The 57,671-nt window shown below is 38.5% G+C and carries 57 protein-coding genes and 2 riboswitches (2 of these 59 only partly in view); of the genes, 8 read left to right on the plus strand and 49 right to left on the minus strand.

Annotated features, from left to right (window positions below; all coding sequences use genetic code 11):
- Nucleotides 1-632: the 5' portion of a glutamate 5-kinase gene (gene proB / locus LKW28_RS14395; RefSeq protein ID WP_229141041.1), read on the minus strand. Its footprint begins 490 nt before the window's first position; only the first 632 of its 1,122 coding nucleotides appear in the window; its start codon is at nucleotides 630-632; its stop codon lies off the left edge, out of view.
- An 89-nt stretch (nucleotides 633-721) separates the two neighbouring features.
- On the minus strand, nucleotides 722-1,576 hold the full coding sequence (proC, locus tag LKW28_RS14400; RefSeq protein WP_229141042.1) for a pyrroline-5-carboxylate reductase: 855 nt from the start codon (nucleotides 1,574-1,576) through the stop codon (nucleotides 722-724).
- Nucleotides 1,577-1,836: 260 nt separating this feature from the next.
- Between proC and LKW28_RS14405 the strand changes: the two genes are divergently transcribed.
- Nucleotides 1,837-2,547 (plus strand): MOSC domain-containing protein, encoded by a 711-nt coding sequence (locus LKW28_RS14405; RefSeq protein ID WP_229141043.1) that lies wholly within the window; start codon nucleotides 1,837-1,839, stop codon nucleotides 2,545-2,547.
- 109 nt (nucleotides 2,548-2,656) lie between these two features.
- Here LKW28_RS14405 and LKW28_RS14410 read toward each other — a convergent pair whose 3' ends face one another.
- The 9 genes from LKW28_RS14410 to LKW28_RS14450 all read right to left on the minus strand — a co-directional run bounded on the left by LKW28_RS14410 (nucleotide 2,657) and on the right by LKW28_RS14450 (nucleotide 11,168).
- Nucleotides 2,657-3,451 (minus strand): hypothetical protein, encoded by a 795-nt coding sequence (locus LKW28_RS14410; RefSeq protein WP_229141044.1) that lies wholly within the window; start codon nucleotides 3,449-3,451, stop codon nucleotides 2,657-2,659.
- Between the two features lie 24 nt (nucleotides 3,452-3,475).
- Nucleotides 3,476-4,045, minus strand: a complete 570-nt coding sequence (locus LKW28_RS14415) for a hypothetical protein (protein WP_229141045.1) — start codon at nucleotides 4,043-4,045, stop codon at nucleotides 3,476-3,478.
- A 15-nt stretch (nucleotides 4,046-4,060) separates the two neighbouring features.
- Nucleotides 4,061-5,134, minus strand: coding sequence for a hypothetical protein (locus LKW28_RS14420; protein WP_229141046.1), 1,074 nt, complete (start codon nucleotides 5,132-5,134; stop codon nucleotides 4,061-4,063).
- Nucleotides 5,135-5,322: 188 nt separating this feature from the next.
- On the minus strand, nucleotides 5,323-6,489 hold the full coding sequence (locus LKW28_RS14425) for a CaiB/BaiF CoA transferase family protein (RefSeq protein WP_229141047.1): 1,167 nt from the start codon (nucleotides 6,487-6,489) through the stop codon (nucleotides 5,323-5,325).
- Nucleotides 6,490-6,610: 121 nt separating this feature from the next.
- Nucleotides 6,611-7,771 carry an alpha-hydroxy-acid oxidizing protein gene (locus LKW28_RS14430; RefSeq protein WP_229141048.1) on the minus strand — a complete coding sequence of 387 codons (1,161 nt, stop codon included), beginning with the start codon at nucleotides 7,769-7,771 and terminating at the stop codon, nucleotides 6,611-6,613.
- A 21-nt stretch (nucleotides 7,772-7,792) separates the two neighbouring features.
- Nucleotides 7,793-8,572 (minus strand): enoyl-CoA hydratase/isomerase family protein, encoded by a 780-nt coding sequence (locus tag LKW28_RS14435; RefSeq protein WP_229141049.1) that lies wholly within the window; start codon nucleotides 8,570-8,572, stop codon nucleotides 7,793-7,795.
- A gap of 11 nt (nucleotides 8,573-8,583) precedes the next feature.
- The gene (locus LKW28_RS14440) at nucleotides 8,584-9,252 is read right to left on the minus strand and encodes a methionine ABC transporter permease (protein WP_229141050.1); all 669 of its coding nucleotides are present in this window, start codon (nucleotides 9,250-9,252) and stop codon (nucleotides 8,584-8,586) included.
- A gap of 3 nt (nucleotides 9,253-9,255) precedes the next feature.
- Nucleotides 9,256-10,269: a methionine ABC transporter ATP-binding protein gene (locus tag LKW28_RS14445; protein ID WP_229141051.1), complete on the minus strand. Its 1,014-nt coding sequence runs from the start codon at nucleotides 10,267-10,269 to the stop codon at nucleotides 9,256-9,258.
- A gap of 74 nt (nucleotides 10,270-10,343) precedes the next feature.
- Nucleotides 10,344-11,168 carry a MetQ/NlpA family ABC transporter substrate-binding protein gene (locus tag LKW28_RS14450; RefSeq protein ID WP_229141052.1) on the minus strand — a complete coding sequence of 275 codons (825 nt, stop codon included), beginning with the start codon at nucleotides 11,166-11,168 and terminating at the stop codon, nucleotides 10,344-10,346.
- A gap of 116 nt (nucleotides 11,169-11,284) precedes the next feature.
- A riboswitch (SAM riboswitch) is annotated at nucleotides 11,285-11,396 on the minus strand.
- A 138-nt stretch (nucleotides 11,397-11,534) separates the two neighbouring features.
- On the opposite strand from LKW28_RS14450, the gene LKW28_RS14455 reads away from it, so the two are divergent.
- Entirely contained in the window at nucleotides 11,535-12,044 is a 510-nt protein-coding gene (locus tag LKW28_RS14455) for a PPC domain-containing DNA-binding protein (protein WP_229141053.1), read from the plus strand.
- A 90-nt stretch (nucleotides 12,045-12,134) separates the two neighbouring features.
- Nucleotides 12,135-12,212: riboswitch (ZMP/ZTP riboswitch) on the plus strand.
- Between the two features lie 141 nt (nucleotides 12,213-12,353).
- Nucleotides 12,354-13,553: a phosphoglycerate dehydrogenase gene (locus LKW28_RS14460; protein WP_229141054.1), complete on the plus strand. Its 1,200-nt coding sequence runs from the start codon at nucleotides 12,354-12,356 to the stop codon at nucleotides 13,551-13,553.
- Between the two features lie 71 nt (nucleotides 13,554-13,624).
- On the opposite strand, the gene LKW28_RS14465 is transcribed toward LKW28_RS14460, so the two are convergent.
- From LKW28_RS14465 to LKW28_RS14485, 5 genes are all read right to left on the minus strand, one after another.
- Nucleotides 13,625-14,119 (minus strand): carbonic anhydrase, encoded by a 495-nt coding sequence (locus tag LKW28_RS14465; protein ID WP_229141055.1) that lies wholly within the window; start codon nucleotides 14,117-14,119, stop codon nucleotides 13,625-13,627.
- A 13-nt stretch (nucleotides 14,120-14,132) separates the two neighbouring features.
- Entirely contained in the window at nucleotides 14,133-14,498 is a 366-nt protein-coding gene (locus LKW28_RS14470; RefSeq protein ID WP_229141056.1) for a DUF2294 domain-containing protein, read from the minus strand.
- A 50-nt stretch (nucleotides 14,499-14,548) separates the two neighbouring features.
- Complete coding sequence (locus tag LKW28_RS14475) at nucleotides 14,549-17,161, minus strand: DUF2309 domain-containing protein (protein ID WP_229141057.1); 2,613 nt, start codon at nucleotides 17,159-17,161, stop codon at nucleotides 14,549-14,551.
- Nucleotides 17,142-18,683, minus strand: a complete 1,542-nt coding sequence (locus LKW28_RS14480) for an NADH dehydrogenase subunit 5 (protein ID WP_229141058.1) — start codon at nucleotides 18,681-18,683, stop codon at nucleotides 17,142-17,144. The genes LKW28_RS14475 and LKW28_RS14480 overlap by 20 nt, the downstream gene beginning before the upstream one ends.
- A gap of 392 nt (nucleotides 18,684-19,075) precedes the next feature.
- Nucleotides 19,076-20,287, minus strand: coding sequence for an MFS transporter (locus LKW28_RS14485; RefSeq protein WP_229141059.1), 1,212 nt, complete (start codon nucleotides 20,285-20,287; stop codon nucleotides 19,076-19,078).
- Nucleotides 20,288-20,748: 461 nt separating this feature from the next.
- Here LKW28_RS14485 and purB point away from each other — a divergent pair, with 461 nt between their 5' ends.
- The gene (gene purB, locus LKW28_RS14490) at nucleotides 20,749-22,059 is read left to right on the plus strand and encodes an adenylosuccinate lyase (protein WP_229141060.1); all 1,311 of its coding nucleotides are present in this window, start codon (nucleotides 20,749-20,751) and stop codon (nucleotides 22,057-22,059) included.
- Nucleotides 22,056-22,766 (plus strand): phosphoribosylaminoimidazolesuccinocarboxamide synthase, encoded by a 711-nt coding sequence (purC, locus tag LKW28_RS14495; protein ID WP_229141061.1) that lies wholly within the window; start codon nucleotides 22,056-22,058, stop codon nucleotides 22,764-22,766. Before purB ends, purC begins: the two co-directional genes overlap by 4 nt.
- 204 nt (nucleotides 22,767-22,970) lie before the next feature.
- On the opposite strand, the gene LKW28_RS14500 is transcribed toward purC, so the two are convergent.
- The 24 genes from LKW28_RS14500 to LKW28_RS14615 form a co-directional block, all read right to left on the minus strand.
- Entirely contained in the window at nucleotides 22,971-23,702 is a 732-nt protein-coding gene (locus LKW28_RS14500) for an exonuclease domain-containing protein (protein ID WP_229141062.1), read from the minus strand.
- The gene (locus tag LKW28_RS14505; RefSeq protein ID WP_229141063.1) at nucleotides 23,692-24,684 is read right to left on the minus strand and encodes a DUF294 nucleotidyltransferase-like domain-containing protein; all 993 of its coding nucleotides are present in this window, start codon (nucleotides 24,682-24,684) and stop codon (nucleotides 23,692-23,694) included. The genes LKW28_RS14500 and LKW28_RS14505 overlap by 11 nt, the downstream gene beginning before the upstream one ends.
- Nucleotides 24,685-24,826: 142 nt before the next feature.
- Entirely contained in the window at nucleotides 24,827-26,128 is a 1,302-nt protein-coding gene (locus LKW28_RS14510; RefSeq protein ID WP_229141064.1) for an ammonium transporter, read from the minus strand.
- Nucleotides 26,129-26,242: 114 nt separating this feature from the next.
- Nucleotides 26,243-27,568 (minus strand): type I glutamate--ammonia ligase, encoded by a 1,326-nt coding sequence (gene glnA / locus LKW28_RS14515; protein ID WP_229141065.1) that lies wholly within the window; start codon nucleotides 27,566-27,568, stop codon nucleotides 26,243-26,245.
- A gap of 21 nt (nucleotides 27,569-27,589) precedes the next feature.
- Nucleotides 27,590-28,453 carry a diaminopimelate epimerase gene (gene dapF / locus LKW28_RS14520; RefSeq protein WP_229141066.1) on the minus strand — a complete coding sequence of 288 codons (864 nt, stop codon included), beginning with the start codon at nucleotides 28,451-28,453 and terminating at the stop codon, nucleotides 27,590-27,592.
- Between the two features lie 16 nt (nucleotides 28,454-28,469).
- Nucleotides 28,470-29,711 carry an LL-diaminopimelate aminotransferase gene (locus LKW28_RS14525; protein ID WP_229141067.1) on the minus strand — a complete coding sequence of 414 codons (1,242 nt, stop codon included), beginning with the start codon at nucleotides 29,709-29,711 and terminating at the stop codon, nucleotides 28,470-28,472.
- Between the two features lie 18 nt (nucleotides 29,712-29,729).
- A complete protein-coding gene (locus tag LKW28_RS14530) occupies nucleotides 29,730-31,208 on the minus strand; it encodes a glutamate synthase subunit beta (RefSeq protein ID WP_229141068.1) in 1,479 nt (492 codons plus the stop codon).
- Nucleotides 31,209-31,224: 16 nt separating this feature from the next.
- Entirely contained in the window at nucleotides 31,225-35,715 is a 4,491-nt protein-coding gene (gene gltB, locus LKW28_RS14535; protein ID WP_229141069.1) for a glutamate synthase large subunit, read from the minus strand.
- Nucleotides 35,716-36,040: 325 nt separating this feature from the next.
- Entirely contained in the window at nucleotides 36,041-36,835 is a 795-nt protein-coding gene (locus LKW28_RS14540; RefSeq protein ID WP_229141070.1) for a helix-turn-helix domain-containing protein, read from the minus strand.
- A 151-nt stretch (nucleotides 36,836-36,986) separates the two neighbouring features.
- Complete coding sequence (locus LKW28_RS14545; protein ID WP_229141071.1) at nucleotides 36,987-38,279, minus strand: adenylosuccinate synthase; 1,293 nt, start codon at nucleotides 38,277-38,279, stop codon at nucleotides 36,987-36,989.
- 238 nt (nucleotides 38,280-38,517) lie between these two features.
- A complete protein-coding gene (locus tag LKW28_RS14550) occupies nucleotides 38,518-38,772 on the minus strand; it encodes a hypothetical protein (protein WP_324255037.1) in 255 nt (84 codons plus the stop codon).
- 142 nt (nucleotides 38,773-38,914) lie between these two features.
- Nucleotides 38,915-39,286: an iron chaperone gene (locus LKW28_RS14555; protein ID WP_229141072.1), complete on the minus strand. Its 372-nt coding sequence runs from the start codon at nucleotides 39,284-39,286 to the stop codon at nucleotides 38,915-38,917.
- 35 nt (nucleotides 39,287-39,321) lie between these two features.
- Nucleotides 39,322-39,711, minus strand: coding sequence for an SRPBCC family protein (locus tag LKW28_RS14560; RefSeq protein ID WP_229141073.1), 390 nt, complete (start codon nucleotides 39,709-39,711; stop codon nucleotides 39,322-39,324).
- A gap of 3 nt (nucleotides 39,712-39,714) precedes the next feature.
- Nucleotides 39,715-40,038: an ArsR/SmtB family transcription factor gene (locus LKW28_RS14565; RefSeq protein WP_229141074.1), complete on the minus strand. Its 324-nt coding sequence runs from the start codon at nucleotides 40,036-40,038 to the stop codon at nucleotides 39,715-39,717.
- Between the two features lie 371 nt (nucleotides 40,039-40,409).
- Nucleotides 40,410-41,354, minus strand: coding sequence for a ring-cleaving dioxygenase (locus LKW28_RS14570; protein ID WP_229141075.1), 945 nt, complete (start codon nucleotides 41,352-41,354; stop codon nucleotides 40,410-40,412).
- A gap of 83 nt (nucleotides 41,355-41,437) precedes the next feature.
- Complete coding sequence (locus tag LKW28_RS14575) at nucleotides 41,438-42,004, minus strand: NADPH-dependent FMN reductase (RefSeq protein ID WP_229141076.1); 567 nt, start codon at nucleotides 42,002-42,004, stop codon at nucleotides 41,438-41,440.
- Nucleotides 42,001-43,077, minus strand: coding sequence for an LLM class flavin-dependent oxidoreductase (locus LKW28_RS14580; RefSeq protein ID WP_229141077.1), 1,077 nt, complete (start codon nucleotides 43,075-43,077; stop codon nucleotides 42,001-42,003). The genes LKW28_RS14575 and LKW28_RS14580 overlap by 4 nt, the downstream gene beginning before the upstream one ends.
- Before the next feature lie 55 nt (nucleotides 43,078-43,132).
- Nucleotides 43,133-43,573 (minus strand): MarR family winged helix-turn-helix transcriptional regulator, encoded by a 441-nt coding sequence (locus LKW28_RS14585; RefSeq protein WP_229141078.1) that lies wholly within the window; start codon nucleotides 43,571-43,573, stop codon nucleotides 43,133-43,135.
- A 147-nt stretch (nucleotides 43,574-43,720) separates the two neighbouring features.
- Nucleotides 43,721-44,278: a YceI family protein gene (locus tag LKW28_RS14590; protein ID WP_229141079.1), complete on the minus strand. Its 558-nt coding sequence runs from the start codon at nucleotides 44,276-44,278 to the stop codon at nucleotides 43,721-43,723.
- A gap of 82 nt (nucleotides 44,279-44,360) precedes the next feature.
- Nucleotides 44,361-44,972 (minus strand): NAD(P)H:quinone oxidoreductase, encoded by a 612-nt coding sequence (gene wrbA / locus LKW28_RS14595; RefSeq protein WP_229141080.1) that lies wholly within the window; start codon nucleotides 44,970-44,972, stop codon nucleotides 44,361-44,363.
- A 208-nt stretch (nucleotides 44,973-45,180) separates the two neighbouring features.
- Nucleotides 45,181-45,789 carry a flavin reductase family protein gene (locus tag LKW28_RS14600; protein WP_229141081.1) on the minus strand — a complete coding sequence of 203 codons (609 nt, stop codon included), beginning with the start codon at nucleotides 45,787-45,789 and terminating at the stop codon, nucleotides 45,181-45,183.
- 20 nt (nucleotides 45,790-45,809) lie between these two features.
- Nucleotides 45,810-46,748: a ring-cleaving dioxygenase gene (locus tag LKW28_RS14605; RefSeq protein WP_229141082.1), complete on the minus strand. Its 939-nt coding sequence runs from the start codon at nucleotides 46,746-46,748 to the stop codon at nucleotides 45,810-45,812.
- A 134-nt stretch (nucleotides 46,749-46,882) separates the two neighbouring features.
- A complete protein-coding gene (locus tag LKW28_RS14610; RefSeq protein ID WP_229141083.1) occupies nucleotides 46,883-47,311 on the minus strand; it encodes a MarR family winged helix-turn-helix transcriptional regulator in 429 nt (142 codons plus the stop codon).
- Between the two features lie 86 nt (nucleotides 47,312-47,397).
- Complete coding sequence (locus LKW28_RS14615; RefSeq protein WP_229141084.1) at nucleotides 47,398-47,892, minus strand: hypothetical protein; 495 nt, start codon at nucleotides 47,890-47,892, stop codon at nucleotides 47,398-47,400.
- Nucleotides 47,893-48,174: 282 nt separating this feature from the next.
- Between LKW28_RS14615 and LKW28_RS14620 the strand changes: the two genes are divergently transcribed.
- Nucleotides 48,175-48,495, plus strand: a complete 321-nt coding sequence (locus tag LKW28_RS14620) for a winged helix-turn-helix transcriptional regulator (protein WP_229141085.1) — start codon at nucleotides 48,175-48,177, stop codon at nucleotides 48,493-48,495.
- A gap of 166 nt (nucleotides 48,496-48,661) precedes the next feature.
- Here the strand turns inward: LKW28_RS14620 and gnd are convergent, their stop codons facing one another.
- The 7 genes from gnd to LKW28_RS14655 form a co-directional block, all read right to left on the minus strand.
- The gene (gene gnd, locus LKW28_RS14625; RefSeq protein ID WP_229141086.1) at nucleotides 48,662-49,555 is read right to left on the minus strand and encodes a phosphogluconate dehydrogenase (NAD(+)-dependent, decarboxylating); all 894 of its coding nucleotides are present in this window, start codon (nucleotides 49,553-49,555) and stop codon (nucleotides 48,662-48,664) included.
- A gap of 29 nt (nucleotides 49,556-49,584) precedes the next feature.
- Nucleotides 49,585-51,579, minus strand: a complete 1,995-nt coding sequence (tkt, locus tag LKW28_RS14630; protein ID WP_229141087.1) for a transketolase — start codon at nucleotides 51,577-51,579, stop codon at nucleotides 49,585-49,587.
- A gap of 27 nt (nucleotides 51,580-51,606) precedes the next feature.
- Nucleotides 51,607-53,103 carry a glucose-6-phosphate dehydrogenase gene (zwf, locus tag LKW28_RS14635; RefSeq protein WP_229141088.1) on the minus strand — a complete coding sequence of 499 codons (1,497 nt, stop codon included), beginning with the start codon at nucleotides 53,101-53,103 and terminating at the stop codon, nucleotides 51,607-51,609.
- 63 nt (nucleotides 53,104-53,166) lie between these two features.
- Entirely contained in the window at nucleotides 53,167-53,850 is a 684-nt protein-coding gene (gene rpiA / locus LKW28_RS14640) for a ribose-5-phosphate isomerase RpiA (RefSeq protein ID WP_229141089.1), read from the minus strand.
- Between the two features lie 44 nt (nucleotides 53,851-53,894).
- Entirely contained in the window at nucleotides 53,895-54,029 is a 135-nt protein-coding gene (locus LKW28_RS14645; RefSeq protein ID WP_229141090.1) for a BA3454 family stress response protein, read from the minus strand.
- A gap of 219 nt (nucleotides 54,030-54,248) precedes the next feature.
- Nucleotides 54,249-54,572, minus strand: coding sequence for an AzlD domain-containing protein (locus tag LKW28_RS14650; RefSeq protein WP_229141091.1), 324 nt, complete (start codon nucleotides 54,570-54,572; stop codon nucleotides 54,249-54,251).
- Nucleotides 54,569-55,294 carry an AzlC family ABC transporter permease gene (locus LKW28_RS14655; RefSeq protein WP_229141092.1) on the minus strand — a complete coding sequence of 242 codons (726 nt, stop codon included), beginning with the start codon at nucleotides 55,292-55,294 and terminating at the stop codon, nucleotides 54,569-54,571. The genes LKW28_RS14650 and LKW28_RS14655 overlap by 4 nt, the downstream gene beginning before the upstream one ends.
- 95 nt (nucleotides 55,295-55,389) lie before the next feature.
- Here LKW28_RS14655 and LKW28_RS14660 point away from each other — a divergent pair, with 95 nt between their 5' ends.
- Nucleotides 55,390-55,941, plus strand: a complete 552-nt coding sequence (locus LKW28_RS14660) for a helix-turn-helix domain-containing protein (protein WP_229141093.1) — start codon at nucleotides 55,390-55,392, stop codon at nucleotides 55,939-55,941.
- An 87-nt stretch (nucleotides 55,942-56,028) separates the two neighbouring features.
- Entirely contained in the window at nucleotides 56,029-56,331 is a 303-nt protein-coding gene (locus tag LKW28_RS14665) for a hypothetical protein (protein WP_229141094.1), read from the plus strand.
- A 109-nt stretch (nucleotides 56,332-56,440) separates the two neighbouring features.
- Here the strand turns inward: LKW28_RS14665 and LKW28_RS14670 are convergent, their stop codons facing one another.
- Complete coding sequence (locus LKW28_RS14670; RefSeq protein ID WP_229141095.1) at nucleotides 56,441-56,782, minus strand: hypothetical protein; 342 nt, start codon at nucleotides 56,780-56,782, stop codon at nucleotides 56,441-56,443.
- A gap of 35 nt (nucleotides 56,783-56,817) precedes the next feature.
- Nucleotides 56,818-57,671: the 3' portion of a PQQ-dependent sugar dehydrogenase gene (locus LKW28_RS14675; protein WP_229141096.1), read on the minus strand. It continues 229 nt past the right edge of the window; only the last 854 of its 1,083 coding nucleotides appear in the window; its start codon lies beyond the right edge, outside the window — the gene reads right to left on this strand; the stop codon is at nucleotides 56,818-56,820.

Genomic DNA, 57,671 nt, shown 5'->3' on the forward strand with positions numbered 1-57,671 from the left:
GTGCCAACCGAACTTCCAGACCCGCCTGCAGCGCTCTCGATTTCATCGGTAATTTCAGTGACGCGCTCAATTAGCTTTGCGTCCCCATGGGTTGTTGGGTTTTTATCATATAGTCCATCTATATCAGATAAAATGACCAGCTGGTCGGCATCCACTAATCCAGCAACCTTAGCCGCCAATGTGTCATTATCACCAAAGTTCAAACGCTCCGTCGAAAGCGTGTCATTTTCATTGACGATTGGAATAATCCCTCGTTCTAATAAAACATTTAAGGTGTTGCGAACATTTTGGTAACGTGTTTGATCTAAAAAGTCGCTTCTTAAAATCAAAATTTGTGATGCCACATACCCATGCGATAAAAACAGGTGGGAATAGGACTCGATTAATAATCCCTGGCCAATTGAGGCTGCTGCTTGTTTTTCCGGCAAGGAATCTGGACGTTTAAGACAGCCTAATTTTCGATAACCAGCAGCAACCGCACCTGATGAAACAAGGACAACCTCATGCCCTGCATCCTTCAGATGTGCTATCTCTGTCGCTAGTTTTTCTAGCTTAATCTTACTAATTTCCCCATGGCGGCTTGTTAATGAACTACTTCCGATTTTAATGACGATTCTCTTTTCTATGGACATCCGATCAATCCTTATCTTTTTTGTTTTTGATCGCCGGACGATAAATGTTAATTTATTAGGCTTATCGCCGGTAAAAAAATGTATTTATGCTAGACAGCCTGCACTTTTTTGGTTGAAGTGCCCTCAAGCTGTGAGCTTATCTCCTGTGAACGCTTTGCCGCGTGTTTAACAGCTTGAGAAATTGCCTTACCGCCACCGTTTTTATCTAATGCCGCTAGACCAGCAGCTGTTGTTCCATTTGGTGAAGTTACATTTTCCCGTAATGTTGCAGGTGTCTCCCCTTGTTGCTGAATCATTTTGGCTGCGCCGACAATCGTTTGCGCTATTATGTCTCTCGATAGCTCTTCCGGGAGGCCACCCTTTTTCACGGTTGCTTCCATATGCTCCATCAAATAATAAATGTAGGCGGGTCCACTGCCGGCTACTCCAGTAAAGATATCCATTTGGTCTTCCGAAATCTTGTAAACTTCTCCAATGGATTCCAGTAACTCTTTGGCTTGTAACATATTTTCATTCGTGGTATAAGAACCGGCTGATATGGCCGTTGCAGATTCTCCAATCATGCTGGATGTATTCGGCATTACCCGAATCACCTGTTGCCCCGCTGGCAAATGCTGCTCCATATAGGTTGTGGTAATACCCGCTAACACGGATAACACGAGTTGGTTCGGTTGAAGTGAATCTTTGATGGACTGTAATGCAGCTGCTGCATCTTTAGGTTTCATTGCGAGGACGATGATATCAATATTTTTCAGACTTAGATCCTGGCTTGCTAAACCATTAATCTGATACTCTAAGACTAACTGTTGTAGTCTTTCAGTGTTCGTTCTGTTGGTTACAAAAATTTGATTAGACGGTACCTTTCCAGCTGCAACAATTCCTGAAATCATTGCTTCTGCCATAGATCCTGCCCCTATAAAAGCAATTGTTTTTTCATGTAACATCTAATGTCTCCCTTGCGGTTAATTTAAAACATAGTCCTTATCGTAACATCTTTAAAATCATTATCAAGGACTTCACGGAAAGTCATGTGCATATGTTTCAATTAGTTAGTGTAAACGCTACCAAAGGAAGCTAATCACACCAAACCACTCGATACCCCCTCTTAACGTGGCTCAGGATAATATTTGAAGATTGAGCGGGTCAGAAGGATAGTTCCTGCGTATTACTTCGTGGTAAACTAAAACGAAAGGAGATGGGAAGAATGGATAAACAACCTTACATAGATCAATTATTTATCGGCAAGCCCATAACAGCGGGTGACCCGAATGCGAAAACACTCATGGAAAAAGAATGGACAAGCGGAATTTTTAAAGAACCTATTCAAACACCACTTTGGCTTGGCAAGGAGAACCTAGATGGAGACGGGCAAGCTGATTTAAAAAATCATGGCGGACCAGAAAAAGCAGTACTTGCCTATGCAGCAACCCATTATGAAAAATGGCAAAATGAATTGAATAATGACCAGATTCAAGCAGGAGCAATGGGGGAAAATTTCTCTGTGGTGGGGCTGGATGAAAACAATGTGTGCATTGGAGATATATATGAGGTTGGCGAAGCCTTGGTTCAAGTATCTCAACCTCGTCAGCCGTGCTGGAAGCCTGCTCGACGTTACAAAATACTAGATTTCGCGCTACAGATTCAAAAGAGCGGCCGAACCGGATGGTACTTCCGTGTTGTCAAAGAAGGCATGGTAAAAGAACATGATTCAATTAAATTGGTTGAACGCCCATATCCTGAATGGACAATTGCCCGCTGCAATGAGATCATGCATGAACAGAAAGATGATTTGGAATCAGCTGCAAAACTAGCCGCATGTGAATACCTTGCATCTAATTGGAAAGAAACATTAACCAAGCGGCTTAAGGGAGAATCAAAATCCATTGATAGCCGTGTCTATGGACCGAATAAATAAGAGATGTTGGACAGGTTCGAGACCGCTGATACAGAATCTGTATCCATCATAAGAAATAATAAAATGTCTAAATCCCGTATTTATTAGAAACGGAACTTAGGCATTTGTTTTATTTTATAAAATTTAATCTTCCAATTATCATCTCTTTAAGTTGTCCTTCAATTTCCCCTAATGAAGTCGATTTGATTTGTACTAGTTCCACATCATCAACCGTTTCGGGAGCTGTTAGCCATACTCCGTTATCACCTTGAATAAAACGCAGATCTTCATAATCCCATTTTTGTTCGCGATCATCCCATGTCATAATTTCAACTTGCCCCGCTTTTTGAAACGTTTTAATACTAGTAATGAACTCCTCTAGCTGTTTTTCTTCAGAATTCAAATTAGTCTTTACATAACTATCAAAATCCAATTTTTCCTTCAGAGCTAAAATGTCTTCAAAGACATTCCTTGGTATGGATGAGTTCACCGAACTCACCTTTGCAGATGAGATGGAAAATCGATTGATTATCTCTACTAGAGCCTCTTTAGGAGTTCCAACTAATTCAATTTTAAATAAATCATGATTTGAGTCCATCGATTTCTTAACTACTAGTTTAGGTGTAAAGTAGTAATGGGAACCCACTTGTTGATTTCCTTCGATAAGACTAAACCAGCAACATATTGACTCTGGTCTCATAGCATTTATTAAAATTGCGTGTTTCCGCTCTATTTGATATGTTTCTCTTTCAAAAAGTATCTCTCTTTCAAGTAGACCCTCTTTTACTTTTAGCCAATCTTCCTGTATTTCACTTTCGGTAAAGCCCTCATAAGGGTCTTTCAAACCAATAATAACCTCTATTTTTAATAACTCACTTAAGAAATATAATTCCTTCGATGAGAGGCAGACCTCTAAAGAATCCATGTTTCACCTCATTAGACAACTTTTTTATCTCGTGACATTATAAGTCCGAAATCTTGTCGTAAAATCATATGTTAAATCCTTGGTAATCTTTTCACCGTTTACCTCCACAGTTACATTAATTAGAACGGAAATTACACTATTTTCCGTTAATTTCATATCATAATTGTTAGTCTCCTCAATGAGCAGATCGTCACTTGAGTGGAAGGATGGACGGTTCTTATCATCGGAAAATTCTAAAGGAAGGTTTATTTCCTTATTAATCTCTTTAAAAATTACATCATTTTCTCCAATAACCTTTATATGATTTAAGACTACCGGATTTGAATTATCTTCTTTCCTATACGCACCAAGGTATAAGGTATATCTAGAATATTCCGTGCTAGATTCACCAAACGTGGATTGAACCATATATGGCTTAATGAAGACCCCGCCAACAATATAGGAATCATATGCAGAATCCTTAAAAACTTCATCAGTCATTTTCAATTTTTCCGTTTTGGCATGGTATAAATCGATAATCGTTGCTGTTTCACATCCTATAAGACTACTTACAAGAACTCCAATGCCTACTATTTTTAGTAACCTCTTTAGCATTCCATACACCTCAATTTAGTCTTGAAATCTCTGCTGATCTCTCTCATTCTTTTGTCCAACCATGTAGTACGGAATTACATCTGTAACAACATGGCCTAATCCAGCTTTCCCGTATTCGACCCAGTCAAGTATGTCTTGCTTACTATTTGGGAAACCTTTTGGTGCTATGGTTGGATTAATATAATTATATGTTCCCTTATAACGTGCATCGGTAACAGGTTCAAGTGTATCACCGTCAAATACAGCCTCCCTGCCATCAGGATGGATAAATTTCCTTTCTGGTTTTCCATTATTATCGTCATGAAAGATTGACATGCTTTCAGGGAGTTCAATCCAGCCTAAGCCAGGATCCTTTGCTTCCTGATATGTTGGATGTGGCCCATTCATTTGATCCCTCTGCTCATAATGAAAGTATTCGTAATCCTTCCTGAATGCCCTACCTGTGCTTGTCATATCGAGGCCTTCTCTGACGCCCGTTTCCAATAAATGATTAAAAACATCCTTTTTATTCTCATTTACAAATTCGAATGCGTCCACCATTTGTTTACGTTTTTTATCGATTTGGCTTATTGCATATTTCCAACCAGATTCTATGGCATCTATTTTTTTATTTGCTTCATTCCCAATATAATTCATGGTATCACGACCAAGCCCAAGTACATTTTTCAAATTTTCAGCAGCTGAACTTGCAGCCTTATCCATATAGACCATCTTTGCGGAATCAATGGTACCCTTATTATTTCTAAAAGGATCATATCCTTTTATGAAACCCAAGGATAAAGCTGTTTTGGAATGAACCGATTCTAACGAACGGTATTTGCTTTCTATTGTTCTTTCTGCGTTTCGATACTGTTGGACCGAATTCTGGATAAATCTCTCAAGCTCTTTTATTTTTATTTCTATTTCATTTAAAGAGCTAACGGCCTGATTCAAGCTTGCTCCAATCCCTCTTCGGCTTTGAATTCTATAATCAACACCTGATTTCAATCCCCTTACAGTACCTCTAATAGTAGATACCGTATTCGAACATCTATGTAATGAAGGTATAGAAAGCTGGACCGTTGATACATTTATTTTAATTATTTCCAATATCAAATACCCCTTAACTTTTTAATAGATAAGTAATTTCAAACCATAAATCCAATTCTAAATTTTACCAGTTAAGAGCATTTCTTGATAGTTACGAAAGTACTATTTGAGACAACTGAAAAGTTCTTTTTACCTACTTCTCAAATAAGACAAAAACACCCTTCATTTCCTTCATGAAGGGTGTTTTCTTATCGGATCCCGGCCCGTGACCGTTCTTCCAGTTCATTGATAATTTCTTCATTATGCTGACCAAGTAACGGTGCAGGCTTCCCCAACTGGCCAGGTGTTTCGGAGAATTTTGCTGGGAAACCCAATGTTTGAGTTTTCCCGGCAATCGGATGCTCTATCTCCAGAACCATCTCTCTCGCTCTTATATGCGGGTCCTGCATTGTCTGATCGTAAGTATAGACGGGGCCTGATGGGATCCCCTGTTTTTCCAATAGATCAAGCCAATATTCCGAGGTATTTTGGACTAAGATTACCTCGATTTCTTTTTCAAGTTCATCCACATGTTCCTTCCGTAGGCTATTAGACGCATAGCGCGGATTCTCTAACCATTCTGGTTTAGCGACAACATGTAAGCAAAATTGCTCCCAGAGTTTCTGATTTGCAGCTCCTATTAAAATGAACCCATTCTTCGTTTGAAATCCTTGATATGGTGCAGCTGCACGGTGGGAAGTTCCATTTCTTTCAGGAATACTCCCATTCCCAAAATAAGCTGCTGCTTCCCAAACCGTCCATGCTAGCCCTGAATCAACCAACGAAACATCAATATATTGTCCTTCACCACTTTTTAGTCGATGAATATAAGCCATCAAAATCGATTGAATCGCTGTTTGGGCTGCTGCTATATCATGTATCGCAATTCCTACTTTAACAGGCTTACCTTTCTTTTCACCCGTCATGGCCATAATTCCGGAAAGTCCTTGTGCCATTATATCCAAGCCGCCTTTTTTGGAATAAGGACCAGTTTGACCATAGCCGGAAATTGAAACATAAATAAGCTGTGGATTGATTTGTTTTAATGTCTCATAATCGATCCCTAGTTTTTTGGTAACCCCAGGACGATAGTTTTCCACAAACACGTCTGCCGTTTCCGCTAGCCTATAAAGAATTTCACGTTCGTCATCCTCTTTCAGATTCAAACGCATTCCTCTTTTATTTCGATTCACCATCATATACATATAACTTTCTTCATCGATAAAAGGACCCATTGCACGAGTATCGTCGCCATTTGGGTACTTCTCAACCTTAATCACATCTGCACCCATATCACCGAGCACCATTGTACAGTAGGGACCTGCTAAAATTTGTGAAAGGTCTAGAATCTTCATTCCTTCTAACGCTTTTTTCATTGTGGCAACCTCCCCATTATATAGTATCAAATGCGCCTTAGCGTATTTGCGCCCAGATTTTTTCGAGCGTGCTCGAAAAGTTTCCTCTGAAAATCTGTGGCATCCGCCGGAGGCGTTAACTTTATTCAGTCTTATGCTGAATAAAGTTAACAAGTCGGATTCCGGAAAGTTCCCCTACATTTGTGGCACCAGCTAATGCAATCGAAACCTTTGTGTCTTGAATGAAATTTCCAATTACCTTTTCTACACCTGACTGTCCTGAGACTGCAAGGCCATATACAAATGGTCTACCAATAAAGACCGCATCCGCTCCTAAAGCAAGTGCCTTCACAATATCAGAACCACGGCGGATTCCACTATCAAATAAGACGGGAACCTCACCTTTTACCTCTTCTACAATCAATGGCAATGCATCAATGGCTGAGATCACGCCATCAAGCTGTCTGCCTCCATGATTAGAAACAATAACACCATCAATTCCATTATCCACTGCTAATCTAGCGTCTTCCGGACTTAATATTCCTTTTAAAAGGATTGGCAATGAGGTTCTTTCCTTTAACTCCGCCACATGATTCCAATTAAGCGTTGGGTGGTGGATATTATCCAAGATCCCTTGAACAATCGATTCATGATCCTGACTTTCAAGTGATGCTAAGAAAACTGGATCCTGCTCATAATTCGCTTTCCCTACCCCAAGTTTTAATGGTGAAAAGCGATTCCGCATATCTTCTTCTCTCCAGCCCATCATGACAGTATCTACGGTTAAAACTATGGCTTCGTAACCCGCTTCCTCCGCACGTTTTACCATATTAAAAGAAACATCTTTGTTATTAGACCAATAAAGCTGAAACCATTTTGGACTATTACCAGATACCTCTGCCACTTCCTCAATCGAATAGCTTGATACCGTACTTTGAACAAAGGGAATCTTATAAGCAGCGGCTGCCCTTGAAACAGCTAAGTCTGCCTCTTCATGTGCCAGCTTTAGCATTCCAACCGGAGCGAGTAAAAATGGATAAGGATAGGTTTTTCCAAATAAATTGATACTTGTGTCAATATTTGATACATCACGTAAAACTCTCGGCACAATGGAATACTTCGAAAATGATTCTTGGTTTTTCCGTAATGTTTCCTCACCACCAGCACCTGAACGTACGTATCCAAAGCCCCCAACAGACATTTTCGCTTTAGCTTCCTGCTCCAGCTCCTCATAAGAAATCGGAAAGTATTCTTCCTTTACGATATTTTCAATGTAAGCATCTTTTACCTTTGATGTACTCATTCGTACAAGCCTTCTTTCCTATTAATTAAAATTAGGTTTTCTTTTTTCTAAAAAGGCATTAATGCCTTCGATGTAATCTTCCGAATGGAAGGATTCTAAAATTAAATTAGAAAGTTCTTCGTCTTCTTCATTAGCGCCATCCAAGATTGCCCGTATGACTTGCTTCATCCCATTGTTTGCAACCGAAGACCTTGAAGAGATTAGGGATGCAAATGCAGTCGCTTCGTCAAGCACCGTTTCTCCTGAATAAATATAATGAACCAAACCAATTTCTTGTGATTCCTTCGCACTGATTAATTTACTTGTAAAAAGGAGCTCCTTTGCCTTTGCCGGTCCAATGATATCCACAAGCCGTTTTGTGCTCGCTAAGTTATAGACAATCCCAACCCTTGAAGCTGTAATGCCTAACCGGCTGTCTTCTGAAGCAAAACGAAAATCACAGGCATTTGCTAATTCGAGGCCCCCACCGATTGCAAATGATCGTATAACAGCAATCGTCGGCTTTTTAAAACGGGTAAGTTTATCAATTCCCTCAAGTGCTTTGTCATTATAATGTTTTGCCTTTTCAACAGAAAAACGATTGTCCATAAATTCACTAATATCCGCACCTGATGCAAAAGCAGATTCATCGACACCACGTACAAGTAAGACCTTAATGCTAGGGTCGTTTTCGATTTCTTCCAGAATAGTGGTTAATCTTTCAAACATCGCTAATGTAAATGCATTTCTCTTCTCAGGACGGTTAATGATTAATGTAGCAATTGGACCATCCTGTTCAATATATAATTCATTTGACACCATACCTCACCCCTTTAATCCTTTTTCAAGTTTGCTGCTAATTTATTTCCGATTGTCTGGATACATTGGACAAGGACAATTAGGATAAAGACAGTCGCATACATCACATCTACTTCATAGCGTAAGTGACCGAATCGATAGGCAATATCGCCAAGGCCTCCTGCTCCAACAAGTCCTGCCATAGCAGTAGCACCTATTAAACTCACCGTTGCAATTGTAAGTCCAAGAATGATAGATGGTCTTGCCTCACGCAGCATGACATTCCAAATGATTTTTCTTGTTTTAATCCCCATTGCTTGGTAGGCTTCAACCACACCTGCATCAACCTCTAATAACGCAGACTCCATCAACCTTGAAATATATGGTGCTGTGTAAATAACTAATGGCACAATAACCCCTTTTACCCCAATTGTTGTTCCGACAACAAGCTTTGTAAATGGGAGAATAAAGAATAATAGAATGATAAATGGGACTGAACGGATAATATTGATAAGTAAATTCAGAGCCTCATAGACCCATTTATTTTCAAGGGACTGTCCAGGGCGGGTTAATACGAGGAAAATTCCGAGTGGGATTCCAATAATAACTGAAAACAACAAAGAGATTCCAACCATTTGGAAGGTTTCTACTACTGCTTTTCCAATCACAGGTAACCATTGTGTAAATTCTGTAAACCGATCCATGTTTTATCCCTCCAGATTTTCGACCCCTACTCCATTTTCTCTTAAAAATTGAATAGAAGCGTCAATTTCAGTTTGATCTCCCGTTAAATGAATGACGAGATTTCCTACAATTCCGTTTTTTAACTCAATAATATTAGCCGTTAAAATGTTCGGCTTCACATTAAATTGTTGACTAACCTGAGCTAATAAAGGCTGTCCTGTTGACTCTCCGATAAATGTAAGTCTTGTTACAGCACCTGAAACCTTTAATTGTTTGATGAGTGAATCCGATAGCTTTCGTTGAGCAATTGTATTTAAAAACTTCTTCGTTGTTTCATGTTTTGGCTTAGTGAATAACTCAATCGCCGTGTCCTTTTCAATAACTTGACCATTTTCCATAACATACACATAGTCACAAATCTTTTGAATCACATGCATTTCATGCGTAATCAGTAAGATCGTAATTCCAAGTTCTTTATTAATTTTTAAAAGCAGTTCAAGAATCGAATCGGTTGTTTCAGGGTCTAACGCACTTGTTGCTTCATCGCTAAGTAAAACTTCTGGTTCCTGCGAAAGAGCTCTAGCTATGGCTACACGCTGCTTCTGACCACCAGATAACTGGCCAGGAAATGAGTTCGACTTATCAGATAGCCCAACGATTTCCAAGTATTTTTTAACACGCTTTTTCACTTCATCTTTTGAAACACCTTGTAATTTCAAGGGAATCGCAATATTGTCATGTACCGTCGCGGTTTTTAATAAATTAAAGCCTTGAAAAATCATCCCGATTTTCTGTCTTGTTTCACGAAGCTGCTCTGTTGAATGTGAAGTAATTTCCTTGCCGTTAATATACACTTTCCCGCTTGTTGGTCTTTCAAGAAGATTTACACATCGAATCAATGTACTTTTTCCTGCTCCACTATACCCTATTACACCATGGATGCCGCCTTTTTCTACATGGAGACTCACATTTTTAACGGCTTCAACCTTGCCCTTATTTGTTTTAAATTCCTTTGAAATATTTTCTAATACTATCATGGTGTCACTTCCCCTCTTTAATAGGTTCTGAACCATATGCATGTTGACATATGGTTCAGAAATTTTAATTGCTATTATTCATCCCAGCTTGGGATAACTGCTCCACCGAACTCTTCCTCAATAAACGCCTTAACTTCTTCTGACTGATATGCTTTTCTTAGTTTTTCAAGGACAGCATCGTCTTTGTTTTCTTCTCTTACAACAAGGAAATTGACGTATGGAGAGTCACTTGATTCTAATGCAATGGAATCTTCCCGTGGCTTTAAGCCAGCTTCGATTGCGAAGTTTGTATTGATAGCTGCCGCATCCAATTCACTTAACTGCTTAGGTATTTGTGCCGCATCCAATTCGATAAACTCAATTTCTTTTGGGTTTTCTGCCAGATCGTAAATTGATGCGGTTTCCTTAGCATCTTCCTTAATTTTGATTAATCCAGCTTTTTCAAACACGAATAATGCTCGTGATCCATTTGTTGGATCATTTGGAAGTCCAACCTTTGCACCCTTTGGTAGGTCATCTAGACTTTCATATTTGTCTGAATATACACCCATTGGATTTAAAATCGTTTTCCCGACAGTCACTAAGTTTGTATCATGGTCAGCATTAAACTTTTCTAAAAATGGTAAGTGCTGATAACTGTTCACATCTATTTCTCCCTCAGCTAACGCCGTGTTTGGCATTACATAGTCGGAGAATACCTTTAATTCGAGTTCTAAACCATCTTTTGCTGCTACTTCTTTCGCTTTTTCCACAATTTGCTCGTGAGGTCCGGAAGTTACTCCAATTACTAGTTTCTTACTATCTAACTCCTCATGTTCACTTGATGACTTACTGCTTCCGCATGCCGCTAATACCCCAATCAATAATAATAAAGAAAATAAGATTGCTAGTTTTTTCATTTTGTTTTCCTCCTTAGTTAGTAAAAATGATTTGAAAATCCTTATCATAGAAACGAAAAGCCTCTCTTTCAAAAGAAAGAGAGGCGATTTTACACATCATAAAAATGAGTCGTCCCCCCTTATCTTTCAAAACATAAATGTTTTGCTGGAATTAGCACCTTTTCATGTCGATACATGAACGGTTGCCGAGCTTCATCGGGCCAGTCCCTCCGCTACTCTAGATAAAGGAAATTCAAATATAAAATTTTTTTACTTATGATTTAAAAATTTACAGGATAATGTTATTATTGTCAATAACTTTTTGAAACTTTTAAATAATTATACTAGGATGATATCTTTCGAACTGAATAAGGAGGCTGTAAATTAATGAATAGTTCTATTAGGGTCAATTACGCAACCGGACACACAGGAAAAGTTATTGCTGCTAGATTGTTACCAGGAACAGATTTAATAACGGGAATCGAGGAACTTTGTAAGGAAGCTGGGATTACATACGCTTCAGTGGCAAATTGTTTTGGAAGCTTTCAAAAGGCTGCTTATTTTTATCTAGTTCCCAAGCCAGAAAGTAATGTTGGTGCAGGTTACGGGGATTTGACTGTTTTAAATGGACCCATTGAATTTTTAAATGGTACAGGGGTAGTATGCCAACGGGATGGAGATTTCGAGACCCATTTACACGGAACTTTTTGTGACAAAGAAGGAAAAGTATATGGTGGCCACATCGTCAAAGGTCAAAATCCAGTCATCACCGTCGATCTAATCCTATCTGAAATAGTAGGTGTTGAACTATTTCGTAAATTTGACGAAGAAACAGGAGCCAACCAATTATATCCAGTAACAGCCGGAAAATCATTCCCTTTTACTATATCAAAATAGGATCATAGGGACAGGTTCATTATTCCAAAATTTAAACTAATTTAAACTTGAAATTTATCGGAAAACTTGGTATCATACTTACAAATCAAAAAGGCTGTATGTGACTGGCGCACGCGGATAACCGCGAGGGAGCATATAGTGTCGGAGCCGTTCGCCTGGGCAAGAGGTAAGGGAAAGTCCCTTGCCTCTTTCTGTTTATATTTTGGGTAAAGATAAACTTCCAAAACCCTAACAGATCCAGACCTCATAAATTCGTATATTGTATGTTTTATATAATTAATATCTATGATTAGGAAAGAGGTAGACGAGATGAGCACACTTGTTGAAAATCAAGTAAAAACGATCAAAACGTTAAATAATATCGCGGAAAGCGGGCTAAAGGTGTTCCAGAATGAGCATTTCACAATCGATGATCAAAGTGAGAACCCTGATGCAATTGTAGTTCGCAGCTTCAATATGCATGACCTTGAACTTGGTGATAACTTAAAAGCAATTGCACGCGCGGGTGTTGGTATTAATAATATTCCAGTTCAAAAATGCACGGAGAAAGGGATTGTTGTTTTTAATACACCAGGTGCCAACGCAAATGCTGTAAAGGAAATGGTTTTAACCTCTTTAATGGCTACATCCCGTAATGTATTTGCTGGTATTTCTTGGACAAAAACTTTAGAAGACAAAGGCGATGAAATTCCAGCGCTTGTTGAAAAAGGCAAAAAACAATTTGTCGGAAAAGAAATTAAAGGTAAAACGTTAGGGGTTATTGGATTAGGAGCAATTGGAGCACTAGTAGCAAACGATGCGCTTGATCTCGATATGGATGTAATCGGATTTGATCCATTCATCTCTGTTGATACAGCTTGGAACTTATCACGCAATGTACAGCGAGCAATGTCACTTGAACATCTTTTTGCAGAGTCCGACTACATTACCGTACACGTTCCATTAACAAACGATACAAAAGGTATGTTTAATAAAGAAACGTTCAGCATCATGAAGCCTGGTGTCTACATTATTAACTTCTCACGCGGAGAGCTTGTGAACGAAATTGATATGGCGGTTGCTCTTGAAGATGGAATCGTAGGAAAGTATATGACCGACTTCCCTAATGAAAATGTTTTAAAAATGAAAAATACCATTTGCACACCACATCTTGGAGCTTCAACAAATGAATCTGAGGAAAATTGTGCAATCATGGCAGCCCGTCAAACAAGAGAGTTTTTGCTAACAGGAAATATTAAAAACTCAGTGAACTTTCCAAACGCGTCTCTCCCTTATACAGGAAAAACTCGCGTAACAGCGTTCCATAAAAATGTACCAAACATGGTGGGTCAAATCACATCAGCTATCTCAAACTACGAGTTAAATATCGCGGACATGGTGAACAGAAGCCGCGGAGAATACGCATATACAATGATCGATATCGATAATAAAGTGAACGGTGAGATCGTTCCTAGTTTACTAGAAAAAATCCAGCAAATTAGCGGAATCGTTTCAGCACGTGTGATTTAATAGAAAAGAAGAAGCAAGGGCTCAACACCCTTGCTTCTTTTGTTTTCCGTTACGGGTTTAGTTTCACTAATTTAAAAAACCGCCTCTTCAGACACTTCTTTAGTATCCGTATTAATAAATAACTCATGAACGTTTACATCTGATGGCATGAGTGGGTGGTTGCGGATGGTATCGGCGCTTTTTTGCACATTATCGGTTGCTGTTTTGTTTCCCTCTAGCCATTCACGCAAACTTATACCATGAAATTCTGGCTTACAATTCTTGAAAAGATACTCCAGTGTTTCAAGTTTTTCCTGCGGGACAGAGGGACAGGTACATCGGCCAAGCTGAGACGATGTACCTGTCCCCTTGTCCCCAACTACAACTATATCTTTAATATTTTCGTGGTAAACTGTTACAATGATATCCCTCATGAGATCCCCGAAGGGTTGTAAAACTTCCCGTCCATAGCTGGTCAGGATGATCATATCCTTCGGGTTGATATCATTTACATATTGCGTTAAATTTTGAGGTTTATATTCTGTTTCAGTTACAAATAGCACTTTTCTTTTTTCGTTTGAATACATTCCACTCACCTCTTTAGCTTAATTGGCTTTCTAAGTCAGCTGAAAGTTTAAAGACTATGACCCGTTCTCCTGTCTGTGTACTAATATCCGTGTAAAAACTAGTTACTACATTGCCAGTAATTGTGTGAATAATATTTTTTAATTCTTCCACCCCAGACTCTACCAGGCTATTTCGGCTTTGTTTCACAGCTAAAATTCCTCGTTTTTCCTCACAAAGTGAATACTCAGCAGGGGTTAAAATTCCTCGTAAGACTACAATAATCATATCTCGTAAAATGTCCGATTTAACCGACACTGAGCCGCGGCCAAGATAACTTTTTTCCCAATGTGTTAATTCTTTGCTAATTTCAGCTTCGATTGCTCCTTTTGATTTCTCCATTATGATTCTTTCCTTCTTTCCTAGCAAAATTTCCTTCGCTCAAAGGGTGGTTAAGACCAACTCTCCCAGTGACCTTCTTGATCAATAGATGCGAGACGAATCCATCCGTTTTGAACCTTTTGGTGAAATAATGGATCACGCCCAAGCAGCTTTTCCACATATTTCTTTGGAGCTTGGATGACTACTAATAATCGGATTGGTTTATGATAGTATTCATCATCTGATTTCATTACTGACTGCCAAGGAAGACCGGTTAACAGGTCGCTAGCGTTCCCCTGCATGACTCCTATTCCAGATGTGACGGTTTGGGTCGCTTTATTCCCGCTGCCATAGTAATGGGGGGCAATAGTGGATGCATAGTATTGCAAGTTAATCCACTGACTAACGGTTGCTGGACCCGCAATAATGTTTGAAAGCAACTCGCCATATTTATCTTTTTTCCAAGAATAGTTATGAAGAAAAACTTCCCCATTCAAATTGCACTCTTTCGTAAGTTCACGTTCCCCGATAATAAATGCGGCATTTCGTGCAAGTCCCCACTCTGGGCGTACCTCACTCCAATCATCTGCAAAACGCACAGCTTCCTTACTAGGATTTTTACATTTTGAGGTGATCGTTGGCAAGTTCTGCATCCGTTCGGCATTTGCTTGTTGACTTACCTTTGGAAGAGCCTTCTGAATATTCTCAAACGCCCCCCTTGCTGATTCTGATAGCTCAGGAACATAAACCCAGTGAAGCTCATCGAGTGATGTAATATGCTCACTAGCTACAAAAACGGTATCATTCGGAATATAAATTCCCCGGTCCGAAAGATTTTTTCTTACGGTTGGCAGATTACATAGAGCAGCAAGCACCCTCGCGTTAAATTCACCTGATGCTCCCCCACATGCCCCACAGTCTAGCGAAGAAGCATATGGATTGTTCATACTGCGGCTTCCGTGTCCGCAAATCACAATCAATGGAGCAAAATTTTCAGTAAGCCCCATCATTCTTAAGGACTGTTCAACATAATGGACCTTCTCAGCTTCTGAAAATCCGACTGGCAACTCTGAGTTAGCATGGTGAACATGGTCTAATGAAAGTTTAGCAGAAGGTTTACGCAGCCACTTTTTACGCGCTTTACGAAAAACAGAGTTCGTACTCCGTGGAATAAAACTGCGAACTAATGTCTGCAACCCAAGCCACGGACCGCTAATTTCCGGCAATACAAGACTTGAAAATAAATTATGTTTCATCGTCTGAAAAGCAGCCTCAGGTGAATGTGTTGAGTGAACACGTTGTTCATAATGCTTCAAATCAATCTCAGGTAAAGATTCAATTACTTTAAGCTGCGGTTTATTCATAACCGGCAAAGATTGATGACTATGATTACTGCAAAGCTTCTTCGTTTCAATCGGTAAGCCAAAAAATCCAGCTGTGCCAAATGTTTCAAAAGGACCACTTTCTTCAAGTTTACGACGAAAAGGCTCAGATCGCACATCTATACAAAAGACGAATTGTGCTAGAATTTGATTTTCATTTTTTTTCGATTTCTGTTTTGCTCCTACTAGATTCATTAATCGATGTTCATAGGTTTTTTCCCATGCTTCCATCCAAAGGCGCTGACAGGTCATTTCATCAAAATTTATCCCAAGCGTAATTCGTGCTTTTAATTCAGATAAAGGCAGCTTGTTCCATTCATGAGCTGATAGATTACTATAACGAACACATGCTGTAATCAAGGTTTCTAAATTTATTTTATCTTCGTTGTTTTGTTCTTTTAATGGCAAATAGGGTTGGGTTAACGCCCACTCCATCGATACCCGGATAGCTAAATACTCCATAAGGAGGTCTGTATCCTTAGGTGATTGCTGAGAACGCCAAAGCATCATACCCGCCCAACCAGGCATAGCTAGCAGATGGGCTTCTAAATACTCTTGTATGTCTGGAAAAGGAATTTCTAGTCTGTTCAATACTTCTTTTAATGCAAATTCTGCATCAAAAGGCAAACCATCCAACTGCTTGCGAACTTTAGCATTCAGTGCTGGATCCAACTTAACAAGTTTTCGCCACGCATGATAAAAGCCTTCTTCCCGACTCGGCATAGACCAGGCATCCTGTGACTCGTCTAAATACAATTTACACCACTTAATGACATGATGGGCAAGCTCTTTAGCTACTCTCACCTCACCTAACTGTTCCAAACGCTGACTATATGTACGAACAGTATGGTCATTTTTAAATTGGAGTTTGAATTGGCCAGCCTTTTTTACAAGTCTCTTTAATTCAGAAGCCTCTAATTGATTGAAAGTTGCTTCATTGAAGAGAACTGCTTTGCAGTATTGCTCAGCTGATTCTCGTGACAATTCTAACGACTGTGAATCAAGCCACTTGTTAAGCCCGATTTCTAAAAAATTTAAGTCGATCTCTCCTTGATTTCTAGCCGTCTGTAACATGGTTTCACTCGGATAAATGTTTAGATTGTTAACATCATTCAGACGGCGGGCAACTTGTTCGAATGATCGCTGTTCTAAGCCTGCCCAAGGACTGCGAGCTGCAAACGTATGAATAGGGCCAATCGGTACAATTACCTTACTTGCTTCATCCACCAAATCATTCATGCCGAGATGAAAGGCATCGAGTTCCTTTTCCACGTAAAGATCTTTAGCTAATATGGTACTCATCATACATTCCTCCCTTGAGTGTTAAATACGTTGGATGGCTATCGATTGAGTCGTGTCGAGGTTCACTCAATTTGACAAGCCAAAGATAGATAAAAGCATAAACTTTTGTTGACCGATGACGAACTGACCACATACCTATCACACTTCCAGCCAATAAAATCACAAGTAGGACAACGGCTAAGATTAGGGGGGGCTGACTCCCCATTTGAATTGTTTCATCCAACAGATTAACAAAAGCGAAGTGGACAAGAACAAACACCACACCTACTACTAGTAACATCGAAAAACCAACAATACGCCCGATTTGGCCAAAACCCGATGCTACAAGCTTTTTCCAAGCATAGAACACTGACCACCCAATAATGACAGAGCTTATTAGCTGATACGTCCCCCCATGAGAGGTCAACCAAAAACAAGTGCCAACGAATACGCCTAAGGCGCCTCCGGTAATCGTCCATAATAATGACGTTGATTGAGATGAACGGGAAACTGGTCCATTCTGTTGAATAGCACTACCTGCCTGCAAGAAAAGGGTAGCTTTAAATAATCCATGTAAAATCGCATGAATAATGGCTGCCCAATAAGCGCCCAATGCACATTGAATGAGCATAAAAGCCATTTGGGCAATCGTAGAACCAACAAGCTGCCGTTTATAATCAACTTGAACCAACATCATTCCGGTTCCGATCAATACAGAAATACTGGCAAAAATAAGGAGGATAATCTGAGCTGGATCGCCATTAAAAAGAGGTGCAAATCGTGATAAAATCATTCCTCCGCCATTCACAATCCCTGCATGCATGACAGCAGAAATTGGCGTTGGCGCAACAACCGAGTCTAATAGCCAACGCTGAAATGGCCACTGTGCTGCGGGAATTACGACGGCTACAATAAGAAGGAGGTTTATACAGGTTTTCTCCCATGAATCTAGCTGTTTCATGCTATCTTCAGTAAGTAAGAGTGAAAGGTTCCAATGACCTGTAGATTGCGAGACCCAAATAATCGCAACTAACAGGATAAGCCAGCTACATAAAAATTGCTGACCAGAAATTTTTGCAGCATTTCTAGCTACCTGCCATTCCTTACGTAATCCGATTAATAGCGTCAATCCAAGAAGTGTCACGCCCCAGAAAATCAGGAGCAAACGAAGATCATCACTAAACCATGCGAGTGAATTAGCAACCGTGATAAGTGTTAATAATGCAAAATATTTCCGATACGAGCGGTCACCCAGTAAGTAGCGAACAGAAAATCGCTGGACAATTAATCCAACCGTCATTACAAATGCCGCCAATAGCCATGATAGGGCATCAATGCGCCAAGGCCCTACAATCGCGTTGCCATTACTTCCAATAAGCGCGATTATAGCCATTATTGGTGGCAGTGAGATGATGCCAATGTGAATCCGAATATAACTTATAGGAACCTTTGGATGTAAAAAAACGAATCCGCTAAGCAACGAAAGTGCAAGCAATATGTAAAATGCCTCATGCATGTTAACAAGATTAAATGAACCGAACATTTAGCCTCTCTCCCTTAATCAAGTGCGCTATTTATAGAAAAAGAAAAAAACCGACAATTTCAGGATTTAATGGCACTTTGACCATTAAACGTTGAAAATTGTCGGTTTACTTTTAAACGAACCATATTGGTTTTTTTACAGTCTACCGTCTTTATATCATTTTTTGAACCGTTCTTAACTTGCTTGATATTCCTATTTTCATAGATTAACTTTTTCATAAAATCAATAAAAATTATTAACCCAATGCTAAAGTAATCTGTATATTTATAGAAAAAGAACAAGTTTTAATTTGTGTAATATATTTTACTATTTTGTAAATATTTTTGTCAAGGGGATTTTTTGGGTTTATACTTCCTGGAACCAAACAATACCTTGTGCAAGAAGTGATTACATTATTTTAGAGAAGTGTTTCCTAGTAAAACTTTCTGTTTTAGTAAGCTATTTAATTTTTCCGAACTTAGAACCATTGCCGCAACAAAAAGAACGATACTAATAGGGAAGATTCCTATTGTCGAATAAGACGCAATGAATCCTAGTAGTGGCGGCATGAAGGTAGTGCCAGTATACGCAACCGCCATTTGATAGCCCATGATTGTCTGGGAATGTTTTTTCCCAAAACGTGTTGGCGTTTCATGAAGCATACATGGAAAAATCGGTGCTAATCCCAATCCCACAATAATAAAACCTACAAGCGAAAATATTGTCGGTAATGGTAAAAATAAAATAATGGCACCTGTTAAGGCAATTATTTGCCCTGTGCGAATAAGCGTACGGTTCGTCATTTTAAAGGTAACAAAGCCTGTTATCAACCGACCTATTGTTATTCCCGCATAATACAAAGAAACCCACTTCGCAGCCATAGCCGCATTTACGCCTTTTACATTTACCAAGAAACTGCTCCCCCAAAGCCCCACTGTCGCTTCGACCGCACAGTAAAACAAGAAGGCGGCTAGAGCTAGTTTAACCCCTTTAATTCGTAAAGGAGTTACATCCTTAGCACCTTCATTAACAGATTCATTTTCCTGATTCTCATTTAAAACAATATTGCTATTTTTATTCACTTTATTCCATAAAGGCAAGGTGAAAAGAAGAATGATCACCAACGCAAACTGAATTCCAGAAATAGCAAAATATCCATTTCTCCAAGAATTCCCGGCTACAAAAAACTGAGCCATAATAATGGGACCAAGAGTTGCCCCAACTCCCCAAAAACAATGTAACCAACTCATATGATGTGCCTTATAATGTGTAGCCACATAATCGTTTAATCCCGCATCAACTGCACCCGCTCCTAATCCAAGTGGGATTGCACATACAACTAACCAACCAACTGATGGTGCAAAATGAAAGCCTAGTAGAGCACAGGCTGTCATTAAGACACTCACAAATGTGACTTTTCCTGTCCCGAACCGTTTCAGGGCCTTTCCACTAATTAAACTGGAGATAATTGTACCGCCTGCAACCGTCATAAACAGGAACCCAGCTGTCTCAAGTGGAGCTCCCAAATCCGGTTGCATTACCGGCCACGCTGCCCCCAACAATGAATCAGGAAGTCCTAAGCTGATAAAAGCCAAATAAATGATGATTAAAAGGATTGTTGTCATATTTAAACCTCGCTTTTGTTAATCGGTGTTTCATTCAACATAATTTCAATTCCAAGCCTCTGTAATCCAGATAAATAATAGTGTGTGGATTGATAATCGCTACAAATATTGACAATATATCATATAGATTGTCAATATTTCAATTGGGAATATCATTTCGAATTGACTTTACACCGTTACCAATTCTTTTATTTGACCTTCCATTCTACCTAGATAGTTTTATTGTTGGTCCTCAGATTTTCCCAATAATTAAATTCTGGTTCATTTACCGAACATTAATAATAAAATTATTAATAACGTACGTGTTTATTGTTGATATCAGTTCGTTTTATTGTTAAAATAATTTGTGTGAGTGGAATTACCGATCTTTAACAGGTATTGAAACATTAATAATTTGTGTAGTATACCGCTACAAAGGGAAGATTATTAGTGCAAATTGAAATATTCGAGGAGGATTAATTTTGATTGAACGTTACACTAGAGCAGAAATGGGAAAGATTTGGACTGAAGAAAATAAGTTCAATGCATGGTTAGAAGTTGAAATCTTAGCATGTGAAGCATGGAGTGAACTTGGAATCATCCCCAAAGAAGATGTAATAGAAATTCGTAAAAAAGCGTCCTTTGATATTAATCGAATATATGAAATAGAACAAGACACCCGTCATGATGTGGTTGCCTTTACTCGCGCAGTATCAGAAACTCTAGGTGAGGAACGTAAATGGGTTCACTATGGATTAACTTCCACTGACGTAGTCGATACAGCTCTTTCTTATCTTATTAAACAAGCAAATGAAATTCTTCGTAAAGACTTACACAACTTCATCGAAATTTTAAAAAACAAAGCCATCGAACATAAACATACCGTTATGATGGGACGGACACATGGAGTGCACGCGGAACCAACCACATTTGGACTCAAACTCGCTCTTTGGTATGAAGAAATGAAACGTAATTTAGAACGTTTTGAATTGGCTGCCAAAGATATGGCTTTTGGTAAATTATCTGGAGCCGTTGGCACCTATGCAAACATTGATCCATTTGTTGAGAAGTATGTTTGCGAAAAGCTCGGTCTCTCACCTGCACCTGTCTCCACACAAACCTTACAGCGTGATCGCCATGCTGCATATATTTCAACACTTGCATTAATCGCAACATCCATTGAAAAATTCGCAACCGAAATTCGAGGGCTACAAAAGACAGAGACTCGGGAAGTGGAGGAACATTTTGCTAAAGGCCAAAAAGGTTCTTCAGCGATGCCACATAAACGTAATCCGATTGGTTCAGAGAACATGACAGGCATGGCACGTGTTTTGCGCGGATATATGGTAACTTCCTACGAGAATGTTAGCTTATGGCATGAACGTGATATTTCTCATTCATCAGCAGAACGTGTAATTTTACCAGACGCTACGATTGCACTTAATTACATGCTAAATCGTTTCAGTAATATTGTGAAGAACTTAACAGTGTTCCCAGAAAACATGAAGCGTAACATGGATAAAACCCATGGAGTTATTTTCTCCCAACGTGTTTTACTTAAATTAATTGATAAGGGTATGGCAAGAGAAGCTGCATATGACATTGTTCAGCCAAAAGCTATGGAAGCATGGGAAACAGAAACCCACTTTAAACAACTCGTCGAACAAGATAAAAAAATCATTCAAACCCTTACCCAGGAAGAAATTGATGACTGCTTTGACTATACATGGCATTTGAAAAATGTTGATGTTATTTTTGATCGTTTAGGGTTTACGAAAGGGAGAATAATATGAAAGCTGAGCTCCTATATGAAGGGAAAGCGAAGAGAGTGTTTCAAGCAGCTGACCAACCAGATAAATTAGTTTTATCCTATAAAAACGATGCTACTGCATTTAATGGAAAAAAGAAAGCTACCTTTGCTGGAAAAAGTCGTTTAAATAATAAAATCTCATCACAAATTTTTGAATACCTTCGCGAAAAAGGAATGGAATCTCATTTTATCAAGCAATTAAATGAGAACGACCAGCTTGTCAAGAAATCGGATATCATTCCACTTGAAGTAGTTGTTCGTAATATAGCAGCGGGAAATATCACCAAACGTTTAGGAATAAAAGAGAAGACTCCCTTCATTCCGCCACTCGTGGAATTATATTTCAAAAATGACGACCTAGGTGATCCATTGATAAATGACGAGCATGCTCTATTATTAACGAAGATTACGTCAACAGAATTACAGGAAATTAAATCTAAGGCACTTCAAATAAATAAGTTGTTAATGTTATTATTTTTAGAAGTAAATGTGGTATTAGTAGATTTTAAGTTAGAGTTTGGAAAAATAAAAGATGCTATTGTCCTCTCGGATGAAATATCACCAGACACATGTCGCCTGTGGGATAAAGAGACAGAAGATAAATTGGATAAAGATGTGTTTCGTCAAGGTACAGGGGATTTAATTGAGGTATATGAAGAAATTTTACGCCGACTGGAACGAATAGTTTGATAATGCCAAAGCAATGGATACGCTTTGGGAGTACTTTTTATTATTTCTAGTCATTTTTTTCAGTTGGGGCAAAGAAACCCCAACTGATTTTTATTAGGTTCAAATTCTATTTGTTTTTCTCTTACACAGGGCGGACGGGTACTTTGTAAATAAGGAGAAATAGAATCTTCCATTTACTATTTTCAGCTAATTACTACATGGGTTTTATAACCTTGCTATCCGTTCATACACATCTTTTAAACTGCAACAGCCTTCATTACTAAGTTTCTTAATATAGAGCTCCCACAGCTCTGCAGTCATAATCGCATCACCTAAAGCATGATGCCGATTTCGAATCCCAAGCCCAGATAAGGTGCAATAATCATCAAGACTCACAATGTTTTTATCTGGAACAACTATGTTAAATACTAATGATGTATCAACTATTCGATGTTGATATGGTTTTTTGAACGCTTTCCAGTTGGCATGCTGCAAAAACTGCTTTTCATGACTAGCATGGTGCGCAACAAGTGTATCGCTTTGAACAAATTGATAAAAACTGATAAGTACTTCCGACAGGTCTGGAGCCGCTTGTAAATCTGATTCATGTAGTCCTGTTAAGGTCTTAATATCGGGAGAAAGGATTCCGTTATTGTGAACAAGTGAATAAAAAGTTTCTCCATCACACATTTTTCCATTTTTACATTTTACTGCACCAATTGAAAGAATTTGATCGCCTCGCCCGGGGTAAAATCCTGTCGTTTCAAAATCAAATACGACAACATTCAGTTCATGTAGGGGGATATATAAGCTTTTTTCGGTCTCCAGCTCTTTTTCCAAATTTCTTAAAAAAGCTAGATGTTTTGGATCGGCTTTGCCGATCAATGGCGTATAAATATTTGAGGAAATCTTGCCACGAAACTGCTTTACAAACTGAAACAAAAGGTTATCTTTCATTCTTTATTGCCCCTTGTACCATCCATTCTGAAAACCTTTGAATTTTTCCTACATCTTTCAATATCTGCTTTATCTCAAGTTTTTCTAGTTTATTCAGCCTTTTTATATTGAGATAATGTCCAGACTCATAACCTTTTGCATCATCATGCAATAACCTGTAATACATTAGCTTCTTAAAATTTGAGTGATGAGTATCCATTATCTTCACGTACATATCACTCAAACAAAGGGATTCCATTCGAGCCAGTGTCGATGTTGAATCAATTTTTTCTATTATTGACAGTAAACGAACAGCGTTAACATAAGGAAAAAGGGCGGTCATTTTTAGATCAATATACCCCGTATATGGACCTGACGAGACAGTCAAAAATTGATTAAACAAACCAATTGCTTTTACAGTGTGCTTTGTGTTTTCTAATAATCTCACCAAAACAGATGGTTGCTTCTCGATGGTTTGATAAATGATATTTTTTAATGTCTGTACCCCTTTCTCTTCTCCAACAACTACTCTAGCATCATAAAAAATTAATAAGTACCTTAAGGATTTCCACGTATCATCATGGATCCATTTTTTTATTTGAATCTCCCAGTCTCTTTTCGATTGACACCATAATGGATTGGAGCTCATTACATCCCCTTCACAAAGAGGGTAACCAACATAATCCAACGCCGAAACAAGCCTCTTCCCAAAAATGAAAAAATATGAAGCTGCAGACTCATTATCCTCTTCATAAATGATGCCATGGTCCTGATCACTAATTACAGCCTGTTCACATCTTCCCGCACTTCCCATAACAAACCATGAAAATTCACAAGGCGGGGTTCCGTAGTCTTTCATCATTTCCTTTAATGTGATCTCACACACATTTTTCATGACAAAATCATGAATAAGATGTAACTTATCAGTATTTATTTGCTGTGCTAACACGTTGTCATTATGCCATTTTTTTATAGATTGATAAGGTTCAAGTAACCCTTGCATGTTATTACACATCCTTACTGCTTCCTGAAATGTTGATACAAACGGTAAAACAGTATATCTTCAAAGAATCAAAAAGGATAGGTGGGGGATAATCCCCCCGTAAAATGAAGTTTCACTTTATTGAAAGGATGCTAGAATCCCTTTACTCTTTTAATGGTTGGGAAGATAATACATTGGTTAATACGACTGTTTTGGGGTCCTTATTCGGAAATGCTTCAGGGTACCCATAACTTCCATGTTCACTTAAATCCAACCCAATCAACTCTTGTTCTTCTGTTACTCTAAGCCCATTCAATATTTTTTTCATGATGAGTATTAGACAAAAGGACATAGCAAATGCATAGGCTGCTGATACAGCAATTCCCATCGTTTGAACTCCAAGCTGTGCGAAACCTCCACCATAAAATAGTCCTGCCTGACCTACTGTTGCTAATTCTGGAGTGGCGAAAAATCCCGTTGATAAAGTTCCCCATATCCCTGCAATTCCATGAACGGAAAGAGCGAAAATTGGATCGTCTATTTTGCGTTTTTCAAAAAATCTAGCACTATAGAAAACCATAATTCCTGCTATAAATCCAATGACTACTGACGCCCAAGTTTCTACAAACGCACATGATGCTGTAATAGCGACGAGCCCTGCTAATGTTCCATTCAACATCGTCGGGATATCAGATTTACCTAAAACAATCCATGAGATCAGTAACGCACTAATTGCTCCAGCTGCTGCAGCTAAAGCTGTATTTAAAGCAACAAAGGCAAAGAACCCATCCTCTACTCCTAACGTACTGCCTGCATTGAACCCAAACCAACCTATAAATAAAATTAATACACCTAAAGCTGTGTACACCTGATTATGTCCACTTAAAATATTGGCAGTGCCATTTGCATTATATTTACCAATTCTCGGTTTTAATAATATTGTAGCCGCTAGGGCCGCCATAGCACCTGTTAAATGAACGACTGTGGATCCCGCAAAATCTTGTTTCCCGTGCTCGGCTAACCAACCGCCACCCCAAATCCAATGAGCTATTACTGGATAAACAAGCGCTGAAAATAGCACCGCAAATACAAGATACACAGAAAGCTTTGCTCTTTCTGCAAAACCGCCAAAGGCAATCGCTAAAGAAATTCCAGCAAAAGCAAGTTGAAAAACAAAGAAAGCAGTTGTTGAATAGGGGCTTCCTTCTACCTCACTACCAGAAAAGAAAAAGTCTGACATGCCTGCAAAAAAGTTTCCATTTCCTCCAAAAATAAATCCGTAGCCAACTGCCCAGAAAACTAAAGATGCAATTCCAAACGAAAAGATGGTCTTTCCGGCAATATGGCCAGCATTCTTCATTCGAGTCGATCCCGTTTCTAGTAATATGAATCCACCTTGCATGAAAATAACCAAGATAGCTCCTATCATAATCCAAACACTATTCAGGTAAAATAACTCACCCATTTCCGTTCCTCCCTTTTTTTCATTTTTTATGTGTAACAGGGGACAAGCCCCTGTTACACTGTTAGTTGTCTCCAATGGTAAGATTTAAATGTTCAAGGCACATCAGCGATTCCCTTAATACTGTGTCAAATATTGCTCGCGTTCCCAAGAGTGAACTTGAGTTCTAAATAGATCCCATTCGATTTCTTTTGCTTCTATAAAATGTTCAAACAAATGACTGTCTAAAGCATTGATGACGACTTCATTTGTCTTTAATAGTTCGAGAGCTTGTGCCAATGTGGCTGGCAAATCAATAATGCCAAATTCCTCACGTTGCTCTTTAGACATCACATATATATTTCGGTCTACTGGTTCTGGAGCTATAATGTTATTTTTGATTCCATCTAATCCAGCAGCGAGTAAGACTGCCATTGCTAGATAGGGATTTGCAGAAGGGTCAACACTACGAACTTCGACACGAGTGCTCAAGCCACGTGAAGCTGGTATACGGATCAGCGGGCTTCTGTTTCTTGCCGACCATGCCACATAACATGGAGCTTCATATCCAGGAACTAACCGTTTATAAGAGTTAACTGTTGGATTAGTAATTGCCGTGAAACTTGGAGCATGCTTTAAGATTCCTGCCAAAAAGCTTCTCGCAGTGTCACTCATTTCCAATTCACCATTTGGATCATAAAAGGCATTCTCTTCACCTTTGAATAAGCTTAGATTACAGTGCATCCCTGAGCCATTTATTCCAAACAATGGCTTTGGCATAAAGGTCGCTAACAACCCATGTTTACGCGCAATTGTTTTTACAACTAGTTTAAAGGTTTGAATATCATCACAAGCTTTTAAAGCGGTTTGATATTTAAAGTCTATTTCATGTTGACCAGGTGCTACCTCATGATGAGAAGCCTCAATTTCAAAGCCCATTTCTTCTAGTTCCAATACAATATCACGTCTACAATTTTCCCCTAGATCTGTCGGTGCAAGGTCGAAATAGCCGCCATGATCATTCAATTCAAGTGTTGGTTCACCCTTTTCATCAAGTTTAAATAAGAAAAATTCAGGTTCAGGACCCACATTGAAATCGGTAAATCCTAGATCCTCCATTTCTTTTAAAATTCTTTTCAGATTATTACGGGGATCTCCTTCGAAGGGAGTTCCATTTGGATGATAAATATCACAGATAAATCGTGCTACCTTCCCTTTTTCTGCTGTCCAAGGAAAAATAACAAATGTATCTAGATCAGGGTATAAATACATATCAGACTCCTCAATTCGCACAAAGCCCTCAATCGAAGAACCATCAAACATCATTTTATTGTCTAATGCTTTTTCTAACTGGCTTATTGGAATTTCTACATTTTTAATCGTTCCAAATAAATCAGTAAATTGTAAGCGAATGTACCGTACATTATGTTCTTTTACCATTTCCATTACTTTCTCTCTGTTCATCTCATTCGCACTCCTTAATTTTTAAATTTCTAACTCTCCATGACATATATAAGCAGCTTCTCCTCTTTTCCAAACATGGCCTTGTTCATCCCACCTTATGGTCAAATCTCCTCCAGGAAGATGAACGGTTATTGGCTCATATTTAGTAAGCAATTGATTCAATGTAGCAGCAACTACTGCTGCGCAAGCACCTGTACCACAAGCCATTGTGATTCCTGAACCTCGCTCCCACACCCGATAATCTATCTCCTGAGAACCTTTAATTTGAACGATTCCTACGTTCACCCGATCTGGGAATAGACTGGCACTTTCTATCACAGGTCCTATTTTTTCTAACGGAACTGACTTTACATCTTCCACAAAGATGATTGCATGTGGATTGCCCATCGAGACGCAGGTCAGATGATATTCCTCTTCTGCAAAGGTATAGGGTTCATTAATTGCCGTATTAAATGGATCACCCTCCATAGGAACCATGCCTTTTAATAACTTCGGTTCGCCCATATCGACGTTAACGTATCGAACAGATTGTTTATTACCCTGCTCCACCTCTACCTGAGCGTTGACAACACTACCCAACGTTTCAATTGTAAAGCGTTGACGGGTTGCATACATGTGATCGAACAGAAACTTAGCAACACAGCGAAGGCCATTCCCGCAATTCTTAGCTTCAGAGCCATCTTCATTAAAAATTCTCATTTTAAAATCAGCGATCTCTGAAGGGCAGATAAGGATGATACCATCAGAACCAATTCCAAAGTTTACGTCGGAGACCTTTCTTGAAAGCTCAGAATATATCTGTTCCTCTAGAACATTATTTGGATCGTCCAGTTGATTAAAAATCACATAATTATTTCCCAATCCATGCATTTTCGTAAAATTCATCTGTTTCCACCTCCTTTTAAAAGATGAATTTGGAACTAGTCAGCCTTGCTCTTATCTCATCGAATATTCGCTGCTCTTCTTCTAATCCATCAGCTTGAAAGGTAACAGAGAATCGTACATATGTGCCGGCATCATCCCACGGAACAGTCGAAATTAAATGCTCATGAATTAAATAGGAACTAAACTCTTCTGCGGACTGAAATTTCGGTCCATTTTCTACTGCACTTGGAACCTTTGTATATAAGAAAAAAGATCCTTTTGGTTTGTTTGCATGAAATCCACACTCTCGCAAAATGGCTGATAAACGTTCATGGCGTCGTGAATATTTCTCTGCGGTTTGTATCGTTATTTCTGGATGTGACAAGGTAAAGGCCGCGGCCTTTTGAATCGGTATAAATTGACCAGAATCACAATTGTCCTTTATGGCTGCAAATGCAGAGACAAGTTTAGCGTTACCTGCTATGAAACCAATGCGCCATCCTGTCATATTGAAGGATTTTGATAAAGAATGCAGCTCGATACCAACCTCTTTTGCTCCAGGTACAGATAAGAAACTAAGCGGTTTTTCTCCATCAAATACAAGTGCGGCATAAGCAGCATCATGGATAACAATCAACTCATGCTTTTTAGCAAACTGTACAACCTCCTTAAAGAATTCCCGGCTTGCCACTGCACCTGTTGGATTGTTTGGATAATTTAAATAGAGTAATTTAGATTTTTTCAACACACTATCAGACAATGAATCTAGTCTTGGAAGAAAGGCGTTTTCTTCCAAGAGCGGTAGATGGACAACCTTTCCACCTAGGTAGATTGTATGTGTACCTAAAATTGGATAGTTTGGTGATGGCATAATTGTCACATCACCCGGATTGATAAATGCTGTTGGTAGCATAGCCAACGCTGATTTTGAGCCGATAACATGATTGATTTCCGCTTCAGGGTCAAGTCCACCAACCCCAAATACTTCTTCCATATAATCAGCTGCTGCTTGCTTAAATTCTTGTATTCCATTATCGGCATAAAAGCGATTCTCTACCTTTTCCGCTTCTTCTGCCAATTTTCTAACAACCCTCTCATCTGCCATAGCGTCTGGTTCACCGACCCCAAGATCGATTAAGGTCTTACCAGGATTTTTTTGCAATGCCTCACGCTTTGCTCTTTTGATTTTTTCAAACTTATAAATTTCATTCTTTAAGCCAAATTGTGATCCACCTATACGGTCTGCAAATAGTTGCTGCATATAATCAATTTCCAACATACCGTTTCCCCCATATTCTTACGCCATCTTTCCCATGATGTAATCATGACACTCCAAAGCAGCTTCTTTTCCTTCTTGAATCGCCCAAACAATTAAGCTTGCACCTATTCGAGCATCACCAGCAGCAAATATGCCTTCTTCATGTGTGTGATATTTTCCCTTGTTTACCTCGATCGTAGAGCGTCGATTTACTGTGACCTTGCTATCTTTGAACATGTCTGTTTCAGGACCTTCAAAACCGATCGCTAGTAATATCAATTGGGCTGGCCACGTTTTTTCCGTTCCTGGAATTACTTCCCTTATTTTTTGGCCATTTTCCTTTATCCTTGTTTTTATCTCGGCGCTTTTAACTCCCGCTACCCTTCCATTTTCATCATTAATAAATTCAAGTGCAGTTGTAGCAAACTCTCTTGGATCATGCCCGAATACACTAGCTGCCTCTTCCTGACCGGTATCCACTTTATGAATAATTGGATATTGTGGCCACGGGTTGTCATCAGCGCGGTTATTTGGACGAATCGGATAAATATCAAACTGAACAAGACTGTTACAGTTCTGTCGTATCGCAGTGGAGACGCAGTCTGTGGCTGTATCCCCACCTCCAATGACAACGACGTCTTTCCCCTCTGTGGAAATAAAATTTCCATCAGCTAATTCAGAATCAAGAAGGCTTTTCGTATTTACATGTAAGTAATCCATTGCAAAGTGGATTCCTCCAAGCCCTCTTCCCGAGAGCTTTAAGTCCCGTGGTCGAGTAGAACCTATACAAAGGATTACCGCATCATTTTCTGAACGCAATTGCTCCAATGATAGTTGTTTTCCTATTTCCGTATTAGGAACAAACTGGATGCCTTCCTCTTTCAACAAATTAATTCTGCGATCAACAACATGCTGCTCAATCTTCATTTTAGGAATCCCGTATGTTAGCAAGCCGCCAATCCGGTCAGCACGTTCGTACACTGTCACTGTGTGACCATGTTGATTTAAAATGGACGCGCATGAGAGTCCCGCAGGTCCGGAGCCGATAATAGCCACTTTTTTACCTGTCCGATGTACAGGAATTTGTGGCCTAACCCATCCTTCTTCAAATGCCTTATCAATAATGGCCCGTTCAATGTTTTTAATGGTAACTGAATCATTGGCGAGCGAGGCAACACACCCACCCTCACATGGTGCCGGACAAGCACGTCCAGTAAATTCCGGGAAAGGATTCGTCACGCTAAGACGCTCGTATGCCTCCCTCCAGTTTCCTTTATAAACGAGGTCATTCCATTCTGGAATTAAGTTATAAATTGGACATCCTGTCGTCATCCCCGCTAGCTGACTGCCATTTTGACAAAAGGGTACAGCGCAATCCATACATCGAGAAGCCTGCGTGCGTAAAACATTTTCAGAGGGCAGCTGAGCAATTTCTTTCCAATCTTTAACCCTTTCTAACGGGTCACGATAGAGTACTGAACTCCTTTCATGGTTAATAAACCCTGATATGTTTCCCATCTATCTAACCCCCACTCTAAATTTCAACTGTATTGTAAATATCGTTCTGTTTGGATTCAACAAGAACTCTTTTATATTCCTTTGGGATAACCCGCACGAAACGAGATGCGAAGTAGTCCCATTTTTTTAGAATTTCTGCTGCGATCGTACTTTTTGTATATTGATAATGTTGTTTAATTTGACCTTTAATAAAGTTCATTTCTTCTCGGTCTTGCAAAGATTCAATGATAACAAGTTCTTTATTACATAGTTTATTGAATCTTCCAGCCTCTCGGACTAGAACATAGGCTATTCCACCTGACATTCCGGCAGCAAAGTTTTGGCCTACTTCTCCAAGGATGATAGCACTGCCTCCTGTCATATACTCACAACCATGGTCACCGATTCCTTCGACAACTACATGTGCACCACTATTTCTTACACAAAATCTTTCTCCTGCCTTCCCTCGGACATATGCTTCTCCTCTTGTAGCTCCATAAAAAGCAGTATTTCCGATAAGGATGTTTTGTTCAGCTAAGAAGGTTGATTTTGCTGAAGGAAAGATTGCAATTTTCCCACCTGATAATCCTTTTCCGACGTAATCATTGGCGTCTCCCTCTAAAGTTAGCGTCATCCCATTTGGTATAAAAGCTCCAAAGCTCTGACCTGCTGAACCTTTAAAGTGAAGTTTTATCGTATCTTCCTTTAACCCTGCTTCACCGTATTTACTCGAAATTGCACTCCCGAGCAGAGTTCCGACAGAACGATTTATATTACGAATAGGAAGTACCGCACGAATTGGCTGCCCATTTTTCAAACCTTGTAGAAATAAAGGAAGAAGTTCATTACTGTCCAATGTTTGATTGATTCCATGATCCTGCTCTTCTTTAGGTTGTTTATCGCCCAGCTGATCATATAAAACTGGTGATAAATCAAGTTTTCGAGCTTTCCAATGGTCTGATTGAGCTTGTATCAATAAATCGGTCCTTCCGATCATTTCATCCATCGTTCTAAATCCTAATTCAGCCATATATTCGCGAATTTCTTGAGCAAAGAAATGCATTAGATGAACCACATGGTCTGCTGTGCCTACCATATTTTTACGAAGGAGCGGATTTTGAGTCGCAATCCCAACTGGACATGTATCTAAATGACAAACTCGCATCATGATGCAGCCAAGTGAAACAAGTGGCAATGTTGAAAATCCATATTCTTCTGCACCAAGAAGTGCTGCTATGACCACATCTCGGCCACTCATCATTTTTCCATCTGTCTCCAAGGTCACCTTATGTCTCAAGCCATTTAGCTTTAATGTTTGTTGAGTTTCAGCAAGCCCTAATTCCCAAGGCATACCAGCGTGTTTGATACTTGAGCGCGTTGCTGCTCCAGTCCCGCCATCATACCCACTAATTAGAATGACATCCGCTTTTGCCTTTGCTACACCTGCGGCAATCGTTCCAACACCCGATTCTGATACAAGTTTCACATTAATTCTGGCTTTGGGATTTGCATTCTTTAGGTCGTAAATTAGTTGTGCCAAGTCTTCAATGGAATAAATATCATGATGGGGCGGTGGCGATATCAGTTCAATTCCTGGAGTTGATCCCCTTGTTTTGGCTACTTCAGGGGTCACTTTGTGGCCTGCCAATTGTCCACCTTCACCCGGTTTGGCTCCTTGGGCCATTTTAATTTGGATTTCATCACTATTCACGAGATAGTGGCTCGTAACCCCAAATCTTCCTGATGCTACTTGCTTTATTCTGCTACCTTTTGAATCGCCATTTTCCATTGGTGTAAATCGTGCAGGATCCTCTCCACCTTCCCCACTATTACTTTTTCCACCTATTCGATTCATCGCAATCGCTATCGCTTCATGAGCCTCTTTACTAATTGACCCGAATGACATTGCACCTGTTTTAAACCTTTTAAAGATTGATTCAATTGGTTCAACTTCCTCGATGGGTACGGGTTTTCTTATATAATTGAATTCTAGTAACCCACGCAATGTCGTCTGCTGACTGATTTCTTTGTTTAACAGACTGCTATACTCCTTGTATATTTCATATTTTCCTGTACGAACGGCTTGCTGTAATAAATGAATAGTTTTCGGCTGGAATAGATGTGTCTCCCCTCCATAACGCCACTGGAAATCCGATCCCGTATTTAATACGGCTTCTGACTGGAATGCTGCTTCGTGGCGCAAACGGACTTCCTTTGCAATATCATCTATCCCCAACCCACTGAGTTTCGAAGCTGAATTTGGAAAATAACGGTCTATCACTTCATGACTAATTCCTAAAGCTTCGAAAATTTGTGCCCCTATATAACTTTGAACTGTTGAAATGCCCATTTTGGACATAATTTTCATGATTCCCTTTGTGACGGATTTCACATAATTTCCGGATGCATCCTCAATGGAAAGACCTTGAACTAATAAAGGCAGAGATTCATAGACAAGATAAGGGTAAATCGCATTCGCACCATAACCAAGCAGAGTTGCAAAATGGTGTACTTCTCTCGGTTCCCCCGATTCAACTAGTAAACTAACCTTATTTCGGTTACCTGTTTGTATTAAATGATGATGAACGGCTGATACGGCGAGTAATGAAGGTATGGCTGCATGCTGTTCGTTTACATGTCGGTCACTGAGGACAAGAATATTGCTCCCCGCTTCAACTTCCTTATCCACCATCTGAATCATTTCATCTATTGCTTCTCTTAAATTTCCTTGAACCGAGAATAAAGTTGAAACAATCCCTGTTGACCAGTCTTTTGTTTGTAAATTCCTTATTTTCCTCATCTCGGTTTCTACTAAAATTGGTGTTCTCAAACTTATTTTTTTAAGGCCCATTTGTGTAGGTTGAAGTAAATTACCGCTAGACCCTAACATGACTTCTAATGAAGTCACAAATTCCTCCCGAATGGCGTCTATTGGCGGGTTTGTGACTTGAGCAAATTTCTGCTTAAAATAATGAAATAAAAGTTGAGGCTTACTGGATAATACCGCTAAAGGCGCATCATATCCCATTGAACCAATTGGCTCATTACCATCCATGGCCATCGGCTTTAAAACCTTCTCCCTTTCTTCATCTGTATAACCAAAGATCACCTGTCTGCGAAGGGTTTCTCCTTCCGATACTTCCTCGGTGTGGGTCATATCTTCGGCAATCCTTTCCAAAGGTACAATGTTTTCTTCTACAAGCTTCTGATAAGGTCTTTGGGAGATGACAAGCTCTTTGATTTCTTCATCGGTAACTAAGCGTTTATTTTCTAAATCTATTAGAAGCATTTGTCCTGGCTTCAAACGATCTTTACACAATATTTTCTCTTCTGGGATATCAACAACCCCCACTTCTGATGAAACGCAGATAAAGTCATCTTTCGTTAAAATAACCCTAGCCGGTCTTAATCCGTTTCGATCAAGACACGCTCCAAGTAATTTACCGTCTGTAAATGCCATTGCTGCTGGTCCATCCCACGGCTCCATAAAGCTACTGTGAAACTGATAAAATGCCTTTTTTTGTTCACCCATAACCTTATTTTTTTCCCATGGTTCCGGAATCATCATCATCATGGCTTGTGGCAATGACCATCCTGCTAACACAAGAAATTCCAGTGTATTATCAAACATCGCTGAGTCACTACCATCTGTATCAACAACAGGAAGCAGACTGTCAACATCCTCTATTACATCTGATTTGAATGCAGCTTCTCTAGCTTTCATCCAGTTCACATTACCGTTTATCGTATTGATTTCACCATTATGCATCATGAAACGATTCGGCTGCGCCCTTTGCCAACTTGGTATAGTGTTGGTGCTGAAGCGATTATGGACCAATGCCATCGCTGACTCATATAATTCATTGTGTAAATCCCTATAATAATCGCTCAACTGCTCAGGTAGTAATAAGCCCTTATAGATAATCGTTCTTGCCGAGAAACTGACTATATAATATTGCTCACCCTTTATTGAATCAGCACGTTTAAATGCTTTTTCAATTTTTCTGCGAACTTGATATAATTTTCTCTCAAACTTTATATCCCATGATTCGTTAAAAGGAGATTTCACGAATAATTGCCTTATCACTGGTTGGGTTTCTTTTGCTTGTTGATGTAGATTCTTATCATTTGTTGGGACATTCCTCCAACCGAATAATTCAATTCCTTCCGCTTTAATAATATTTTCAATGATTTCTTCACAATGTTTTCTGGGACTTTCTTGCTGTGGAAGGAAGAACACTCCAACACCATATTTTCCTGCATCAATTAGCGGAATTCCCGCTTTCTTCCACTCCGTTTGAAATAACTTATGAGGGATTTGTGTTAAAATCCCAGCTCCATCCCCTAACAAATTGTCTTTACTGCGCCCTCCCCTATGATCAAGCCGTTCAAGTGCAATTAAAGCTTGAGATACTATTGAATGTGTTTGCTTTCCATTTATATTGGCGAGCATAGCAATTCCACAGGCATCGTGTTCATTTTGAGGATCATACATCCCTTGTTTATCTTGTGTCCATGTCCGATGCATTTCATATCCTCCTTTATGTCTTTGATTTTCTTAGTTTTAATGTTAATACTTTGAGATGTGAATGTATTTAGAGTATTTAACCGAAGATTTGCACTTTTTAGATAGTAAAATAAACAAATATTTATGAATAATTTAGTAATAATGTTCGCATTTACCGATCTTTTCTTGTTTTTTATACTACCATTGTTTCATTTTTTTATATTTAGATGTTTTGTTGAATCATTTGGATTTATTGTTGCGGGAAATTTATCTGTACACAATAAATAAGGTTGCTAGGGATTTTTAACAAATCCGCAGCAACCTAATTCAAGTAATATGAAGTTTTTCATCTTATTTCAGAGGGATTTTTACCAGTGTATTGTTTAAATTGCCTGCTAAAAAAATGCAAATCATTATAGCCGAGGGCATATGCAGTTTCTGTTACAGACATCCCTGTAAAATGGAGTAAATGTTCTGCACGCTTTATTCTGGAATAAACAATATAAGATTTCACCTTATGTCCTATAATTTCTTTAAACTTTTGGGAAAAATATCGTTGAGAAAGGTTAGCACGTTCAGATAAGCTTTCGATTGTATGTGGTTCTCCAGGGTGTTGTTGAATATAATTGGCTACTTCTCGAATCGTTTCTAATAAACTATTACTTGTACGACCCAGCTCTTTTTTCTTTTCTTGTTCTTCTCTTAACAAATGAATCATTAATTGCTTCAAGATTAACTTTCCTTCAATTTCCGCACCAAATGTGTTGACTAAAAACAGACGAACATACTGAGTCAAAAGTGATTCAAAGCTTAAAGCATTTTCAAGTATTCGATGCGAAGAGGGGATCATTCTAGGTGTTTCTACTTCAGCTATATCAAAATGAATATAAGTTAAAACCAGGGGATTTTGTGGATTATGTGTTGCTTCTGTATAATCACCCGGTTTAAACAGAAAGCAATGACCTTTCTCCACATGATAAGCTTTTTTGTTAAGTATTACAGTTCCCTCGCCACCCCAAACATAAAACAAATCATAATTCGGCATGGGGTGCTCTCTTTTTCGCCACGTCCAGTTCGGCTCACAATGAATGGTAGCTAATGCTGGTTTCAATTTAAAATCTTCTGGATTCAGATAAAGCACCTAGCTCCCTCCCTTCAAGGATGACTACTTTATATTTTAATTGTAAAATGTCCGATGTAGCAACTTTGGATACTTATTCTTTAGCTCTGTCAAAAAATGCAGCAAATATTAAAAGGAAGCTTTAGACACAAAAGCTTCCTTTTCATTCAGGTTAGTTTTGACGCCATGGACTCCTGACGACATTTGTTTGATTTCTGTCTGGACCAACAGAGAAGATTGACAAAGGTATACCTGTCAGTTGAGAAACCCTTTCGATATAGCGTCTTGCATTCTCTGGCAGTTCACCCAGTGTTTTGCAGGCTGTAATATCTTCTTTCCAGCCCGGTAGCTCTTCGTATACCGGCTCACATTCGGCCAGAACTTTTAAGCTTGCCGGGAACTCCTCTATCACTTTTCCATGATAACGATAAGCGACGCAAATTTTCAGCGATTCTATTCCTGTTAACACATCAATTGAGTTCAGTGATAAGTCAGTTAAGCCGCTAACTCTACGGGCATGGCGGACGACAACACTGTCAAACCAACCAACACGACGTGGTCTACCCGTCGTTGTTCCATACTCACGGCCAACTTCGCGTATTTGATGGCCAATATCATTCGTAAGTTCGGTTGGGAAGGGTCCGTCACCAACCCTTGTAGTGTACGCTTTACATACCCCAACGGCATGAGTGATTTTACTTGGACCAACACCTGAACCAATCGTTACGCCTCCTGCAACTGGATTAGATGAAGTAACAAATGGATAGGTCCCTTGGTCAATATCAAGCATGACCCCTTGGGCTCCCTCAAAGAGGACACGACGTCCGTCATCTAAAGCATCATTTAAGACGACAGAAGTGTCACAGACATATTTCGCAATCGTTTGGCCATATTCATAATATTCATCAAGAATATCTTCCGGTTTAAAGCCGTCAGTCTCATAAAGCCGTTCAAACATTCGATTTTTCTCTGCTAAATTACGAGTCAATTTTTCCTCAAAAACTTCACGGTCCATTAAATCAGCAATCCGAATCCCAATACGGGCAGCTTTATCCATATAAGCTGGTCCAATTCCTTTTTTCGTCGTACCAATTTTATTTTCACCTTTTGCTATTTCTTCCACTTCATCTAATTTTATATGATAAGGCAATATAACATGAGCGCGATTAGAGATTCTCAAGTTATCGAGGGGTACTCCTTTGTCCTGTAGATAATCCATCTCCATCACAAGTGCCTTGGGATCTACAACCATACCATTGCCGATGACACAGATTTTTTCCTTGTAAAAGATACCGGATGGAATTAAATGCAGTTTATATGTTTCACCGTTAAATTTAATCGTATGTCCAGCATTGTTTCCACCTTGATAACGTGCAATCACTTCGGCATTTTCCGATAAAAAATCAGTGATTTTTCCTTTTCCCTCGTCTCCCCATTGTGACCCAACAACGACAACTGATGACATTTTATAACGCACCTCCATTAGGTTAAACAAACATTTTTTCCTTTTAGCAGGTTAATTCTATCAGTAAATATAAAGAGAAGTCAATCTAATAACGAATGATATACAAATAAAATAAAATAATGTTCGTATTTTACCAACATTTTTTATTATACCCTTTCGTAAACGAAATCTTACATCGGTAAAGAAAAAAAGATTGGTCCCGTATCGAAACCAACCTGATTTTTGATGATTTTTTATATTAATACCCAAAAAAGGCATCCTTTTTAATTTTGCGCTTTGAAACATTTTGATTTTGTAGATAAGTAGAAATAGATTCTACCATTGACTTCGGACCTGCAATATAGTATTTTCCATTTTCTTTATTTAAGCTAGTAAACTTGTCTATTTCTTGATGGAGATCATCCCTTGAATTAAGGTAAGTTACTTTTAAAGAAGGATTATTCGCAATCGCATCAAGTTCATCTTTAATTAGAAATGACTTTTTACTTTCCATATAGAGTAGGTGTATTTGTTTTTCGACTCCGTTGCCTTCTGCTTATATTTGTTTTAAGATCGCCCGAAATGGTGTAATTCCAATTCCACCTGCAACCAGTCCATTAAGAAGCCCTCCATGCTTTCGAAAGGGCTTTCCTCTGTTATTTCCGCCAAAAAGTGGTACAGTCGGCCTTATCCGAAATATTAAAATCAATCATTTTCTCAATGAGTGAGTAGTCAACCGGACTATTCCAAGGAATACGTATCATCCCTTTTGTGTAGTCATAACCTGCTTTTTTAATCTCATCCTCCAGATAGGAGATGGTTACATTTTCAGGGGCAACAGCTAAATGCTTCTTCGATACGCTAAAGCCAATAATGTATGTGCCATGATCTGTAAACATTGGTTGATTCCATTTGATTTCTGTCTTTAAATTTGGATATTTATTGTTTACCCAAGTAAACACTTCTCCCACTCTTTCTAGGTGAATAGGGTCATCAATCCCCGCTAAAAATTCAGCAAAAGCTTCCATGTGATTCCCTCCTAAAAACCGCCTCGTATAAGGCCTTACATTTCTCCCAATACTTTTTTAAGTTCATCAACCATTCCGCCCCAACCATATTTCGCACCGTTGTACGCTTGGTCTTCTTTTTCGAATCCAGTTTGGTCAAGATGTAAATAGGTTATTCCATCCTCTTCCTTCAATGTCCATGTGACGATAGTATCGATTGGACCACCTACCCATGTGTAAGATAGCTTATTAGGCTCGTCCACCACTAATACTTCACAATCGACAATTAAATTCCACTGCGAATTTTGGAATTGACATTTATGTCCTACGATTGGTTTAAAGTCATTTGCCATAATCCATTTTGCAAGTGTGTCTGAATCTGTTAATGCATCCCACACCTTATTGATTGAGCTTTTAAATTGAAAGTCTAATGAAACCTCTGCCATTATTTACTCCTCCTCTAATATGCTTCTTAAAATTGATATGTTGTCGGTCCAAAACTTCTCGTAAAAGGATACCCAATCTTTAATTTCCCTTAATGGAGCAGCATTTATTCGATACCTTGTTTCACGACCCACTTTTCGGTCATCTACTAAACCAGCTTCTTTGAGGATAGCCAAATGTTTCGAAACAGCAGTTCGCCCCATTTGAAATTGCGCAGTTAGCTTGTAAAGAGGTAACTCCTCCTCCTCTGCCAACAAACGCAGCAATTTACGTCTTGTTGGGTCAGCAATGGCTTCATAAACATCCCGCTCTTGATTCTTCTCGTTCAATAGCCCCTTCTCCCTTATTAATTGGACACCTTTTAGTGTCCTAATTATATGACACCATTTGGTAGCCCGTCAAATCATATTTTTTCCAAAATAAATAATAATAAGCCTAATTTCCGTCTGAATTAGGCTTTTAATGTCCGACAAGCTGTATAATAGACGAAAAAATTTCGCCTAATTCGTAATAATTATGAAAAAAGGCTTATATAGATGGAGAGATTCCGCCTATTGACTGGAAAAGTTCGAAAACAAGGGAATTTGCTTTGCGTAATCGGAAAACCTTCCCTTATTTAACCCGAATCCGACTCCGTCCTACTTTTAACCGAAAAATTTCCGCTTATATTTACTGGTTACTTATTAAGGACAAGACATCCTTAATACTCTTCAATCGGTTTTAGATTTTCTTCAATTTCAGCTCGACGGTCTTCTAAAAATGGAGGCAAATCTAATTTTTCACCCAGAGTTTCGACATCCCCATCGATGGTGAATCCCGGTCCATCGGTTGCAATTTCAAATAGAATTCCGTTTGATTCACGGAAATAAAGGCTTTTAAAATAGAAACGATCCACAATACCAGATAAGTGGAAGCCACGTGCTCGTACCTGTTCAGCCCAATAGGCAAGCTCTGTATCATCTTTAACACGAATCGCTAAATGATGAATACTTCCTCGTCCAGGTCGTTCAGTAGGACCGTCTAAATATTTCACTACGATTTCTCCAAAAACCTCTCCTTTGATGGATTGAAAAATCACTTCGTCATCTGTACGGCTAATTTCTGTATAGCCAAACATATCTGTTAGTGTGCTAGCTAGTTTATCAAGTCTTCGAACCGTCATTTCCACAGAGCCCATTCCTTGAATTTGATGTTCAGCGGGTACATCGGATTTTTCCCATGTTTCCCAGTGCGCTTGCTTAGCACCGTTTGAAGCAAGAAGGACCATCTGTAAACCTTCTGTATCTTCAAAGTGTAAAGCTGGATGATTGGCATACGTTGTTATATCACTTTTGGTTACACCATGTTCCTCAAAACGTGCTTTCCAATATTGAAGACTGTCCTCTGAAGGAACAAGTAAACCGATTCTAGTAATGGCATTTGTCCCACGATGCGTTTTTCCAACTGGTGGAATTTCAAAAAATGATAGTTCAGTACCTGGGCTACCTGTTTTATCACCGAAAAATAAGTGATACATCGATGGCTCGTCTTGGTTCACTGTTACTTTCACACGACGTAAACCAAGCACATGTCGGTAAAAATGATTATTTCGGCTTGCGTCTTTTGTAATCATGGAAATGTGATGATGTCCTGGAATTTTATACATTGATATTCCCTCCGATTTCATTTTACTAGAATAGTAATTATATTTTTTTCATCCTCAGGTTTAAAAGATGCTTTCATTAAAAATCAGAAACCGTATTCTTCCTCTTTAGCCTTTCTTATCGATTCCACTGCTTGAAATGTTTGAACTGTATCATCGGCTAAACGATCCAAGCGGAAAAGAATATCATCATTAATGATTTCTTTACGTAAAAAATCTTTTTCTTCAATAAATACATACGTTGGAACAATGTGTGCTTTCATATAAGCTAAAATTGGCTTTAATTGTTGCTCGACCATTAAATAATGCTTCGCTGTACCAGCTGTGACAACAACACTTACAACCTTATCGCGGAAAGCATTAACTGGTAGTAAGTCGAAAATGTTTTTTAATGTTGCAGGAATCGATGCTTGAAACGTTGGTGTTCCAATAATAATGGCATCCGCTGACATAATTGTCCCTGTAACATATTTTGTGTCACCATCATATTCAAAATAATTACGACCATCGCTAAATTCCAATTTGTAGTCAGCTAAATCAAGCAATGTAACTTCATTTTCAGGGAATTTTTGCTCAAGTATTTCCACAGTTTTCAGCATTGCAGTTTTTGTTTTTGAGCCGACAATTGAGCCTGCTAGCGCTACTATTTTCATAGGTTATTCTCTCCTTCTGATTTGGCTGTATATTTTTTGATGGCAGGAATGATATCGTTCCCGATGATTTCAATATTTTTCATGATTTTTTCGTAAGGTACCCCACCAAAGTCAATTTGCGCCATGAAACGTTGCATGCCGTAAAGCTCATATTGGTAAAGCATTTTCTCGATAATCTGCTGTGTGCTGCCAACCATTAATGCATCACGAGTATCAGGTGCTTGAGCAAATTGTTGCTTTGGATAGCCACTACCACGAATGGCTTGGAATCCTCCGCTTATATGCGGGTACATTCCTTGTAAAGCTTCCTGTGTTGTATCTGCTACGTAAAATAAGCTCGTTGTTGCAATTGGTAAAGCTTTTGGATCAAAGCCACTGCGTTCAGCTGCTTCACGATATGCATCAACAGAAGGCTTAAAGTTAATTGCCGGTCCACCCAATGTAGTCAGCATCATCGGAATACCCATGTAACCCGCTTTAATCGCACTTGCAGGTGGTCCTCCAACAGCACGCCAAATTGGAATCGAACCATTTTTTGGCTGTGGCAGTATTTCTGCATTTTGAAGCGGAGGACGATATTCACCTTGCCATGTCACAAGCTGTTCTTCATTAATTAGTTTTAACAGTTCTAATTTCTCTTCAAAAATTTCTTCATAATCCTGCAAATCAACTCCAAGTAAATGGTAGGCACCTACACGTGAGCCGCGACCAGCAACGATTTCTGCCCGGCCATCTGATATTAAATCGATTGTGGCGAAATCCTCATACACACGAACTGGGTCAGAAACACTTAATACAGTTGCTGAGCTTGCAATTTTAATCTTTTTTGTAGCTTGTGCAATAGCTCCTAAAACAACGGTATGTGCTTGTGTTGTGAAGTACGTTTGGTGACTTTCACCGACACCAAATACCTCAATACCTGCTTGTTCTGCTAGTTTACTTGCTTCTATAAGTTCATTGATTCGTAGCTGTGCTGAAATTCGCTCACCGGTTAATGGATTGGGAATGTGATCCCCCAATGAATATAGTCCAAATTCCAAGCCTTTCGTTTGATCAATGCGGTATTTTTCCATTGTTTATCTCTCCTTTTATCAATTTACTAATCAAGTGATAAGGTAAAAGAATTATTTATATGTCATTTTTCTTATTTTCGCTATTTTTTTGTACACGAGACATGAGGGTATACAGGACTTTTTGTTCTTCTTTAGATAAACATTCATCAAAGAAAGAGGATTGAAATGCAAGCTGATCTTTAAAAGCATTTTCTAGTTTTTCACAACCTTTTTTAGTTAACGAAATTGTTTTTGTTTTCCAGTCTTGCTTTCGTGCAATGAGCCCTTCCTTTTCAAGGCGTGACAGCATCCGAGAAATTCCGCCTTGTGTCACCGTAACTTTCTCAGCAAGCTCACTTTGAGTTAATGGCTCGTATGTTGAAATTTGCATTAAAACATCAAATTGTGCAGTCGTTAAATCAAACTTCTTTAAAAAATCATTCGATAACAAGTTACTTTGATGTGTGAATCGTGTAAGTCGTAACCAGATTAATGAACCACGAGTATTATTTTGCATAACACTTCGTCACTCCCTTTCGTTACTATCACTTTACCACTCAATTGATATAAACGCAATAAAAATATCTCTAATCCAAGATATTTTTATTGCAGATGACAAAAAACCACAAAGATGATTCCTTCATGTACCAATTCTGTACGGGGTTTACGATGCTTCATGAACATTTGTCATATAATCCTCAAATGCCCCCACCTTCAGTGGTCTACTGTAATAGTATCCTTGTCCAAGAATAAGACCACCTTTACTTAGTTCATCAACATGTTCCTTTAGTTCGATTCCTTCTGCAATAACATTTAATCCAATAGAATTTGCTAAGTTAATGATCGCTTTTGCAATTTCCTTACTTTCTTTATTCGTATGAATATCATTCACAAATGATTGATCAATTTTTAATGTATTAATCGGTAGTTCTTTAATATAACTTAGAGAGCTATAACCTGTTCCAAAATCATCGACAGAAATTTGGATGCCTAGCTTTTGAATTTCCTTTAAAATAGATATGGTATCGCGTTCTTGGTTACGAGTGTTTATGCTGTCCCCATCAAATTTGAATATAATTTGTGCATTTGTTAAATCAGTTAAATCTTCAGCCTCTACTTCGGCTGTAAATGAATCAAACTGACCTCTTACCTTTGAAACCATCATATGTTTCACTTCAAAACCAACTGTGGAATGTCCTTTGTCTACAATCCATTTCCCCATTTATATACTCTCCCCCCGTGCTTAAATACGTATTAAAAAAGAGCTAATCAGCTATGCCTGATTAGCTCACACGATTTATACATTACTGATTTGCTTTTTTCACCCATTCAGCTACATTTACAGTACGTTTTGCCTGGTGTTTTACGGCTGCTTGTACGTCTTCAATCATTTTCCCATCCTGACCGACTGTTACACTTGTTCCATATGGGTTTCCTCCTGCTCCAAATAATACAGGATCCGTGTAACCTGGAGATGCAATAATCGCTCCCCAGTGCATCATACTTGTATATAATGAAAGGATTGTTGCCTCTTGTCCACCATGCGGATTTTGTGCTGAAGACATTGCACTTACAACTTTATTAACCGTTTTTCCAGTAGCCCATAGTCCACCTTGGGTATCAAGGAATTGTTTCATTTGTGATGGCATATTACCAAAACGTGTTGGAACACTGAATATAATCGCGTCTGCCCATTCTACATCAGCAGAAGTTGCGACCGGAACGTCTTTCGTTGCATCAACAGTTGCTTTCCAAGCTGCGTTTGCCTCAATTACAGATTCAGGAGCTAATTCCTGGACTTTTAATACTTTAACCTCAGCACCAGCTTCTTTGGCCCCTTCTTCTGCCCATTTTGATAACTGATAGTTTGTACCACCCATGCTGTAAAAAATAACTGCTAATTTAACATTTGACATTTGTACTGTCTCCTTTTTTGTTGAATTACCAAATACTTTTGATAAAAAACCCATTTCGTACACCACCTATTATTCCGTTCTAAAAAAATTCCATTCCTTTAAAGGAACTTTTTCTGTTCACCTATATTTTTTTAGAACTATAAGTTTTTATACCAATTACTAGCAGCTTCTACTTCTGTCGCTGTCAGCTGATGACCTCTATTTTTGGCTATTTTGGTCTTTCTATCTCAAAGATTTCTCCGATTTTCGCATAATTGGCACCCGCCAATCGGCTTACGGCAGCTAACCCTCTAGGATCAATTCTTCCTTTTTCATAGATGTCATCTTCAATATGATATTGAATGACTCTTCCTATGATAAAATCACAGCCAGGAGAAACGGTTTCTCCCAATTCTAATGAATGTTCTAATACGCACTCCAATCGAACCTTTGCTTCCTTCACTCCAGGAACGGAGACCTTTATACTTTCAACCTGAGTTAGTCCCGCCAACTGAACTTCACTTTGATTTGACGGAAAGGTTGCAGCAGTTTTATTGATCTTTTCAACATTTTGCTCATCCACAATATGAACCACAAATTCCTTCGATTTAAGTATGTTCCTAGCTGTATCTTTTTGTCTTCCGTCGGGGCGCTGTATCGACAATGAAATCATTGGCGGATTTGAAGATACAATATTAAAATAACTAAAAGGTGCTCCATTTAAGACTCCCTCTTCAGAAAGAGTTGTAACGAATGCAACTGGTCTCGGAATAATGCTTCCGATTAAAAACTTATAATTTTCTCTTTCAGAAATAGATTTAGGGTCAATTGAAAGCATCGGATTCATTCCTTTACAAATTAATCTAAGTTTCTCACCTTAATTGGAATTAAACTGCGTTCTAACTGCTCTCTATATTGCTCATACTGCGCTGGTAGCATTAATTGTTCTCCCATTGTTTCGTGTGATTCATCATGAGCGAATCCAGGAGGATCTGTTGCAATTTCAAATAAAATTTCTCCGTGTTCTCTAAAGTAAATCGCATTAAAATAGTTTCTATCTTGTACAGGGGTTACACCATATCCATTTTCCGCAACATACTTTTGCCAATCCAGTTGGTCTTGATCATCAATTGCTCTCCATGCAATGTGGTGGCCTGTTCCAACGCCCATTTGTCCTCTTCCAGATGGAACCACCTTTAGGTCTATGATGTTTCCAATTTCTGCTGTTGAACGGTAACGAACAAAATCTCCTTCTTCGTCTACTTTTTCAAGACCCATTACTTTTTCTAGTAATTCCGCCGTTTTATCAGGATGAGATGAAAATAAGGTTGCCCCACCAAAACCTTTTATTGCAACTTCGGGAGTTACATCACCAAATGTCCAATTATTGATTTCGCCTTCTTCTCTCTCAACTATTTCTAGGTGAAGACCATGCGGATCATCAAATTCCAAATAGGTTTCTCCAAATCGTGTGATCTTAGTGTAAGGAATATCAAACTTTTCTAATCTCGATTCCCAAAAACTCAATGCTCCTTTAGGAACAGCATAGGAAGTAACACCTACTTGACCATCACCAATTTTTCCTTGATAGGCATCTGCCCAAGGGAAAAATGTAATAATTGTTCCTGGTTTTCCTCCTTCATTCCCAAAATATAAGTGGTATGTTCCCGGATCATCGAAATTTACTGTTTGTTTAACTAAACGTAATCCTAATACTCCAGCATAAAAATCTACATTCTCTTGTGGATGACCTACTATTGCTGTAATGTGGTGAATGCCCATTGTTTTTTTACTCATTTTTAGCTCACTCCCATTTGTGTTTTTAAATTTTACAATTTTACTTTCAGGTTTTACCAAATAAATAAAACCATTCATTTTTATCTCTAATTAAAGTATCTTTGTTTCGAGATATACATCCAAAAAAATAATATTTAATTATTCACCTTGTCCTTAACTCTTTGCAAAAGGTCTAATAGAGTATCTACCTCATGGGAATTTAGTGAATCAAAAACACTATTTACAAAATCCTCATGTTCCGGCATAATTTTATTCATTATTTCAATTCCTGCATCAGTCAACGATACATGTATAGCACGTCGATCATCAGGACAAGCACTTCGCTTTAGTAATCCTTTTTGTTCTAATTTATCGATTACATAGGTCATTGAACCACTTGTAATCAGAACACTCTTGCCAATTTGTTGTATGGTTTGAATTCCCTTGTGAAAAAGTACTTCTAGTACTGAAAACTCAGTTATGCTTATATTGTTTTTCATCATATCGTCTCTAATTCTTTCTTGGAGCGCTCTAGATGTTTGCATTAAAAGCAAAAACGGCTGATTGGTGCATTTTTTTCCCACACTTACACCTCCTCAATAGATATCTTAAATTAAAATATCTTGAATTCAAGATAATATTATAACAAAAAGAGTAATGTGTCAATAACTTAACCAGCTTTTTTTACTTCCGCTTTTAATATATCCTCTGTTTTTAGCTCGAGTGTTTTTTCTAACAATTCGATGGTGCGTACGGTTTCTCGAATGTCTTTTTCTGTTACTACATTTTCAGATTTCTTTTCTTTAATTAGATTTTTAATAGAAGACTTAAAAGCATTGGTATTGATTATCCATTCTCCTATTAATTTCTTGGTAGCTACTCTTTCATTCACATCTTTAATACTAAAGATGTTTTGTACTTCAGGTTCTAAAAGTGTAATTGTATTCATTTCTGGATGTATTCTTATCCAAAAGTAGTTGAGCTGGCTATCATAATAATTTTGATCGATCAAACGATAATATTCAATTCCTATCTTTATATCAAAAAAAGGACTTTCTACTGTTGGGATGTGCAGATCCGCAACATGGACATTTTTTTGGATATCTAAATACGTTTCTAATCCATACTTCGTATCAATCATCTTTGCATCTAATACTTGCATCATTTTTATCTCTCCTTTATTTCTTTGATATCTTTTGTTTAATATTTAGGTTACTTTATGTAACCAATAATAACCCACAGGTTACTTTTAGTCAACAAATAATAATTTATTTAAAAACTAACAAATTATACTTATTCTAAGAGTAATCCTTTATTATTGTCACAATTCCTCCATAATATTCCCCTTTTTAAAATGGTCTGTATAGGATATAATTTTAATATACATTATATTACCTTGTTACTTTTTGTGCATATTATTAAATTTTTGCTATTGGAGGTGTTACTCATGTTGGAAAAAGAAGGTCAAGAAAGATTATGTTCAAAGGTTGAAGAATCGTATCATATGATCGGTAAAAAGTGGATGGGTTTAATCATTCATACACTAATGGAAGGACCAAAACGATTTAGTGAAATACATGGTTTTATTCCTGATTTAAGTAAAAGGATGCTTAACGAACGGATAAAAGAACTTGAAGATTGCGGATTAGTCCTTCGTAATGTCATCACAGAACGTCCCGTACGAACAGAATATTCCCTAACAAAAAAGGGACATGAATTGGGAAAGGCATTAAAAACGGTTGAGGATTGGGCGAATACATGGCTATAATGATCTCTAAACTCCTACTGCTTGGTTCATGCTTCTTGTCATGATCAAGCAGTATTTTTTTGAATTAAAAAGAGAGTACTATCCATTAATAGTACCCTCCTTTAAGATCATGTATAGAAGACTATCCCTATGTGAAGTCATTCTATATAGGTGTATTTGTAAACCCTTATTTTTTTACGACAGCATGTCCACCAAATTCATTTCGTAATGCAGCTACAACTTTCCCTGTAAAGGTATCATTTTCTAATGAGCGGTAGCGCATCAATAGCGACATCGCAATAACAGGAGTAGCTGTTTGTAGGTCTAATGCTGTTTCAACTGTCCATTTCCCCTCACCTGAGGATTGCATGATTCCTTGAATTTCATCCAATTTGGCATCCTTCGAAAATGCATTCTCTGTTAATTCCATGAGCCAAGAACGAATCACGGAGCCATTATTCCACACTTTTGCTACTTTTTCATAATCATAATCAAACTCGCTTTTTTCAAGTACTTCAAAACCTTCTCCGATTGCAGCCATCATTGCATACTCGATGCCATTATGAACCATTTTTAAGAAGTGGCCGCTTCCTGCTTTTCCTGCATACAAGAAACCATTTTCAACGGCAGTATCTTTAAAAATAGGTTCAACCTGTTCCCAAGCCTCAGGATCGCCGCCAATCATATAGCAAGCACCATTTCGTGCCCCTTCCATTCCGCCTGAAGTACCGGCATCCATGAATCGTACGCCGACTTTCTTTAAATCATTGTAGCGCCCAATGGATTTCTTATAGTGCGAATTTCCAGCGTCGATTACAATATCATCTTTGTCTAAAAAGGGGGCAATTTCATCAATAACTGGATCCACAACAGATTGAGGAACCATGATCCAGACAATCCTTGGTTTCTCTAAAGACTCAACTAGTTCTTTATAGCTTGATACTCCAAAAGCTCCATATTTCTTCATTTCATCAACAGCACTTGGGTTCACATCATATGCAACTACTTCGTGTTTATTATCGATAAGGTTTTGTCCTAAGTTTAAACCCATTTTTCCTAATCCTACTAATCCGACCTTCATGTTGTGTTCCTCCAATTGTTTTGTATTTTTTAATCATTTAAAAGGCTTTTAGTTGTTTGTACAAGGTTTTCAGTAGTAAATCCAAACTGTTCCATAACGGCAGAGCCTGTTCCAGAAGCACCGAATGTTTCAATCGATATTATTTTTCCTTCCGTACCAACAAATCGTTCCCACCCCATCGAGATTCCTGATTCGATTGCAACTCGTTTTGAAACCGATGATGGTAAAATAGACTCTTTATAATTAGATGATTGTTTATTAAATAGTTCCCAACTCGGCATTGCAACTACTCGTACCGATCTATTTTCTTTTTCTAGCTCTTCTTTTGCGCTAACAGCTAATGACACTTCGGAGCCTGTCGCAATTAGAATAACCTCGGGTGCTGAATTTGTTTCGGTTAGAACATATGCCCCTTTTGAAACATTTTCGATATTTGCTTTTGTTTCGTTATATACTGGTAGGTTTTGACGACTTAAAATTAGTGCAACAGGTCCTTCTGTTTGTTGAAGCGCATATGCCCAAGCACTTGCTGTTTCGTTCGCATCAGATGGTCTTATCACTGTAAGCCCAGGTATTGAACGAAGTGCTGCTAAATGTTCAACTGGCTCATGTGTAGGACCATCTTCACCTACAGCAATTGAGTCATGTGTAAATACATAGGTGACTGGAAGTTTCGATAGTGCCGCCAGACGGATGGACGGACGAAGATAATCATTAAATACAAAGAATGTACTTACAAAAGGCTTCACACCGCCGTGATAGGCCATACCATTTGCAGCCGCACCCATGGCATGCTCTCTTACACCAAAGTACACATTCCTGGCACCATAAGATTCCACAGCAAATTTTTGTTCTCCCTTTATATCTGTCATTGTAGATCCAGAAAGGTCTGCACTTCCTCCAAAAATGGAAGGAACTGACTTAACATAATGATTAATCGCTTCTCCACTTGCAACACGAGTTGAAACAGCTTTCCCTGTTTCAAACGTTAAAATGTCGTTTGCATCTATTAGAACTTTTCCTTGTATTGCATTGGTTAGTTGATCTGCTAGTTCTGGGTATTCTCGTTGATAGGAACGGAATAAATCATTCCAATTTTGTTCAACATCCATTCCCTTACTCTTTAAATCCTCGAAGTGGGCTTTTACCTCTTCAGGAACATGGAAATCCGCTTCATAATCCCAGCCATAAGCTTGCTTCGTTGCCTTTCCTTCCTCAGGTCCTAGCGGTGCACCATGGGCTTTATTGCTGCCCGCTACTTTCGGACTTCCATACCCAATGATGGTTCTGACTTCAATAAGGCTTGGTTGATTTGGATTTTGTTTTGCTAGTTCGATTGCTTTAGAAATCGCTTCTTGATCATTTCCATCTTCCACTCGTACATAATGCCAATTTGCCGATTCTGCTCTTTTCTTAATATCTTCAGAGAAGGATACATTCAAATCACCATCAAGGGAAATATCATTAGAATCATAGAGGACGACTAACTTACCGAGTTTCATATGTCCTGCCATTGACATCGCCTCATAAGAAATACCTTCCATAAGGTCACCATCACCCACTAAAGCATACGTATAATGGTCAATAACGGCGTGATTCTCTCTATTAAATTTCGCAGCTAGATGTGCTTCTGCCATTGCCATTCCGACAGCATTGGCAATCCCTTGGCCTAATGGCCCAGTTGTCGCCTCTACACCGGAAGTATGCCCAAATTCAGGATGTCCTGGCGTTTTGCTGTTTAATTTTCTGAAATTCTTTAAATCATCGATTGAAACGCCATATCCCGCTAAATGAAGCATGCTGTATAATAAGCTAGAACCATGTCCAGCTGATAAAACAAATCGGTCACGATTAAACCATTTTGGATTTTCAGGATTATGGTTCATATGTTTTGACCATAATGCGTAGGTCATTGGTGCTGCGCCCATTGGCAATCCCGGGTGACCGGAATTTGCTGCATTAATGGCATCAATAGATAATGTTCGTATTGTTGTAACGGCTAAGTTCTCAATATTTTGTGTCATGACTTTTCCTTTTCCCCCTGATTTTCCTTATTTCATTCCTATTAATTCTTTTGTTTCTTGTTTTGGGATCTTTTCATCTAACCACCATTTAAATCCGTTCTCCTCTAACAATGAATCAGAGCCTATCGGACCATTTGAACCGGATTGATATTCATGTAGCGGAACAAGGTCCTCTTCAAATGCATCTAGAATTGGTTGAACCCACTCCCATGACAACTCAACTTCCTTCCAATGGGCAAAGAATGTTGAATCACCAACAAAAGCATCATGAATGATTCTTTCGTATGCTTCCGGCACCCCAATTCCCGTGGCCTCACACGAAAAATTAATTCGAACAGGTTCGATATTCCCATTGTTTGTTGGGTTTTTACTATTTAATTGAAGAGAGACATTTTCATTTGGGCTGATTTCAACGATTAATAAATTGGGCTCTATTTCTTGATTCGCCAATGTATTCTTAAATTCAATAACAATACGTGTTGACTTTTCCTTCATTCTCTTTCCAGTTCGTATATAGAAAGGAACACCTTTCCAAAATGGATTATCGATCCAAATACGAGCTCCGATAAATGTATCTGTTTTAGATGATGGATCTACGCCTGGTTCGTCTTTATAGGCTGGCACTTGCTTACCATTACTCCCACCTGAACCATATTGCCCACGAACGATATTTAAACGAACATCTTCTTTTTTCAGTGGACGAATAGCCTCCATTACCTTACGCTTTTCATTACGTATTTCCGAAGCATTCATCTTTTTAGGTAAGGCCATGGCTGTCATCATTAACAGTTGAAGCATATGATTTTGAACCATATCACGTATGGCTCCCGCCTGATCGTAATAGCCTGCTCTTGTCTCTACTCCAACTGTTTCACTCGCTGTAATTTGTACATTTGCAATGTGATCCTTGTTCCAAATGGATTGTAAGATTGGGTTTGCAAATTCAAGAGCTTCAAGGTTCTGAACCATTGATTTCCCTAGATAATGATCAATCCGGTAGATCTCTTCTTCCTCAAATGCACCGCTTAGTTTTTCATTTAATATTCGAGCTGATTGGAGATCATGGCCAAATGGTTTTTCAATCATCAATCGTTTCCAACCATCCGTTGCACCTAGTCCGCTTTCTTTAATGTTTAAAGCAATAACATCAAAAAATTCAGGCGCAACTGAAAGATAAAAGATTCGATTTTCTTTAATTTTGAGCTCCGCTTCCCTTTGCTCAACCATTTGAAGTAATTCTTTGTAACCCTCTTTATCCTTAACATCTAAGGCCATATATCGAAATGAATCAAGAAAACCTCCCATTTCAGTTGCATCATGTTCAATGCGGCGTGAAAAAGTAAAGATTGATTCCTTCACTCTTTCTTGAAAATCACTATGAGACAGTTCTCCTCTTCCTAGTCCAATTATTGACAAGGGTTGTGGTAGTTTTTTATCAACGTATAAGTTATACAAAGCAGGAAATATCTTTCTTTTTGCTAAATCACCTGTTGAGCCAAATAATACAAAAGACATTGATTCCAATTTAAGTCCTCCTAGTACATGTAAATGAACCTAGTCAAATTCATTCTATTGTTGCAAATCATTTTACACATGATATCTATGTCTGACGACAATAGAGTTATCCTTGTCACGATCCAAGGAAATGTATATATCAGTCATTTTGAGAAATAACCCATTCTCAATAACTCCAGGTATTAGGTTAAGCTCTCTTTCTAATTCTTTAAGATTCGTCATATCTGGAAAACGACAGTCAAGAATATAGTTACCATTATCCGTTCGAAATGGTGTACCTTGTGCTTTTCTTAATTGAGGCACGATCCCGAGTTCTTGTATCTTTTTCCTTGTCATTTCAAATCCAAAAGGCAGCACTTCAACTGGTAGTGGGAACGATCCTAATGCTGCAACGTTTTTCTCCGGGTCAGCAATTACAATAAAAGTGTTAGCTGCATTTGCAATGATTTTTTCCCTTAATAGGGCACCACCGCCCCCTTTTATGAGATTTAAGTCAGGATCTACCTCATCGGCACCATCAATTGCCACATCTATTTGTTCAACCTCATTAAATGAAACAAGTGGAATTCCAACTTCTTTAGCCAGTTTTTCAGTTTGTTTTGAAGTGGGAATTCCATTAATCGAAAGTCCATTATTCACGAGTTCCCCAAGTTTAGAAATGGTATAAAACACTGTCGATCCAGTCCCTAGACCAACTACCATTCCATCTTTTATATAATCTAAAGCTTTTTCTCCAACTTCTTTTTTCTCATTCAAAGGATTTTTCTCCTTTCATAGTTAAACTGGAGATTACACTTTTATTAATTCTGCCACTGTTTCTTAATTTGCTCCTCTGCAATACGGATTATTTGATTTTGAGGTGTGTCTTTTTTAACAATGACATTTGTTAAATATTTTTTGCCCTTATATTCAAGATTCAAGGTTACCTCAACCATATGATTCACTCCTATCAATAAAATATCTATCTAGTATATCTTTTTATAATGGGTGACTATTAGTAACCTGAGTAACTTTATGTAACCAATAATACTCCTCAAGTAATTTATAGTCAAGAAAATTATCTTGAATTCAAGATAATTTTTTCAAAAAAATCTCTCACCGTTTAATCAGTAAGAGATTTCTGCACATCATTGAATTAGTATAAAAAACTGAATCTAAAATAAAAATCTAACTGAAGCCATACTAACTATTCCTACTATTACTGTAATGGACAAACTCTTTGTCCATAGGGCTACGACAAGTGTCGGAATAATAGCTGTAAGAACTTTCCAATCAATTGATAGTAATGATTCATCTTGTATGATAAAGCTATCAACAATAAGTGCTGCAAAAATACAAACGGGGATAAACGAAAGCCATTTAATTACAATTTTCGGCAGTTTTACATTTCTTATGACGATAAATGGAATAACTCTTGGAACAAAGGTTACAAGGGCACACCCTACAATAATTAATAATATCGATAGATTTAAACTCATTTGTCTTTTACCACCCCAATCGTTGCCACAATTACCGTTGATAAAAGAATAGCTATATAAGATGGAACAAACATACATAGTACCAACATCAATATAACAACATATAAAATTAATGATAGATAAAATTTCAATTTACGATGATCGATGTTTTGTAATTGCAATACTAGCAATGCTAGAAACATAGCTGTTAAAGAAAAGTCCAATCCTAAAACCTCTGGATTTGAAATCCATTTGCCAAAGATAGCACCCAACACACAAGATAAAATCCAGAAAAAATAAGCTGTAATATTCAATCCATTCATCCAGCTAGCATTAATTGTTTCCTTTCGTGCAATCTTGTTAGCAGCAACTCCGAATGACTCATCGGTTACTAGAGCCCCTATCCCGACATTTTTCATTAATGAATAAGTCGTAAAGTGGGGAGCTAATGTGGTACATAATAAAAGATGACGCAAATTCACAATAAAAGCTGTAAATACGATGACTGAAATTGGACTTCCTGATACTAACAAAGCGCAAATGATAAATTGAGCCGCTCCAGCGTAAACTAAGATTGATAAAAGAGCAACTTCTACTATACTTAAATTGGACGAAGCTCCGACTATCCCCATCGCAATTCCAATACTGATGTAGCCAATTAAAGTTGGAACGCAATCTTTTACTCCCTGAGAAAATGTTGGGAGACTTTCTTCTTTATATAATTTGTTTGCTAATTCGACCATTGTTGCACCACCTTTGTTCACCAATAAAACCCGTGTCTGTTATGTTGTTTATTTGTATGTTATGATGAATACAAAAAAGAGTCAAGGAGATTTTCATGGAATTCATTCAAGGGGTTATTGCTAATAATCTTGCCAAAATAAGAAAAAGTCGTGGGTTGAGCCTAGATAACGTGTCTGAACTGACTGGAGTTAGTAAAGCCATGTTAGCTCAAATTGAAAACGGAAAATCAAATCCAACTGTCACTACGCTTTGGAAAATTGCGAATGGATTGCAGGTATCTTTTTCGGGATTTTTAAAAGAAAACGAACAGCCACAAATTGAAAAGATCAATAAAAATGAACTTAATCCGGTCATTGATGATGATGGAAACTATTTTGTATATTCGGTCTTTCCCTTTCATCCAGAAAAGAAGTTTGAAATCTTCACTGTCGACTTAAAACCGGGATTTAGACATGTATCCGAAAAGCATACAGGTGAAGAATATGTACTCATACAGCAAGGAACACTTACTCTTGATATACAAGGGGAGAAGTTTGAATTAAGTCCTGACGAAGCAATTAAATTTAACGCGAATACTGAACATATCTATAAAAATTCTTCAGATGAAGTGGTAAGATTCTACATTATTATCTATTATCCTGATTAACATTGCGTAACTGAGATGACCGGAATAATAACTCTTCCAATTGATTTTAAAGTTATTTATAATAGGTAACGAAGGAGGTGAAACAAGATGGAAAATGAAACAATGCTTAAGGAAATACTAAATGCATTTAATCTCTACTCTCAGAAGATAGATGGGAAGTTAGAGAAGATGGATATGAAGATTGGAAATATGGATATGAAGTTGAATGATATAGGAAAAGAAATGAAAACAGGCTTTGCTGATGTTAATAATAGACTAGATCGATTAACCGCGAGACAAGATGGTACACAAGCAGATATAATGGAAATCAAGGAAACCGTTCAATTTTTACACTCCAAAATCATTCAACACGAGAAAAAACTTCATAAACTAAGCCACCTACAATCTTAAATCCAACACGTTCCAATACTTACAGTGACGACCCGAATATCGGATTGTACCACTGAATAGTGATAAGCCAAAAGCCCAATCTAAACTTTTGATTGGACTTTTACTATGATTAAACAGATGGATGAGCCCCATCCCACACTACTTTCCGATAATGATCTGGATCTGTGTCACCCTCGGTGCTAATGATTAGAATTTTTGAATCTTGGTCCAATTTCAATTTGTTTTTTATATCCTTATGCATTTGATTTTTGGCTAATATACTCACTAATCCTATCCCTACTGCTGCACCGGACTCGCCTGAGACAATACGTGGGTCACAACCTAGTGGATTTGCAAGAACACGCATACCACGTGAAGCCGTGTAATCCGGGCAAGAAACAAAAGCTTCCGCATAATCCCGTAAAATACCCCAAGAAGATTTACTTGGTTCCCCACATGCTAACCCTGCCATAATCGTATTCAAGGATCCCGTTACGGCGTGTGGCATTACGATAGTGATATACGGTATAGCTTATCATCATTATCCTCTGGATTTCCACGCCCATCTGAATTATTACTAATAAAATAAAGATAGTTATCCTCAATCCGTACATCGCGAATTCTACCAAGGTCAGTGATAACTTCACGGTATTCACCTGTTTTGAGGTCGAATTCTAAGACAGCAGTTCCTCTTAATGCTGCAACATACAATTTACCATTATGATTGGCCATTCCAGACGGTGCCCAGGTTGATTCCTCACCAGAAGTGAATAGCGGTGAAACCATCCCATCTTGTTCTTCATGCCCCTCGATAATTGGCCATCCGTAATTTTGACCGGCCTCAATTCGATTTATTTCATCATTTGCACTGTTTCCGTGCTCACTGGCATATAGCGTTCCATCAGGCAACCAGGTCATTCCTTGAGGATTGCGGTGGCCATAGCTGTATACATATGAATCTGAAAACGGGTTATCATTTGGAGTCGAACCATCTAGATTCATCCTTAAAATTTTTCCGCCTAATGAACTAGGGTCTTGTGCTAGATCCGGTTCAGACGCATCACCAGCAGTTGCATAGAGCTTCCCATCGGGCCCCATTTTAAGCCTTCCTCCATGATGGTAAGAGCCACTTGGAATTTTATCAAGAAGCATGCCCTCTTCCATCCAAACATTATCTTCCAAATGAAGTGTAATAATGCGATTGAACTGCCCGGTACTGTCTTCATATGTATAATAGGCATAGGCTAAATTCGATTCCTGAAAGTCAGGAGCAAGCACAAACCCCAATAGCCCCGCTTCCGAAGCTGTTGCTAGATCTTTCTCAAATTCTACACGTTGCCTCTCCATTTCTCCATTTTCTA

Source organism: Bacillus sp. REN16, from assembly GCF_020731355.1.
Taxonomy (GTDB): domain Bacteria; phylum Bacillota; class Bacilli; order Bacillales; family Bacillaceae_L; genus Ferdinandcohnia.

What these genes read in the sequence shown, in the direction of transcription:
- proC (WP_229141042.1), bottom strand. Translation starts at nt 1,576, where the DNA reads ATGTTACATGAAAAAACAATTGCTTTTATAGGGGCAGGATCTATGGCA.
- LKW28_RS14555 (WP_229141072.1), bottom strand. Translation starts at nt 39,286, where the DNA reads ATGGAAGCTTTTGCTGAATTTTTAGCGGGGATTGATGACCCTATTCAC.
- LKW28_RS14670 (WP_229141095.1), bottom strand. Translation starts at nt 56,782, where the DNA reads ATGGCAGGGTTAGCATGTGGGGAACCAAGTAAATCTTCTTGGGGTATT.
- LKW28_RS14415 (WP_229141045.1), bottom strand. Translation starts at nt 4,045, where the DNA reads ATGCTAAAGAGGTTACTAAAAATAGTAGGCATTGGAGTTCTTGTAAGT.
- LKW28_RS14475 (WP_229141057.1), bottom strand. Translation starts at nt 17,161, where the DNA reads ATGAGTACCATATTAGCTAAAGATCTTTACGTGGAAAAGGAACTCGAT.
- LKW28_RS14655 (WP_229141092.1), bottom strand. Translation starts at nt 55,294, where the DNA reads ATGGTCGAATTAGCAAACAAATTATATAAAGAAGAAAGTCTCCCAACA.
- LKW28_RS14620 (WP_229141085.1), top strand. Translation starts at nt 48,175, where the DNA reads ATGTTGGAAAAAGAAGGTCAAGAAAGATTATGTTCAAAGGTTGAAGAA.
- LKW28_RS14500 (WP_229141062.1), bottom strand. Translation starts at nt 23,702, where the DNA reads ATGAAAGATAACCTTTTGTTTCAGTTTGTAAAGCAGTTTCGTGGCAAG.
- LKW28_RS14450 (WP_229141052.1), bottom strand. Translation starts at nt 11,168, where the DNA reads ATGAAAAAACTAGCAATCTTATTTTCTTTATTATTATTGATTGGGGTA.
- LKW28_RS14480 (WP_229141058.1), bottom strand. Translation starts at nt 18,683, where the DNA reads ATGTTCGGTTCATTTAATCTTGTTAACATGCATGAGGCATTTTACATA.
- LKW28_RS14470 (WP_229141056.1), bottom strand. Translation starts at nt 14,498, where the DNA reads ATGGAGAAATCAAAAGGAGCAATCGAAGCTGAAATTAGCAAAGAATTA.
- LKW28_RS14440 (WP_229141050.1), bottom strand. Translation starts at nt 9,252, where the DNA reads ATGGATCGGTTTACAGAATTTACACAATGGTTACCTGTGATTGGAAAA.
- LKW28_RS14485 (WP_229141059.1), bottom strand. Translation starts at nt 20,287, where the DNA reads ATGACAACAATCCTTTTAATCATCATTTATTTGGCTTTTATCAGCTTA.
- LKW28_RS14615 (WP_229141084.1), bottom strand. Translation starts at nt 47,892, where the DNA reads ATGATGCAAGTATTAGATGCAAAGATGATTGATACGAAGTATGGATTA.
- LKW28_RS14645 (WP_229141090.1), bottom strand. Translation starts at nt 54,029, where the DNA reads ATGGTTGAGGTAACCTTGAATCTTGAATATAAGGGCAAAAAATATTTA.
- LKW28_RS14430 (WP_229141048.1), bottom strand. Translation starts at nt 7,771, where the DNA reads ATGAGTACATCAAAGGTAAAAGATGCTTACATTGAAAATATCGTAAAG.
- LKW28_RS14590 (WP_229141079.1), bottom strand. Translation starts at nt 44,278, where the DNA reads ATGGGGAAATGGATTGTAGACAAAGGACATTCCACAGTTGGTTTTGAA.
- LKW28_RS14545 (WP_229141071.1), bottom strand. Translation starts at nt 38,279, where the DNA reads ATGTCATCAGTTGTCGTTGTTGGGTCACAATGGGGAGACGAGGGAAAA.
- gltB (WP_229141069.1), bottom strand. Translation starts at nt 35,715, where the DNA reads ATGCATCGGACATGGACACAAGATAAACAAGGGATGTATGATCCTCAA.
- LKW28_RS14405 (WP_229141043.1), top strand. Translation starts at nt 1,837, where the DNA reads ATGGATAAACAACCTTACATAGATCAATTATTTATCGGCAAGCCCATA.
- LKW28_RS14550 (WP_324255037.1), bottom strand. Translation starts at nt 38,772, where the DNA reads ATGGAAAGTAAAAAGTCATTTCTAATTAAAGATGAACTTGATGCGATT.
- LKW28_RS14455 (WP_229141053.1), top strand. Translation starts at nt 11,535, where the DNA reads ATGAATAGTTCTATTAGGGTCAATTACGCAACCGGACACACAGGAAAA.
- LKW28_RS14570 (WP_229141075.1), bottom strand. Translation starts at nt 41,354, where the DNA reads ATGTATAAAATTCCAGGACATCATCACATTTCCATGATTACAAAAGAC.
- LKW28_RS14580 (WP_229141077.1), bottom strand. Translation starts at nt 43,077, where the DNA reads ATGGAAAAATACCGCATTGATCAAACGAAAGGCTTGGAATTTGGACTA.
- LKW28_RS14660 (WP_229141093.1), top strand. Translation starts at nt 55,390, where the DNA reads ATGGAATTCATTCAAGGGGTTATTGCTAATAATCTTGCCAAAATAAGA.
- dapF (WP_229141066.1), bottom strand. Translation starts at nt 28,453, where the DNA reads ATGAATTTTACGAAAATGCATGGATTGGGAAATAATTATGTGATTTTT.
- LKW28_RS14585 (WP_229141078.1), bottom strand. Translation starts at nt 43,573, where the DNA reads ATGCAAAATAATACTCGTGGTTCATTAATCTGGTTACGACTTACACGA.
- LKW28_RS14510 (WP_229141064.1), bottom strand. Translation starts at nt 26,128, where the DNA reads ATGGGTGAGTTATTTTACCTGAATAGTGTTTGGATTATGATAGGAGCT.
- LKW28_RS14435 (WP_229141049.1), bottom strand. Translation starts at nt 8,572, where the DNA reads ATGGTGTCAAATGAATTATATATTGAACAGGATGGTCCAATTGCTACA.
- LKW28_RS14530 (WP_229141068.1), bottom strand. Translation starts at nt 31,208, where the DNA reads ATGGGAAACATATCAGGGTTTATTAACCATGAAAGGAGTTCAGTACTC.
- LKW28_RS14425 (WP_229141047.1), bottom strand. Translation starts at nt 6,489, where the DNA reads ATGAAAAAAGCGTTAGAAGGAATGAAGATTCTAGACCTTTCACAAATT.
- LKW28_RS14650 (WP_229141091.1), bottom strand. Translation starts at nt 54,572, where the DNA reads ATGAGTTTAAATCTATCGATATTATTAATTATTGTAGGGTGTGCCCTT.
- purC (WP_229141061.1), top strand. Translation starts at nt 22,056, where the DNA reads ATGAAAGCTGAGCTCCTATATGAAGGGAAAGCGAAGAGAGTGTTTCAA.
- tkt (WP_229141087.1), bottom strand. Translation starts at nt 51,579, where the DNA reads ATGACACAAAATATTGAGAACTTAGCCGTTACAACAATACGAACATTA.
- LKW28_RS14605 (WP_229141082.1), bottom strand. Translation starts at nt 46,748, where the DNA reads ATGAGTAAAAAAACAATGGGCATTCACCACATTACAGCAATAGTAGGT.
- LKW28_RS14505 (WP_229141063.1), bottom strand. Translation starts at nt 24,684, where the DNA reads ATGCAAGGGTTACTTGAACCTTATCAATCTATAAAAAAATGGCATAAT.
- LKW28_RS14445 (WP_229141051.1), bottom strand. Translation starts at nt 10,269, where the DNA reads ATGATAGTATTAGAAAATATTTCAAAGGAATTTAAAACAAATAAGGGC.
- gnd (WP_229141086.1), bottom strand. Translation starts at nt 49,555, where the DNA reads ATGAAGGTCGGATTAGTAGGATTAGGAAAAATGGGTTTAAACTTAGGA.
- wrbA (WP_229141080.1), bottom strand. Translation starts at nt 44,972, where the DNA reads ATGTCAAATGTTAAATTAGCAGTTATTTTTTACAGCATGGGTGGTACA.
- LKW28_RS14410 (WP_229141044.1), bottom strand. Translation starts at nt 3,451, where the DNA reads ATGGATTCTTTAGAGGTCTGCCTCTCATCGAAGGAATTATATTTCTTA.
- LKW28_RS14460 (WP_229141054.1), top strand. Translation starts at nt 12,354, where the DNA reads ATGAGCACACTTGTTGAAAATCAAGTAAAAACGATCAAAACGTTAAAT.
- glnA (WP_229141065.1), bottom strand. Translation starts at nt 27,568, where the DNA reads ATGAACAGAGAGAAAGTAATGGAAATGGTAAAAGAACATAATGTACGG.
- LKW28_RS14600 (WP_229141081.1), bottom strand. Translation starts at nt 45,789, where the DNA reads ATGCTTTCAATTGACCCTAAATCTATTTCTGAAAGAGAAAATTATAAG.
- LKW28_RS14560 (WP_229141073.1), bottom strand. Translation starts at nt 39,711, where the DNA reads ATGGCAGAGGTTTCATTAGACTTTCAATTTAAAAGCTCAATCAATAAG.
- LKW28_RS14525 (WP_229141067.1), bottom strand. Translation starts at nt 29,711, where the DNA reads ATGTTGGAAATTGATTATATGCAGCAACTATTTGCAGACCGTATAGGT.
- LKW28_RS14465 (WP_229141055.1), bottom strand. Translation starts at nt 14,119, where the DNA reads ATGTATTCAAACGAAAAAAGAAAAGTGCTATTTGTAACTGAAACAGAA.
- LKW28_RS14575 (WP_229141076.1), bottom strand. Translation starts at nt 42,004, where the DNA reads ATGAAAATAGTAGCGCTAGCAGGCTCAATTGTCGGCTCAAAAACAAAA.
- LKW28_RS14665 (WP_229141094.1), top strand. Translation starts at nt 56,029, where the DNA reads ATGGAAAATGAAACAATGCTTAAGGAAATACTAAATGCATTTAATCTC.